Origin of the sequence: Pseudoalteromonas shioyasakiensis, assembly GCF_001550135.1 — a bacterium.
In the GTDB taxonomy this organism is placed as follows: Bacteria; Pseudomonadota; Gammaproteobacteria; order Enterobacterales; family Alteromonadaceae; genus Pseudoalteromonas; species Pseudoalteromonas shioyasakiensis.
This window is the reverse complement of sequence record NZ_LRUE01000001.1, coordinates 57,672-114,863: the sequence shown is the minus strand read 5'-3', so window position 1 is coordinate 114,863 and position 57,192 is coordinate 57,672. Positions and strand designations below refer to the sequence as shown.

The 57,192-nt window shown below is 41.1% G+C and carries 62 protein-coding genes and 1 pseudogene (2 of these 63 running past the window's edge); 40 read left to right on the top strand and 23 right to left on the bottom strand.

Going from position 1 to position 57,192, the window contains the following annotated elements; genetic code table 11:
* Window positions 1-532, bottom strand: the 5' portion of a protein-coding gene (locus PASHI_RS00600; protein ID WP_062564229.1) for a hypothetical protein. It extends 20 nt beyond the left edge of the window; the window shows 532 of its 552 coding nt (coding positions 1-532); its start codon is at window positions 530-532; its stop codon lies off the left edge, out of view.
* 168 nt (window positions 533-700) lie between these two features.
* On the opposite strand from PASHI_RS00600, the gene PASHI_RS00595 reads away from it, so the two are divergent.
* Together PASHI_RS00595 and PASHI_RS00590 are read left to right on the top strand one after the other, a co-directional pair.
* Window positions 701-1,714, top strand: coding sequence for a DUF5924 family protein (locus PASHI_RS00595; protein ID WP_062564228.1), 1,014 nt, complete (start codon window positions 701-703; stop codon window positions 1,712-1,714).
* Window positions 1,715-1,907: 193 nt separating this feature from the next.
* A complete protein-coding gene (locus PASHI_RS00590) occupies window positions 1,908-2,303 on the top strand; it encodes a hypothetical protein (RefSeq protein WP_062564227.1) in 396 nt (131 codons plus the stop codon).
* Window positions 2,304-2,350: 47 nt separating this feature from the next.
* On the opposite strand, the gene PASHI_RS00585 is transcribed toward PASHI_RS00590, so the two are convergent.
* Window positions 2,351-2,845, bottom strand: coding sequence for a M48 metallopeptidase family protein (locus PASHI_RS00585; RefSeq protein ID WP_062564226.1), 495 nt, complete (start codon window positions 2,843-2,845; stop codon window positions 2,351-2,353).
* Between the two features lie 22 nt (window positions 2,846-2,867).
* Window positions 2,868-3,716, bottom strand: a complete 849-nt coding sequence (locus PASHI_RS00580) for a DUF72 domain-containing protein (protein WP_062564225.1) — start codon at window positions 3,714-3,716, stop codon at window positions 2,868-2,870.
* A gap of 227 nt (window positions 3,717-3,943) precedes the next feature.
* On the opposite strand from PASHI_RS00580, the gene aspS reads away from it, so the two are divergent.
* From aspS to PASHI_RS00555, 5 genes are all read left to right on the top strand, one after another.
* Window positions 3,944-5,713, top strand: coding sequence for an aspartate--tRNA ligase (aspS, locus tag PASHI_RS00575; RefSeq protein ID WP_062564224.1), 1,770 nt, complete (start codon window positions 3,944-3,946; stop codon window positions 5,711-5,713).
* A 109-nt stretch (window positions 5,714-5,822) separates the two neighbouring features.
* Entirely contained in the window at window positions 5,823-6,029 is a 207-nt protein-coding gene (locus tag PASHI_RS00570; RefSeq protein ID WP_058585269.1) for a hypothetical protein, read from the top strand.
* The gene (locus tag PASHI_RS00565; protein ID WP_244269363.1) at window positions 6,026-6,616 is read left to right on the top strand and encodes a pentapeptide repeat-containing protein; all 591 of its coding nucleotides are present in this window, start codon (window positions 6,026-6,028) and stop codon (window positions 6,614-6,616) included. Before PASHI_RS00570 ends, PASHI_RS00565 begins: the two co-directional genes overlap by 4 nt.
* A 31-nt stretch (window positions 6,617-6,647) precedes the next feature.
* Window positions 6,648-7,235 carry a GNAT family N-acetyltransferase gene (locus PASHI_RS00560; RefSeq protein ID WP_062564223.1) on the top strand — a complete coding sequence of 196 codons (588 nt, stop codon included), beginning with the start codon at window positions 6,648-6,650 and terminating at the stop codon, window positions 7,233-7,235.
* Window positions 7,236-7,263: 28 nt separating this feature from the next.
* On the top strand, window positions 7,264-7,968 hold the full coding sequence (locus tag PASHI_RS00555; RefSeq protein ID WP_425272491.1) for an alpha/beta fold hydrolase: 705 nt from the start codon (window positions 7,264-7,266) through the stop codon (window positions 7,966-7,968).
* A 7-nt stretch (window positions 7,969-7,975) separates the two neighbouring features.
* Here PASHI_RS00555 and PASHI_RS00550 read toward each other — a convergent pair whose 3' ends face one another.
* Complete coding sequence (locus tag PASHI_RS00550; RefSeq protein WP_244269362.1) at window positions 7,976-8,863, bottom strand: MBL fold metallo-hydrolase; 888 nt, start codon at window positions 8,861-8,863, stop codon at window positions 7,976-7,978.
* Window positions 8,864-9,101: 238 nt separating this feature from the next.
* Between PASHI_RS00550 and PASHI_RS00545 the strand changes: the two genes are divergently transcribed.
* Together PASHI_RS00545 and PASHI_RS00540 are read left to right on the top strand one after the other, a co-directional pair.
* Complete coding sequence (locus PASHI_RS00545; protein WP_054551580.1) at window positions 9,102-9,944, top strand: isopenicillin N synthase family dioxygenase; 843 nt, start codon at window positions 9,102-9,104, stop codon at window positions 9,942-9,944.
* A 172-nt stretch (window positions 9,945-10,116) separates the two neighbouring features.
* The gene (locus tag PASHI_RS00540; RefSeq protein WP_062564221.1) at window positions 10,117-11,565 is read left to right on the top strand and encodes a DEAD/DEAH box helicase; all 1,449 of its coding nucleotides are present in this window, start codon (window positions 10,117-10,119) and stop codon (window positions 11,563-11,565) included.
* Window positions 11,566-11,618: 53 nt separating this feature from the next.
* Here PASHI_RS00540 and PASHI_RS00535 read toward each other — a convergent pair whose 3' ends face one another.
* A complete protein-coding gene (locus PASHI_RS00535; protein ID WP_062564220.1) occupies window positions 11,619-12,371 on the bottom strand; it encodes a DUF3307 domain-containing protein in 753 nt (250 codons plus the stop codon).
* Window positions 12,368-12,982, bottom strand: a complete 615-nt coding sequence (locus PASHI_RS00530) for a hypothetical protein (RefSeq protein ID WP_062564219.1) — start codon at window positions 12,980-12,982, stop codon at window positions 12,368-12,370. Before PASHI_RS00530 ends, PASHI_RS00535 begins: the two co-directional genes overlap by 4 nt.
* Window positions 12,983-13,137: 155 nt before the next feature.
* Between PASHI_RS00530 and PASHI_RS00525 the strand changes: the two genes are divergently transcribed.
* The 11 genes from PASHI_RS00525 to PASHI_RS00475 all read left to right on the top strand — a co-directional run bounded on the left by PASHI_RS00525 (window position 13,138) and on the right by PASHI_RS00475 (window position 23,683).
* On the top strand, window positions 13,138-13,632 hold the full coding sequence (locus tag PASHI_RS00525; protein WP_062564218.1) for a LabA-like NYN domain-containing protein: 495 nt from the start codon (window positions 13,138-13,140) through the stop codon (window positions 13,630-13,632).
* A gap of 370 nt (window positions 13,633-14,002) precedes the next feature.
* A complete protein-coding gene (gene nagK, locus PASHI_RS00520) occupies window positions 14,003-14,917 on the top strand; it encodes an N-acetylglucosamine kinase (protein WP_062564217.1) in 915 nt (304 codons plus the stop codon).
* Window positions 14,917-16,029, top strand: coding sequence for an N-acetylglucosamine-6-phosphate deacetylase (nagA, locus tag PASHI_RS00515; RefSeq protein ID WP_062564216.1), 1,113 nt, complete (start codon window positions 14,917-14,919; stop codon window positions 16,027-16,029). Before nagK ends, nagA begins: the two co-directional genes overlap by 1 nt.
* Window positions 16,030-16,092: 63 nt before the next feature.
* The gene (gene nagX, locus PASHI_RS00510) at window positions 16,093-17,223 is read left to right on the top strand and encodes a transmembrane glucosamine N-acetyltransferase NagX (RefSeq protein WP_054561756.1); all 1,131 of its coding nucleotides are present in this window, start codon (window positions 16,093-16,095) and stop codon (window positions 17,221-17,223) included.
* A gap of 210 nt (window positions 17,224-17,433) precedes the next feature.
* Entirely contained in the window at window positions 17,434-18,228 is a 795-nt protein-coding gene (gene nagB / locus PASHI_RS00505; RefSeq protein ID WP_062564215.1) for a glucosamine-6-phosphate deaminase, read from the top strand.
* A gap of 114 nt (window positions 18,229-18,342) precedes the next feature.
* Entirely contained in the window at window positions 18,343-19,260 is a 918-nt protein-coding gene (gene nudC, locus PASHI_RS00500) for an NAD(+) diphosphatase (protein ID WP_062564214.1), read from the top strand.
* A 19-nt stretch (window positions 19,261-19,279) separates the two neighbouring features.
* Entirely contained in the window at window positions 19,280-20,458 is a 1,179-nt protein-coding gene (locus PASHI_RS00495) for a cystathionine beta-lyase (RefSeq protein WP_062564213.1), read from the top strand.
* 115 nt (window positions 20,459-20,573) lie between these two features.
* Complete coding sequence (locus PASHI_RS00490; RefSeq protein WP_062564212.1) at window positions 20,574-21,392, top strand: ABC transporter permease; 819 nt, start codon at window positions 20,574-20,576, stop codon at window positions 21,390-21,392.
* Window positions 21,389-22,297, top strand: coding sequence for an ABC transporter ATP-binding protein (locus PASHI_RS00485; RefSeq protein WP_062564211.1), 909 nt, complete (start codon window positions 21,389-21,391; stop codon window positions 22,295-22,297). The genes PASHI_RS00490 and PASHI_RS00485 overlap by 4 nt, the downstream gene beginning before the upstream one ends.
* 2 nt (window positions 22,298-22,299) lie before the next feature.
* Complete coding sequence (locus tag PASHI_RS00480) at window positions 22,300-22,674, top strand: PH domain-containing protein (RefSeq protein WP_054551567.1); 375 nt, start codon at window positions 22,300-22,302, stop codon at window positions 22,672-22,674.
* Between the two features lie 220 nt (window positions 22,675-22,894).
* The gene (locus PASHI_RS00475) at window positions 22,895-23,683 is read left to right on the top strand and encodes a putative porin (protein WP_062564210.1); all 789 of its coding nucleotides are present in this window, start codon (window positions 22,895-22,897) and stop codon (window positions 23,681-23,683) included.
* 57 nt (window positions 23,684-23,740) lie between these two features.
* On the opposite strand, the gene PASHI_RS00470 is transcribed toward PASHI_RS00475, so the two are convergent.
* On the bottom strand, window positions 23,741-25,591 hold the full coding sequence (locus tag PASHI_RS00470; RefSeq protein WP_062564209.1) for a M2 family metallopeptidase: 1,851 nt from the start codon (window positions 25,589-25,591) through the stop codon (window positions 23,741-23,743).
* Between the two features lie 168 nt (window positions 25,592-25,759).
* Between PASHI_RS00470 and PASHI_RS00465 the strand changes: the two genes are divergently transcribed.
* A complete protein-coding gene (locus tag PASHI_RS00465; protein WP_062564208.1) occupies window positions 25,760-28,039 on the top strand; it encodes an acyl-CoA dehydrogenase in 2,280 nt (759 codons plus the stop codon).
* Between the two features lie 59 nt (window positions 28,040-28,098).
* Here the strand turns inward: PASHI_RS00465 and PASHI_RS00460 are convergent, their stop codons facing one another.
* Window positions 28,099-30,468 carry an EAL domain-containing protein gene (locus PASHI_RS00460; RefSeq protein WP_062564207.1) on the bottom strand — a complete coding sequence of 790 codons (2,370 nt, stop codon included), beginning with the start codon at window positions 30,466-30,468 and terminating at the stop codon, window positions 28,099-28,101.
* A gap of 191 nt (window positions 30,469-30,659) precedes the next feature.
* Between PASHI_RS00460 and pyrC the strand changes: the two genes are divergently transcribed.
* The 10 genes from pyrC (at window position 30,660) to PASHI_RS00410 (ending at window position 39,814) form a co-directional block, all read left to right on the top strand.
* A complete protein-coding gene (gene pyrC, locus PASHI_RS00455) occupies window positions 30,660-31,706 on the top strand; it encodes a dihydroorotase (RefSeq protein WP_062564206.1) in 1,047 nt (348 codons plus the stop codon).
* Between the two features lie 340 nt (window positions 31,707-32,046).
* Complete coding sequence (locus PASHI_RS00450) at window positions 32,047-32,256, top strand: cold-shock protein (RefSeq protein ID WP_036967526.1); 210 nt, start codon at window positions 32,047-32,049, stop codon at window positions 32,254-32,256.
* A gap of 435 nt (window positions 32,257-32,691) precedes the next feature.
* Window positions 32,692-33,306 (top strand): response regulator transcription factor, encoded by a 615-nt coding sequence (locus tag PASHI_RS00445; RefSeq protein WP_063705929.1) that lies wholly within the window; start codon window positions 32,692-32,694, stop codon window positions 33,304-33,306.
* Window positions 33,307-33,780: 474 nt separating this feature from the next.
* The gene (locus PASHI_RS00440) at window positions 33,781-34,551 is read left to right on the top strand and encodes a DUF3450 domain-containing protein (RefSeq protein ID WP_062564205.1); all 771 of its coding nucleotides are present in this window, start codon (window positions 33,781-33,783) and stop codon (window positions 34,549-34,551) included.
* Window positions 34,552-34,557: 6 nt separating this feature from the next.
* Complete coding sequence (locus PASHI_RS00435; protein WP_054561743.1) at window positions 34,558-35,922, top strand: MotA/TolQ/ExbB proton channel family protein; 1,365 nt, start codon at window positions 34,558-34,560, stop codon at window positions 35,920-35,922.
* Window positions 35,922-36,446 (top strand): MotA/TolQ/ExbB proton channel family protein, encoded by a 525-nt coding sequence (locus tag PASHI_RS00430; protein ID WP_054551558.1) that lies wholly within the window; start codon window positions 35,922-35,924, stop codon window positions 36,444-36,446. Before PASHI_RS00435 ends, PASHI_RS00430 begins: the two co-directional genes overlap by 1 nt.
* Before the next feature lie 14 nt (window positions 36,447-36,460).
* Window positions 36,461-36,865, top strand: a complete 405-nt coding sequence (locus tag PASHI_RS00425) for an ExbD/TolR family protein (RefSeq protein ID WP_054551557.1) — start codon at window positions 36,461-36,463, stop codon at window positions 36,863-36,865.
* Window positions 36,865-37,482, top strand: coding sequence for an energy transducer TonB (locus PASHI_RS00420; RefSeq protein ID WP_054551556.1), 618 nt, complete (start codon window positions 36,865-36,867; stop codon window positions 37,480-37,482). Before PASHI_RS00425 ends, PASHI_RS00420 begins: the two co-directional genes overlap by 1 nt.
* Before the next feature lie 11 nt (window positions 37,483-37,493).
* Window positions 37,494-38,753 carry a tetratricopeptide repeat protein gene (locus PASHI_RS00415; protein WP_054561741.1) on the top strand — a complete coding sequence of 420 codons (1,260 nt, stop codon included), beginning with the start codon at window positions 37,494-37,496 and terminating at the stop codon, window positions 38,751-38,753.
* A 56-nt stretch (window positions 38,754-38,809) separates the two neighbouring features.
* Window positions 38,810-39,814, top strand: a complete 1,005-nt coding sequence (locus tag PASHI_RS00410) for a hypothetical protein (RefSeq protein ID WP_062564204.1) — start codon at window positions 38,810-38,812, stop codon at window positions 39,812-39,814.
* A gap of 14 nt (window positions 39,815-39,828) precedes the next feature.
* Here PASHI_RS00410 and PASHI_RS00405 read toward each other — a convergent pair whose 3' ends face one another.
* Complete coding sequence (locus PASHI_RS00405; RefSeq protein ID WP_054561739.1) at window positions 39,829-40,164, bottom strand: TraR/DksA family transcriptional regulator; 336 nt, start codon at window positions 40,162-40,164, stop codon at window positions 39,829-39,831.
* A 51-nt stretch (window positions 40,165-40,215) separates the two neighbouring features.
* Complete coding sequence (locus PASHI_RS00400) at window positions 40,216-41,193, bottom strand: tRNA-dihydrouridine synthase (protein WP_062564203.1); 978 nt, start codon at window positions 41,191-41,193, stop codon at window positions 40,216-40,218.
* Between the two features lie 173 nt (window positions 41,194-41,366).
* Here PASHI_RS00400 and PASHI_RS00395 point away from each other — a divergent pair, with 173 nt between their 5' ends.
* From PASHI_RS00395 to PASHI_RS00360, 9 genes are all read left to right on the top strand, one after another.
* Window positions 41,367-41,906 (top strand): HvfA family oxazolone/thioamide-modified RiPP metallophore, encoded by a 540-nt coding sequence (locus PASHI_RS00395; protein WP_062564202.1) that lies wholly within the window; start codon window positions 41,367-41,369, stop codon window positions 41,904-41,906.
* A gap of 53 nt (window positions 41,907-41,959) precedes the next feature.
* Complete coding sequence (locus PASHI_RS00390; RefSeq protein ID WP_062564201.1) at window positions 41,960-42,823, top strand: HvfB family MNIO-type RiPP peptide maturase; 864 nt, start codon at window positions 41,960-41,962, stop codon at window positions 42,821-42,823.
* A complete protein-coding gene (locus tag PASHI_RS00385; protein ID WP_279625931.1) occupies window positions 42,816-43,574 on the top strand; it encodes an HvfC family RiPP maturation protein in 759 nt (252 codons plus the stop codon). Before PASHI_RS00390 ends, PASHI_RS00385 begins: the two co-directional genes overlap by 8 nt.
* A gap of 85 nt (window positions 43,575-43,659) precedes the next feature.
* Window positions 43,660-43,782, top strand: coding sequence for a hypothetical protein (locus tag PASHI_RS22295; RefSeq protein ID WP_254907726.1), 123 nt, complete (start codon window positions 43,660-43,662; stop codon window positions 43,780-43,782).
* Window positions 43,783-43,943: 161 nt separating this feature from the next.
* Complete coding sequence (gene apt, locus PASHI_RS00380) at window positions 43,944-44,489, top strand: adenine phosphoribosyltransferase (RefSeq protein WP_054551549.1); 546 nt, start codon at window positions 43,944-43,946, stop codon at window positions 44,487-44,489.
* 3 nt (window positions 44,490-44,492) lie between these two features.
* Entirely contained in the window at window positions 44,493-46,946 is a 2,454-nt protein-coding gene (gene dnaX / locus PASHI_RS00375) for a DNA polymerase III subunit gamma/tau (RefSeq protein ID WP_062564200.1), read from the top strand.
* A 59-nt stretch (window positions 46,947-47,005) separates the two neighbouring features.
* On the top strand, window positions 47,006-47,332 hold the full coding sequence (locus tag PASHI_RS00370) for a YbaB/EbfC family nucleoid-associated protein (protein ID WP_054551547.1): 327 nt from the start codon (window positions 47,006-47,008) through the stop codon (window positions 47,330-47,332).
* A 10-nt stretch (window positions 47,333-47,342) separates the two neighbouring features.
* Window positions 47,343-47,951, top strand: a complete 609-nt coding sequence (recR, locus tag PASHI_RS00365; RefSeq protein ID WP_054551546.1) for a recombination mediator RecR — start codon at window positions 47,343-47,345, stop codon at window positions 47,949-47,951.
* A 450-nt stretch (window positions 47,952-48,401) separates the two neighbouring features.
* On the top strand, window positions 48,402-49,598 hold the full coding sequence (locus PASHI_RS00360) for a tyrosine-type recombinase/integrase (RefSeq protein ID WP_062564199.1): 1,197 nt from the start codon (window positions 48,402-48,404) through the stop codon (window positions 49,596-49,598).
* Window positions 49,599-49,600: 2 nt separating this feature from the next.
* On the opposite strand, the gene PASHI_RS00355 is transcribed toward PASHI_RS00360, so the two are convergent.
* The 13 genes and pseudogenes from PASHI_RS00355 to PASHI_RS00300 form a co-directional block, all read right to left on the bottom strand.
* On the bottom strand, window positions 49,601-50,371 hold the full coding sequence (locus PASHI_RS00355) for a hypothetical protein (protein WP_062564198.1): 771 nt from the start codon (window positions 50,369-50,371) through the stop codon (window positions 49,601-49,603).
* Window positions 50,372-50,513: 142 nt separating this feature from the next.
* On the bottom strand, window positions 50,514-50,714 hold the full coding sequence (locus PASHI_RS00350) for a helix-turn-helix transcriptional regulator (RefSeq protein ID WP_062564197.1): 201 nt from the start codon (window positions 50,712-50,714) through the stop codon (window positions 50,514-50,516).
* A 187-nt stretch (window positions 50,715-50,901) separates the two neighbouring features.
* On the bottom strand, window positions 50,902-51,183 hold the full coding sequence (locus tag PASHI_RS00345; protein WP_062564196.1) for an LIM domain-containing protein: 282 nt from the start codon (window positions 51,181-51,183) through the stop codon (window positions 50,902-50,904).
* A 7-nt stretch (window positions 51,184-51,190) separates the two neighbouring features.
* A complete protein-coding gene (locus PASHI_RS00340; RefSeq protein WP_062564195.1) occupies window positions 51,191-51,487 on the bottom strand; it encodes a hypothetical protein in 297 nt (98 codons plus the stop codon).
* Window positions 51,484-51,843, bottom strand: coding sequence for a hypothetical protein (locus PASHI_RS00335; protein WP_062564194.1), 360 nt, complete (start codon window positions 51,841-51,843; stop codon window positions 51,484-51,486). The genes PASHI_RS00340 and PASHI_RS00335 overlap by 4 nt, the downstream gene beginning before the upstream one ends.
* Window positions 51,844-51,918: 75 nt before the next feature.
* Window positions 51,919-52,770: a hypothetical protein gene (locus tag PASHI_RS00330; protein ID WP_062564193.1), complete on the bottom strand. Its 852-nt coding sequence runs from the start codon at window positions 52,768-52,770 to the stop codon at window positions 51,919-51,921.
* Complete coding sequence (locus tag PASHI_RS00325; protein ID WP_062564192.1) at window positions 52,767-53,399, bottom strand: MT-A70 family methyltransferase; 633 nt, start codon at window positions 53,397-53,399, stop codon at window positions 52,767-52,769. The genes PASHI_RS00330 and PASHI_RS00325 overlap by 4 nt, the downstream gene beginning before the upstream one ends.
* A gap of 10 nt (window positions 53,400-53,409) precedes the next feature.
* A complete protein-coding gene (gene ssb, locus PASHI_RS00320; protein WP_062564191.1) occupies window positions 53,410-54,057 on the bottom strand; it encodes a single-stranded DNA-binding protein in 648 nt (215 codons plus the stop codon).
* A 10-nt stretch (window positions 54,058-54,067) separates the two neighbouring features.
* Window positions 54,068-54,355, bottom strand: a complete 288-nt coding sequence (locus tag PASHI_RS22290) for a DNA translocase FtsK (protein ID WP_279625934.1) — start codon at window positions 54,353-54,355, stop codon at window positions 54,068-54,070.
* A pseudogene (gene rdgC, locus PASHI_RS00315) lies at window positions 54,332-55,216 on the bottom strand (recombination-associated protein RdgC); the annotation flags it as partial. The pseudogene rdgC and the gene PASHI_RS22290, both read right to left, overlap by 24 nt.
* Before the next feature lie 10 nt (window positions 55,217-55,226).
* Complete coding sequence (locus PASHI_RS00310; protein WP_062564190.1) at window positions 55,227-55,607, bottom strand: hypothetical protein; 381 nt, start codon at window positions 55,605-55,607, stop codon at window positions 55,227-55,229.
* A gap of 7 nt (window positions 55,608-55,614) precedes the next feature.
* Entirely contained in the window at window positions 55,615-55,758 is a 144-nt protein-coding gene (locus PASHI_RS21935) for a hypothetical protein (protein WP_156426439.1), read from the bottom strand.
* Between the two features lie 301 nt (window positions 55,759-56,059).
* Window positions 56,060-57,192: the 3' portion of a hypothetical protein gene (locus PASHI_RS00300; RefSeq protein WP_062564188.1), read on the bottom strand. 37 nt of this gene lie beyond the right edge of the window; 1,133 of the gene's 1,170 nt are visible here — the last part of the coding sequence; its start codon lies beyond the right edge, outside the window; the stop codon is at window positions 56,060-56,062.

Genomic DNA, 57,192 nt, shown 5'->3' with positions numbered 1-57,192 from the left:
TGATATTACTAATTAATTCATCTGCTAGAAAAATATACTTTTCTTGCTGGAATCTTTCCGCTGATACTTTTAATGCTTTTGCATCGCTAATTAATAGATTTCGTGATTTATCAAAGTAATTTAGAGGAAGTTTTCTTTTTTGTTGAATGCTCCAGTAGCTTAGCATTTCTTCGACCATCTCATTATCTAGTTTATACATCTCCACAACACGATCGATTACAGCTTGGTAGTTTTTAGTCTTTAAATCTTCTTTATTATACTGTCTCCAAATTTTAAATAGCTCTCGATAGTGCCCTTTATAAATAGAAGGTGGTTTAGTGGAAAGTAATAACAAAGCTTCTGCTTCAGAAAGTTTCTGTTCTTTTTTTAATTCCAAAGCCTTTAAGTAATTGTTGAGAAGAGCTGCCCCTTGAGGATCAATATCTGCAGAGGTTAGATCGATGTTTTGCTCGGTTAGGCTTTGGATTTCTTTTGATATGTTTACAGTTGGACTGTGATTTTTCTTTTTGTAAAACCAGCTGAATATGCTCACGCTCTCTCCGATTAATATAAATGGCCCTAGTTATCGCAAGAAAATGGTTAAACCACTCATTCAGTATTTACTTTACAGCTTAAAGCTCTGAACTTAAAGCTCGTTTAAAGCCTACATTCATCCAATTTGTGCTTTACTCATAAAGCCTTAAATGGATTTGATGATTGCATGAATTACTTAAAAAACTTTATAACTAAATTTGTTTTCATGATGCAGAAGCGGCCGGGGTTGATGGCGGTGTTGGCTTTTTGTAGTGGTGTAACGAGCTATGTCTTTGTTGAGCGAAAAGAATCGTTTTCGCAACTTATCTCTATTTTGCTATTATTCACTTGGTTGTGGTTGTTAATAGATAACTGGCTAAGAGATAAAGTAGAGGAGCGTTTTGGTGTGGCTGTGTCGCCCAACGTGATGCGCTTTGCGCTGCAAGTTGTGCAGCAAGAAAGTTTGTTTTTTGCTTTACCATTTTTCTTGGCGGTGACTACTTGGGACCATGGTCAGGCCGCGTTCACCGCTTTAATTATTCTTTGCGCGTTCGTTTCTGTTGTTGACCCCCTCTATTACAAAAAGCTTGCACACAGTGTCTGGTTTAGTGTGTTTCATAGCTTTTCTTTGTTTGTTGTGCTGTCGGTTACCTTACCCATTTTATTAAAGTTAACGACCAGCCAAAGTTTTGAAATTGCGCTGATCACGGCTGTTATTTTAACTGTCCCTAGTCTTGGCAATTTGATGCCCAATGCTAAATGGTGGCGTTTCCCGTTATTGGTGTTATTGCTTTGTGCTTTAAGTGCAGGGCTTTGGCAATTACGTAGCTTTGTGCCACCTGCGGCACTGCGTTTAACCGATATGAGTATGTCATATCAGTTAGATGCACAAGCTCGTAAACCGCTTTCGCCAATAACAGAACTCACTGAGCAGAGCTTACATGAAAACGGTCTATATAGTTTTAGTGCGGTAAAAGCCCCGCGAGGTTTAAATGAAAAAATCTTCCACGTTTGGGTGCATAATCGAAAAGAAGTTGACCGCATAGCCTTAGATATTTCTGGTGGTCGTAAAGAGGGTTATCGAGCGTGGAGCCATAAAACGAATTTCCCTGCTAATGCTGCAGGGAAATGGGTCGTTAAAGTGGTTACCGAGTCTGGGCAGCTGATAGGGCAAAGAAGGTTTGAGGTTACTGAAGTTTAGCTGTCAGCTTTCAACCGAAATTAGAGGGGGCAATTTTGATTGAACGTTTATGAATAAAAACATTTTGAATGAGGCTTTATGTGTATTGAAATCAACAGCCTTACTCATAACGAATTTTTAGAGGAACATATTGCTATGAACCAATAACTTAATTATTGTAAATATTAAATTTAATATTTTTGGCAAGAAAAGCATGACTAGATATTTTCAGTTTACTGTGCTGGTTACAGCAGTTTTATATACGACTTTTTTTTTCTTACCATATATTTGGCAATATATTTACTCTGAAGACATTTCTTACTTATTATCTGCTGCAGGAACAGGTGGAATTATCGACCATCAAAGCTCGTTTCCATACATTTACTCAATGGTATATGTATTAAGTCTGCTTGGTCTTTATTTATACAAAAAATTAGCAAAGTGGTTATTTTGTTCACTGATCGCCTTTAACTTTCTTGTGAGCCCTTACATTCTTGGGTTATATGTAACAATGTATTTTGATGCATCTATTGGTTATTTACTTACTCTTTGCGAAGGTGCATTGATTCTAATGCTCTTTAGTGATGATGTTATAAAAAAGCTCAAGTAAACAGTCTATTTTTGATATTAGATTTCATATTATTTTCACTTATAGTTTTAATACGGATTTTTCCCTTCACCTACCAGCACACTGAATATTCTTAAATCCAGTTCTAGTTGATGATATTGCGGCTCCATGTGGCAGCAAAGTTGATAGAAGGCTTTGTTGTGGTCTTTTTCCTTAAAATGAGCCAGTTCATGTACGACGAGTGCTTTGAGAAGGGGCTCAGGTGCGCGAAGTAGGTCGCTATTAATGGCAAGATCGTGTTTTCGGGTTTTACCTTGCATACGAAAAGTATGGGTGCCTAAGGCATTCGTGACCATATCGCCTTGTTTTTTGAATGCAGCACGGCCAAAAGGCAGGGCATTTTTAAGGTAGCGCTTTTTCAGCTCAGTGGCGTAACTGTATAAAGCTTTATCGCTGGTAATGCTATGGGCATCAGGGTATTTGCCCTTTAGGTATTTTGCGGCCCTGTCGCCATTAAATAGCTGTAAAACTTGCTCAATGATGTGAGGAGGGTAACCTTGAAAATAACGGCTGTAATCTTTCATGTTTTCTCTGATAAATCGGGCGCTAAAATAAACTGCTTTGGCTTGCTTCGCGTTCACCTATAAACGGCGCAAGCACGGGGTGATTGTAACCTAAATCTTGGCAGAACTGTCTTGCTAAAAGTGGCGACTGGCGATTATCTGCGGTATGAAAAAACAAATAGGGTGATTTTCCTTCATCAAGCCATTGTTTTATTTTTTGTAGCCATGGCTGGTAATACGACTTGTATTCATGTTCAAGACTGGCAATCACAAAGCGTAACATTGGCTGATTTCCTGTTGCAATGGCATGCACAGGTAAATAAGGCTTTTTCTTTTGCGCATCAATGAGTGCATCGGTATTGGCGGGTACAGCAAATAAAGCGCGGGTATCCATACTGATACGGTCTATATTATTTTCAATTAATAGCTGATTTAAACGAATTTCTGCATCATCTTTTTGAAAGAAACCGGGGTGACGTACCTCTATACCGTAACTAAGTTGTTTGGGTAGTTGTGCAATAAAATTAGCAAGAAGGGGTAGGGCATCTGGGCCAAAGGCACGGGGTAGCTGCAACATAATTTGCCCCGTTTTAGCAAAAATTGGCTCAAATAAGTTTAGCCACGCATTAAGCTCACTAGTTATATTCGTCAGCTGTAATTCGTGACTAAAACGCCGATGAAACTTAAAAGTAAATTTAAAGTCTTCGGGTACCGCATCATGCCAGCGTAATAATGACTCGTGACTCGGATCAGCATAAAAACTGGTGTTGCCTTCGACTGAGTTAAAGCATTGCGCATACTCACTGAGCATGTCGGCGCTTTTACAGTGACTAGAGAGCAAATTTCCTTTCCATGCGGTGCTAGACCACTGCGGACAACCTAAATACAGCATTAAATCAACCAATAAATTTAAACTTTAGCTAGTGTATCAAAAGAAATGTTTGCTCAGAAGTCGAGGTATATATTTAGCCCCCGACAGGCACTGCTGGCACTCGCATTTTGCGATGGTTTGGGTATAATGCTCTGCCTTAAATGATTACTTTGTATAGTGGCTTTTGCTCTCAAAATAGCGAACTCTTAAGAGCAGGCGGCTATAAGTCTTTAACTGACAGGAATACTATGCGCTCTATATATTGCGGACAGCTAAATAAATCTCACGTAGATCAAGAAGTTGAACTATGTGGTTGGATCAACAAACGCCGTGACCTTGGTGGCCTTATCTTCGTCGATTTACGTGACAGAGAAGGTTTAGTACAAGTTGTTTTTGATCCTGAAGTAGAAGGATTAATGGATACTGCGAATAAACTACGTCAAGAGTTTTGTGTGCAGTTAAAAGGTGTTGTTCGCGCACGCCCTGAAAGCCAAGTAAATAAAGACATGGCAACAGGTGAAGTTGAAATTTTAGGCACAAGCTTAACTATCATCAACCGTTCAGAGCCATTACCACTTGACTTTAATCAGCAAAACTCTGAAGAGCGCCGCTTAAAATACCGTTACCTTGATTTACGTCGTCTTGAAATGAGCGACCGTATCAAACTTCGTGCAAAAGCGAGCAGCTTTGTGCGTCGTTTCTTAGATGACAATGGTTTCTTAGATATCGAAACACCGGTACTAACAAAAGCAACACCTGAAGGTGCCCGTGACTACTTAGTACCTAGCCGTGTTCACAAGGGTAGCTTCTACGCTTTACCTCAGTCACCACAGTTATTTAAACAATTATTAATGATGTCGGGCTTTGACCGTTACTATCAAATTGTTAAATGTTTCCGTGACGAAGACTTACGTGCTGACCGTCAGCCAGAATTCACACAAATCGATTTAGAGACGTCATTTATGAGCTCTGATGAAGTGCGTGCAATGACTGAGAAAATGATCCGTGAAATGTGGCAATCATTATTAGACGTTGACTTAGGCGACTTCCCAGTAATGCCATACAGCGAAGCAATGAGTTTATATGGTTCTGATAAACCAGACCTACGTAACCCAATGCAACTTGTAGACGTTGCTGATTTAGTAAAAGACGTTGAGTTTAAAGTATTCTCTGGTCCTGCTAATGACGAAAAAGGCCGTGTTGCTGTATTAACTGTACCAGGCGGTGCTGAGCTTTCTCGTAAACAAATCGACGATTACACTAAATTCATCGGTATCTATGGCGCGAAAGGCCTAGCATGGATGAAAGTGAACGACCGTGCTGCGGGCGTTGAAGGTGTACAATCACCAATCGCTAAGTTCTTAAACGAAGAGGTGATCAACCAGTTACTTGAGCGTACTAACGCACAATCTGGCGACATCATTTTATTTGGTGCTGACAAGCGCAACGTTGTAAACGAAGCAATGGGTGCGCTACGTCTTAAGATTGGTGTTGATTTAGGCATTACTGATCTAGATAGCTGGAAACCATTATGGGTTGTTGACTTCCCTATGTTCGAAGAAGACGACGAAGGTACATTGCATGCGGTTCACCACCCATTCACTGCACCGAAAGGTATTTCTCCTGAAGAGCTTGAAGCAAACCCAGCTGGTGCACTATCAGATGCATACGACATGGTATTAAACGGCTACGAAGTTGGTGGTGGTTCGGTACGTATTCACAATGCAGAAATGCAAGAAACAGCATTCAGAATTTTAGGTATCGAAGCGCAAGAGCAGCAAGACAAGTTTGGTTTCTTACTTGACGCACTTAAATACGGTACACCACCGCATGCAGGTCTTGCGTTTGGTCTTGACCGCTTAGTTATGTTGTTATGCGGTACTGATAACATTCGTGACGTTATTGCTTTCCCTAAAACAACTCAAGCATCATGTTTATTAACAGATGCACCAAGCAAAGCAAATGCAGATGCATTAACTGAGCTTGCAATTGATGTTGTAGCGAAAGACGCTGAATAATTCATAATAGCCTGAATTATAAGACTTAATGAATAATAACCCTAAGGTGTATGCCTTAGGGTTTTTTTGTGCTTAAATGAATATTTAGTATGTTCTTCAAGGAGAGAGAATGAATATCAATGCAACTTTAATCGGGCAAATAATTGTTATTTTAATTCCTGTGTTTGCCGCTATCAGCTATTACTTAGGTAAGCGCAAAACCTCAACACCAATCGTGGTGGCCGTTATTGGTGGGTTACTAGCGCTAATTCCATTGTTTGGTCTTATTTTTATTGCAGTACTTGCGCTTAAACAAGATATTGAGACCACCGCGTGATCGCAAGCCATTCGCTTTATTTTGAACACACCTTTAAAGTAAACCTTGCAGGGCAAACATTTTCGCATTGCGAATTTGAGCAATGTGAATTTATCGACTGTGACTTTAGCAATAGTCAGTTTGAAAACTGTCGGTTCATAGAGTGCGAGTTTAAAAACTGTAATTTAGCTGCGCTTGGGCTTAGATACACCTCGCTTGAAGAAGTAAGCTTTAAACAGTGTAAATTAACCAGCGTGCGCTTTACTGATGTTGATTGGCCGCTACTCGCCAGCCGTGCTCCAGTGAGTTTTGTTGGTTGTGAACTTAGCCACAGCAGCTTTTTTGAACTTAGTTTAAAAGCTTTAAAAATGCGTAGCTGTTTTGCCAAAGATGTTGATTTTAGACATGCAGATTTATCTTCAGCTGATTTTACTGATACGGACTTTCGTGACAGCTTGTTTCAACAAACCAACCTCAGTAAAGCTAATTTTATTGGTGCTAGTCACTTTGCCATTGATATAACTACTAACAAAGTCAGTAAAGCCAAATTTGAACGTTATGCCGCTTTGGATTTATTAGCAGGGCTCGATATAGAGCTGGTGGATTAAATATTTTTGCTAATTAAGGTTAAGGAAAGTTATGGATTTAAGTCCCATCACCTTAGAAGGTCAATTTGTTAAATTAGTGCCGTTAACGCTTGAGCACCGTGATGCTTTAGTTAACGCCGCTTCAGATGGAAAGCTTTGGGAGCTTTGGTTTACCTCGGTGCCCAATGAAGAAGGTGTTGACGATTATTTAAGTATGGCGTTTGAACAACAGTCACTTGGTCGCGCATTACCATTTGCTGTCATCGATAAACACACCGATGAGGTGATAGGCTCAACTCGCTTTTGTAATATCGACAGTAAAAACCGCCGTTTAGAAATTGGCTATACCTGGTATGCCAAGCGTTTTCAGCGTACTGGGGTTAATACTGATTGTAAAAAACTGCTGCTGAGTTATGCATTTGAAACACTTAATGTGATTGCCGTTGAGTTTCGTACTCATTGGCATAACCAGGCTTCGCGCAATGCCATTGCTCGCTTAGGAGCGAAACAAGATGGGGTGCTTCGAAATCACCAAATAATGGCCGATGGATGCGTACGCGACACCGTGGTGTTTTCAATTATTGATGGTGAGTGGCCTATGGTTAAACGTAGCTTAAAATTCAAATTAGAGCAGTTATAGTATGTTAAATATTAAAAAGGCGGCGCTAATGCTTGCTTTAACTCTTTGCGGGCAAACAGCCTTTGCAAATCAAACAGAGACACTGTTTGATACTGAGCGGGCACGCCATATTCCGGTGACCATTACAGCAGCCGATAGCAAATGTACGATAAAGAAGAAATGCCCCGTGGCGTTTATTGGGGCAGGCTATGGTATGGCACATACAGACTATCAATTTGCCCAGCAGGCCTTTCATCAGCATGGTTATTTAACGGTTGAAGTTGCTCATGAGTTAAAAGGTGATCCGAGTTTAAACCCGGAGCCACCATACATGACCACACGCATGGAAAACTGGCACCGTGGTGTACAAACCCTTGAGTTTTTAGCCGTAGAACTTGCAAAGCGTTATCCTGAGTATGACTTTAATAAGCTCACTTTATTTGGGCACTCAAATGGGGGAGATATTGCAGCATTATATGCGGCTATTTATCCCGCTAAGGTAGCTAAGCTGATCACCCTTGATCATCGCCGTATGCTGATCCCGCGAAACAAAAATATTGCTGTACTGACACTACGCGGTAGCGATTACCCAGCAGATGACAACGTATTGCTAACGCCGCAAGAGCTCGCTATATACCCAGTGACGCAAATTAAGCTTAAAGGTTCGCGCCATAACGATATGTATGATGGTGGCCCAAAATCGCTTGTTGCACGTATGAGTAAAGAACTTAACGCGTTTTTATCCCGCCATTGATGCTCAGTTAAAACTGAGCATCAATGTCGCTGCGAAAATTAAAATAGCCCATCTCGACAAGGTTGTTATACACACCCTCAATATTCAGTGGTAGCCATTGCTGGTACATTTTTAAATGGCTGTATTTAGGCAAGCTTATTTCTTCTTGTAAGGTCGCAAGGTTTTTACCTTTTAACATGCCATCGCGCACAGCAGTGTGTAAGTCTTGAATATAGTGTAAGTACGAGACAACATCATCGCGGTTGCCAGTATCTGCATGGCCACCTATAAATGCAGCAAACGCAGGTTCATTTAGCACCGCTTTGGTTGAATGCAGCATGCCGTTAATATCGTAACCAATCAGGTTTTTATATGGCATGCGGCCAAGCACAATCCAATCAACAACATAAAGTACATTGGCAGGCATAAAACGCATACTGACATTACCTCGGCCATTATTAGGCCCATAATATTTCAGCTGCACGTAACTATCACCTAAATCGACTTTGAGTGTATCGGTAAATGTAAGATCAGGCAGGGCAGTAGGCACTTTATTTAATTTAAGGTCCTCAGCTGCAAATTGATGAGCAACGACTGTGGTGTTGTTATCGATTAGCTCATTACCGCCCATCGCATGGTCAACATGGCTATGGCTGTACAGCATAAATTTGATTTCGGCGTTAAAGGTTTTCTTGATATAGCTTTTTAAGTATTTTGCGGCATCGCTATTAATAGGATCAGTCACTAAGGCCTGGTTATCAACAATCATAAAAGCGCTGTGGTAATGGCCAGCACTAAAGCGATATACGTTGTCTTTAATATTTTCGACTTTATAGTTTGCTTGTTCTGCACAGATGGCCTGATTGGTTATAAGTATCAGCGCACTGAAAAGTAAGATTTGCAGATTTTTGAACATTAGCGATCCTTTTGCGTTGAAATGTGTCTAATTAACCATATCAAAGTTTAGGTAATAGTACATATTATACTACTTAAGGGGTTAGTTGATCTGTATCAAAGTTAAGGAGCTAAGCAAGGTGGGGCGGACATAAGTCCTTATGTTTTTGCCTGTGTTTCTCTATCCTCGCGAAGCGCTATAATGAAGAAATGCTATGCTTAGCACAGACTTCTAGAACCTTATTCACTGGAAAAGACAAATGCAACATTTACCTACCGTTGATTATAAAGCGAGCGATGCGGCCGCTCAATTTGTTGAGTCACTAAGAAACACAGGTTTCGGTGTATTAAAAAATCACCCAATCCCTCAGTCATTAGTTGAGTCTATTTACAAAAATTGGCAAGAATTCTTTAATTCTGAGCAAAAGCACGAGTTTTTATTTTCAAAAGAAACACAAGATGGTTACTTCCCACCATCAGTGTCAGAAGTTGCAAAAGGCTTTACCGTTAAAGATATAAAAGAGTATTACCACGTTTATCCAAAAGGCCGTGTTCCAGCACAGCTAGAAGAAGAAATCCGTGAGTACTACCGTTTAGCGAATGAGTTTGCAGCAACATTATTAAGCTGGGTTCAAGCTGAAGCTCCAGAAGAAGTGCGTGCTAAGTTCTCTATCGACCTTAAAGATATGATTGCTAACTCTGAGCAAACACTCCTGCGTATTCTTCATTACCCTCCAATGACAGGTGATGAAGAGCCAGGTGCAATCCGTGCAGCAGCACATGGCGACATCAACTTATTAACTGTATTACCTGCGGCAAATGAGCCAGGTTTACAAGTACAAAAAACAGATGGCGGTTGGTTAGACGTACCATGTGATTTTGGTAACCTGATCATCAATATTGGTGACATGCTTCAAGAAGCGTCAGGTGGTTACTTCCCATCAACGATTCACCGCGTGATCAACCCAACGGGTAAAGCATCAACGAAATCACGTATTTCGTTACCACTATTCTTACACCCGCGTCCTGATGTTGTGCTTTCTGAGCGTTACACAGCAGACAGCTACTTACAAGAGCGTTTACGCGAACTTGGTGTTAAGTAAAGATTGGTTATAAGAGAAAGCGGCATTAAAGCCGCTTTTTTTTATGCCTTAAATAAATCGGCTAAGTTCACCATTAAGTACTAGTTTGCAAATAATTCCATGCATTATTGACTATCCTAGGTATAATGCGCGCACTTCGCCGAATCGGCTGAATTTTTTAAAGAGAGATAGTATGAGTTTTGATGGGTTAGGTTTATCACCAGCTTTAGTAAATGCAGTTTTAGAAAAGGGCTATGAAGCACCAACGCCTATTCAATCACAAGCTATCCCTGCGATCATTGAAGGCCGCGATGTTATGGCCGCAGCGCAAACTGGTACAGGTAAAACAGCAGGTTTTACACTGCCGTTAATCGAGCGTTTGTCAAAGGGCCCTAAAGCGGGTGGCAATAAAGTTCGCGCATTAGTATTGGCACCAACCCGTGAGCTGGCTCTACAAGTAAGCGAAAATGTTGAGCAATACGCTAAGCATTCAAATGTTAGCTCATTTGTTGTTTATGGCGGCGTTAAAATTAATCCGCAAATGATGCGCCTTCGTAAAGGTGTTGATATTTTAGTGGCCACACCTGGTCGTTTATTAGATCTACACAATCAAAATGCTGTTAAGTTTGATGATTTAGAAGTGCTGATCCTTGATGAAGCCGACCGTATGCTTGATATGGGCTTTATTCATGACATCAAACGTATCATTGCTAAATTGCCTGCTAAACGTCAGAACCTGATGTTCTCAGCGACGTTCTCTGATGAAATTCGTGAACTTGCAAAAGGGCTCATTAACGACCCCGTTGAAATTTCAGTTGCGGCAAAAAACACCACAGCTAAAACGGTTACTCAATCTGTTTATGCGCTAGATAAATCACGTAAAACAGCATTGCTTAGCCATTTGATCCGTACTAATGATTGGCAACAAGTATTAGTATTTTGCCGTACCAAGCATGGTGCAAACCGTTTAGTTAAGCAGCTTGAACGCGATGATATTGTTGGCGCTGCCATTCACGGTAATAAATCGCAAGGCGCTCGCGTTAAGGCACTCGAAGGCTTTAAATCGGGTGAAGTGCGCGTACTAGTTGCAACCGATATCGTTGCCCGTGGCCTAGATATTGTTGAGCTACCTCACGTTGTTAACTACGATTTACCGAATATTTATGAAGATTACGTTCACCGTATTGGCCGTACAGGCCGAGCGGGTGCATCGGGTCATGCTATATCGTTTGTAACAGCAGATGATGCCGACGATTTGTATGGTATTGAGCGCTTTATTGGTGAGCTTATTCCGCGTGCAACCGAAGCAGGTTTTGAGCCAAGCAAACCAGTTGCTGAAAAGCCACTAGATACGCGTCCAATCAAGCCGAAAAAACCAAAGAAACCGAAAAAGCCAAAAGCACCAGCTCAAGATGGTCAAGGTGCAGCAAAACCTGCACAAAAGCCAAAACCTAAATCGCAAAAGCGACCTTCACAAGGTAAGTGGCAGGGTAAGGGTAAAGAGCAGGGCCAAAACCCAAAAGGCGCTAACAACGGGAATAAATCGAATAACAATAAACCAGCAGGTAATAAACCTGTGGGTAATCGCCAGCGTGTATCGGGACCATCTCGCCCAAGACGTAAACCCGCTGGGGATAGTTAATAACAGTAAAAATAAAAAAACGCGCAATTGCGCGTTTTTGTTTTTCTAAGCGATTAAACGAGTTTAATGCAATATAAGGTAGCGACACCAATAAAGAGTGTCACGGTGACACTTAACAAAGTGCCCAGCATGACATATTCAGTGAGTTGTTTTTCGCTACTTTCTTTTAAATCACCAAATCGAAAGATAGACTTGGCCGCCAGCAGAAAACCCACGCCGCCGTATTCACCTAGCAAGATAAAGCTCAGCATCAACACTCGCTCGAGCAAGCCAATAAAATGCCCCGCAGCAGGAATACTGCCTTCATTGTTTATCTGAATATTGATTTTCTCCAGCATCATGCGAATAAACACAGAGCTTGGGTTGAGCACCAATAAATAAGCTGCAATAACAAATAAGGTATCGAGGGCAATCAGCTTCTGCCACGCTAAGCTATAAAACTCATTCTTATCACTAAGCCAAACGCTTAGCATTACAATCACAACAAGATGTGCCAACTGGTCGAGTAAAAACGGCACTACGCCTTTATTTGAATACGACTTTGCCAAGTCAATGACATAGTGGCTTAGCACAATCGCAACCGTTGCTAACAATACACGAGAGAACTCTTGCCAGCCGTATGTGTATTCCCACAGAGTGAGTACAGCTAAAGAGGTCACACCGTGTGTTAATACGTGCAAATAGAGCTTACTGGCACGAAAGTGACGGTTGTTTCTATCGTGTACCCAGCTCATTGGCTGCCAATAAAAGTCAGCAAGTAAGTGACCTAGCACTAACCCGGTGAGTAATAGAGCAAAACTGGTCATAACAATCCTTTGAGTGTGGTTTGGCTGTAATTTATAAAACGCTCGATAAGTTGATAATGGGCTAGGTTGAGTAACTTAGTGACATTCTCTCGGCTAGTATTAAGCTCTTTGGCAAGCTCTGCATGGCTATTGTTCTCGGCGGTTAAATAATAAAACAGGGCATTAGCCTGCTTTTGACTCATTTTTTCAAGCAGGACTTCGACAAGCGCAATATTAAGCGCAAAGCCTTCTTCAAGGGCGTTATTTTCAATATTTAACACTAAGCGTTGCTGGCCGATGTTATCTAAACCACGGCCAGATAATGTATAAGCACTGCCTGTGGCTGTTTTTATATCGGCGCGTGGGTTGTCGAGTGAGCCAATAGCCAAGCTTTGTCGCAGCTCATAATTGGCTGCCTTCATTTGCAAATACAGCAAGATGGCAGCATGACATACCAGCTCAGGCTCTGTTAGCTGTACTTGCAATGCATCGCCACGGTAAATGGTAAAGCTTGCGTTAAAGCGCTTAGCAACAAAGCGTAAGCTTTGATCAAGCTGATAAAGCATGGCGTCGTATTCTTGTTGTGGAATTTTTTGTGATTTAATTAAATCACCGCTGATCACCGCAATCATTATGATCCCTTAGGTTAAGTAACTTAATTTAGTTACATTGCGATAAGTAACCAAATTTGGTTACTTTGTTTTATGTAACCAATTTAGGTTACTTTTTCGTAAATATCAACCTAGATATGCTACAGTGAACACAAATCACTAAAAACAGAAAAGTTATGTCAGCAGTTGATAAGCCAAGAGTCGGTATTTTTGTAGATGTACAAAACATTTATTACACCTGTAGAGAAAGCTACAAGAAAAATTTTGACTACAATGCCTTTTGGGCGCAAATGAGCGAACGCTACCAAATCGATTGCGCCATAGCGTATGCAATATATCGTGGGGATGAAAAGCAATCGCAGTTTCAAAATATTTTGCGCGCAATTGGCTTTGAGGTAAAACTAAAACCTTTTATTCAGCGCAGAGATGGCAGTGCGAAAGGGGATTGGGATGTTGGCATTACCATTGACATGCTAGAACATGCTAAGCAGCTCGATAAAATGGTATTACTTTCGGGTGATGGTGATTTTGCATTATTACTTGGTCACTTAGCGAATAAGTATCAGCTACCATGTGATGTCTACGGGGCAGAGCACCTTACCGCTGATATTTTAAAGCAATCTGCTGCTGAATTTCATTGTATTGATGATTCTCTGCTACTATCAAGGTAAAAAAATATTCCTATAAAAATAAAATGTTTAACTAAAGTATTATTTCGGCTAAGCTAACATTAGCTACACTTGATGATAAATAAAGGAATAGTCACGCACAACACACTAAATTATGCAAAAAAGCATAAATAAAGGTGTTATAGGACATTGTTGATGTGGTTTCTAATTTTCTTGTCTGTTAAATAAAGCTTTTTAATTCAATAAATTAAAAATAAATATGAAAGTTATACGAATTTTTATAAAAAATATAATGACAACGCTGTCATTTGTTGTGTAACATTAAATCAACAAAGGTTGAGATGATTTCGCATTCTGATAAGAAAAATAATGCGATTTAGACAAAAACTAAACGAAGGCTAGGGGTCGTTAAATGATGGCGAAGAGTGTGAATGAGGACCAATTGTTTATTGGTATCGATGGTGGCGGAACGAAATGTCGAGCAACTATCTACTCTGTTAAACAAGGTGTATTAGGAACTGGCCTAGGTGGTCCTGCAAATCCATTACATGGTTTGGAACGTACTCTCGAATCAATTATGGTCTCAACACAATTAGCACTTCGTGATGCGGGTTTACCGCTTGAAACCGTTCATCAGCTTTATGCCGGGTTAGGTTTAGCAGGTGTAAACCTACCAAGCTTGTACGACAAGATTATGGAATGGGAGCATCCATTTAAACAAATGTTCCTCACCACTGACTTACACACAGCCTGTATCGGCGCACACGAAGGGAGTGATGGTGCGGTGATCATCACAGGCACTGGCTCTTGTGGTTTTTCTTGTGTAAATGGTCGCACAACTAATTTTGGCGGTCATGGCTTTGCTCTAGGAGATAAAGGCAGTGGTGCATGGATGGGTCTTGAAGCAATAAAAGCGACCTTACTAGACCTTGATGGCCTAGGCGAATCAACAAATCTGACTAAAGTGATCACCGAGCATTTTGCAGCTGACAATGCAATGGCGATTGTTGAGAAAATGTCTGGTCAGCCTTCGAGTAGTTTTGCCAAATTAGCCCGCTATGTATTTGAAGCAGCCAATAACAATGACAAAGTCGCGGTTTCGATTGTTAAAGAGGGTGCTGATTACGTTAGTAAATTAGCTCAGCGTTTATTAGAGAATAACCCGCCACGCTTATCTATGATTGGTGGCTTAGCCGAGCCATTAAATAAGTGGCTTGCAGAGGATATTGCGAAACGCGTTGAATCTCCTATTCAACCACCGGAAATGGGCGCTGTGTATTTTGCTCAGCAATCTGTGCTTGAACAAAACCAAGAGGTAAGTTTGTAATGACGATTTATCATGCAAGTTCATTGTTTACCGGTGACGAATTTTTATCTGACGTATATTTTAGCGTCGACAATGGTGTGTTTAAGTTTGTTGAAGCAGATGCTAATGCCGTTGCATTAAAGGGGTTAGTGGCACCCGGTTTTATTGATGTACAAGTGAATGGCGGTGGCGGGGCGTTTTTTAACGCTGAACAAACGCCAGATTGCTTAGATAGAATAGCCAAAGCACATGGTCAGTTTGGTTCAACAGCGATTATGCCCACGCTGATTACCGACAAAGTCGAAGTCATGGCAAAAGCGGCCGATGCTACTGCACTAGCAATTGCTGAAGGTGTTCCGGGCGTAATGGGTGTGCACTTCGAAGGGCCGCACCTTTCATTAGGGAAAAAAGGCACCCACAGCGAGCAATTTATTCGCCCTATTACTGAGCAAGAATTTGCAATTTATGCCCGCCAAGACTTAGGCATTAAAATGGTAACCCTAGCGCCTGAAAATGTCAGTGCTGATGATATCGCGCGCTTGGTTGAATGTGGTGTAAAAGTATCAATTGGCCACACCAATGCAGACTTTGCGACCACTAATGCAGCACTTGCGGCAGGGGCTGATGGTTTTACCCACTTATTTAATGCCATGTCAGCATTTACATCACGAGAGCCGGGTGTTGTAGGTGCTGCGCTTTGGGATGATAACAGCTGGTGCGGCTTAATTGTTGATGGTCACCATGTACATCCATCATCAGCAAAATTAGCAATTCGCAGCAAGCAGCGCGGAAAAATTATGTTAGTCACAGATGCAATGCCACCTGTAGGGACTGACGATATGGAGTTTGATTTCTTTGATGGTCGTAAAGTTATTCGTACTGGCGATCGATTAAATTCAACAACCGGTGAATTAGCAGGCAGCGTACTTGATATGGCAAGTGCGGTGCGCAACACAGTGAACACATTGGATGTTAGCCTTGCTGAGAGCTTACGTATGGCATCACTTTATCCTGCACAATATTTAGGTTTACATAAAAAAGGTCGCTTACTGAGCGGGTTTGACGCTGACTTTGTGGTGTTAGACGCAAAGCAAAATGTACAAGCCACCTTTATTGCTGGAAAAGCGCTATAACAAGCTTCCCTGGTAAAAACCCCGCCGTTGTATCGCGGGGCTTTTTCTATTTAAGGTAATACAATGACAACAACACAACCAACAAGAAAACGTTTGGCATCGCTGGATGCACTGCGCGGCATGGATATGTTTTGGATATTAGGCGGACAGTCACTATTCGCAGCGCTTTTCGTTTTAACTGGCTGGACTGGCTGGAAAGTTTTTGAAGCACACACCGTGCACAGCGTTTGGCATGGCTTCACATTTTACGATCTGATTTTCCCATTATTTATATTTCTATCTGGTGTGGCGATGGGGCTAGCGCCAAAACGCATTGACCATTTACCGTTTGATGAGCGCAAAGTGTATTACCGAAAGGCGGGTAAACGTCTTTTACTATTGTGTTTATTAGGTATTTTGTATAACCACGGCTGGGGCACAGGGATGCCAATGGCGTTGGATGAAATTCGTTATGCCAGTGTGCTTGGCCGCATCGCTATTGCGTGGTTCTTCTGTGCAATGTTGGTTTGGCATACCAGTTTACGAACACAAATTATTACCGCAGCAGCTATTTTAGTGGGTTATTGGCTACTACTTTGTTTTGTTCCAGTGCCGGGTGGCAGTGCTGGCGACCTTTCAGCGGCAGGAAGTTGGAATGCATGGTTTGATGCGCACTTACTACCGGGTATTAGTTATCAAAACCGTGTGGTAGACCCTGAAGGTGTGTTGTCGAATATCCCTGCGATAGTTAATGCATTAATGGGCGTGTTTGCAGGTCAATTAGTGGCTCGTGCTCAGCAAATTGGCGAGTGGAAAATGACCGCCTTGTTGTTCGCCGCAGGTGTGGTAAGTGTATGCTTAGGCTGGTTATGGGATTTACAATTCCCAGTAAATAAAGAACTTTGGACTAGCTCATTTGTGCTTGTAACCGTTGGCTGGAGTGCCATATTGCTCGCCGTATTTTATGCACTGGTGGATATTCTGCCAGGGCAACGCGCCGCGTATCCTTTTGTGATCATAGGTGCAAACTCTATTATTATTTACTTAGCGTCAAGTCTTGTGAATTGGGGCTATGTAAGCCAAAGCGTATTTGGTGGGGTGGTTCGAGCTGTGCCAGAGGCATGGCAACCCCTGATGGCGGTAATTGCATTATTAGCAGTACAAATGCTGGTATTGCATTGGATGTATCGCCGTAAGATCTTTGTTAGTGTTTAATAATTATTAGACACTAGCAAAAAGAGTAATTTTTTATTCACTTTTACTTTACAAAGATAAAACTAGAAGTGATAATGACAGCGTTGTCATAATGGTTGTAGCTACTGCATCGTATCCTGGCAGTGGTTTGATCTAAAACCCAGCTCGATTGCACGTGGGGTTGGGTTTTAGGTCCCATTTTTTTCCAACTTATAATTAGAGCTAATCGATATGCAAATAGTGATTCTTGATGATGCAGCCCAAGTTGCAGCGTATGGTGCCAACATCTTTGCGAAACAATTACTAAAAAAACCAGCCTCAGTACTTGGTCTTGCCACAGGGTCAACACCTGTTGCTTTGTATCAACAACTGATCGAAAAAAATAAAGCTGGCGATATTTCGTTTAGCCAAACGACAACATTTAACTTAGACGAATACTTAGGTTTAACTGGCGAGCATCCACAAAGTTATCGTTACTTTATGAATGAACAGCTATTTAACCATGTTGATATCGATAAACAAAACACCCATGTACCGCCGGGTGATGCAGTAAACCCGCTTATTGCTTGTACTGAATATGAGCAAAAAATCACTAACGCTGGTGGTGTTGACGTACAACTACTTGGTATTGGCCGTAATGGTCACATTGGCTTTAACGAACCTTCATCTGGTTTGACATCACGCACCCGTGTTAAAACACTGACCAAAGCGACAATTGAAGACAATGCGCGATTTTTTGCTGAGGGTGAGTATCAACCGCATTTATCAATCACTATGGGTATTGGCACTATTTTAGAAGCCAAAAAAGTAGTGCTTTTAGCAACCGGTGCAAGTAAATCTGATGCCGTTCATGCCATGGTAGAAGGCCCGTTAATGGCTAAATGCCCAGCTTCAGCACTGCAACTTCATAAAGATGCGGTGATCATCATTGATAAAGCTGCAGCGAGTAAGTTAGAAGATTTAGAGTTCTATCAGCATATTGAAGCTGAGAACCAAAAACTACAAGCGCACCTAGCGACCTTGTAAAATTGTGAGAGAGAATAAAAAAGCCCAGTTTGGGCTTTTTTTATGCCTGTAATAAATTGGGTTTATCATCCGCTTATGGTAGTTTTAGCGAGTAAACTATTTTCAAGGAATGCCATGCTGAATTACTCTCAAATGCCATTGGATCGTGCATCAAATCGTCGTAAAGATCCAAAGTGGTTAAAGGCTCAAATGAACTCTCAGAGTCGCTGGTTATTGGTCAATAACAATCAAAGTTTATTTGTTAAAGACAGTCCTGAAGTGTGTTATTTACGCTTATCTCAAGTGGATCATCTCGATTTATCAAAAAGCATTTTATTGGGTTTAGACGATGATGATGTGGCTCATTTTGCTTTAGATGTCAGCCATGTTCCAGACTCACTCATTGAGCCTATGCTTAATGGCGCTGAATTTGTAGATATTCGCAAGTTAGGCCCACAAGTTGAGCTAAAACAAGGCTCGATTGCCGCATTGGCAAGGGGCTTGTGTTTTTGGCACGCAACGCACCGTTTTTGTGGTCGTTGTGGTCATGAAAATAATATGGTTGAAGCAGGGCATTCACGTTTATGTGAGAACCAAACTTGCCAGCATCAAACTTTTCCGCGAACCGATCCTGCGGTGATTATGATCGTTACTAAAACCTTTTCAGATGGGGTTGAGCGCTGCTTGCTAGGCCGTCAAGCAAGCTGGCCTGACGGTGTTTTTTCAACTCTTGCCGGTTTTGTTGACCCAGGTGAAACACTAGAGCAGGCCGTTGCCCGCGAAGTCATGGAAGAAGCTGGTGTTGCGGTGACAGATATTCAATACATCGCTTCACAGCCTTGGCCATTTCCATCATCAATTATGTTTGGCTTTATGGCCACAGCAGTTGCAGAAGATATTCAGGTAGATAAAGACGAGTTAGACGATGCAAGATGGTTTAGCCGTGCTGAACTTAATGAATTCGGCCAATGGCATGAGCAGGGCAGTCATCTTAAACTAACCCGACAAGATTCTATTTCTCGATTTTTGGTTGAGCACTGGCGCAACCTGTAAAGCACAGCTTGGACAAATTATGACAAAGACAAATAAAAATACCCAAATCGTCTCTGCAGGGCGTAAAAAAGCGTACACACAAGGGGTTGTGAACCCTGTGGTGCAACGTGCATCAACGGTAGTATTCGATTCAGTGGCTGATTTAAAAGCAGCGGCGAAGAAACGAGGCGACAAAACTTTATTTTATGGCCGTCGCGGTACGACGACACACTTTGCTCTGCAAGAAGCAATTGCAGAACTAGAAGGCGGCGAAGGCTGTGCGCTATATCCATCAGGTGCGGCTGCAATAAGCAATGCGCTACTCTCGTTTGTGAAAACGGGCGATCATATTTTAATGGTGGATACCGCTTACGAGCCGACACGTGATTTTTGCGACAAAATACTGGCTGGATTAGGAATTGAAACAACTTATTACCCGCCGGGAATTGGTGCAGGGATTAGTGAGCTTATTAAAGATAACACTCGCGTATTGTTTTTAGAATCACCTGGCTCAATCACCATGGAAGTGCAAGATGTGCCAGCCATGGTTGCTAAGGCAAATGAGCGTGGTGTAATGACCATGCTAGATAACACCTGGGGTAATGGCCTGCATTTTAGACCGCTTGAGCATGGCGTAGATATTAGTATTCAAGCAGCGACAAAATATATAGTTGGTCACTCTGATGTGATGATGGGTGTGGCGGTAGCCAATAAAAAGTATTGGCCAACCCTTCGCGAAAATTCATACTTACTTGGTCAATGTACCTCTGCTGATGATGCTTATTTAGCGCTACGTGGTCTGCGTACTATGGCTGTGCGTTTAAAGCAGCATGAACAAGCCGCCATCGAAGTGGCTAAATGGCTTGAAACACACCCATTGGTTGATCATATTCGCCATCCGGCTTTTGCAACGTGCCCGGGTCATGAGTTCTTTGAACGAGACTTTGATGGCAGTAACGGCTTATTTTCATTTGTAATGAAGCAGGGTAATCAACAAGCGATTGATGCGTTTTTAGACAGCCTACACCATTTTAAAATGGGCTTTTCTTGGGGTGGTTATGAGAGCTTAGTCACGGCAAACCTCAGCATGAAAGGGCTTCGCTCTGAAACAGGTTGGTCGCAAGGCCCGGTAATAAGGCTACACATTGGTCTTGAAGATGTGGCTGATTTACTAGCCGACCTTGACCAAGCGCTTGCAGTGTACGAAAGCCACCTCTAGGTTAAAAGTTTATACTTTGTTACATAAGACCCGCTTGTCGGGTCTTTTTTTTCTGGTAATTCAAGCTGTTTCAACTTAGTGTAATTCTAATAATAAAATTCATTAAGGATTATGAGTGACGCAGTTACATCCTAAACGTCTTGCACAAATTGCCCAATTTGAGCTGGTACGACTATTTCTGACCAAACGTGGTTTGTTGGCGGTTGCCGCTTTTGCCATTTGTTGGCTACTTATTTTACGCTATCCCATTGCCCAATCTGTGACCTTGATTAGCTCACCTGATTTTGCCGACTTTGCTCGGCAAGCATTTGGCGCCATTGGCATCAGTAAATTACTTGATTGGCCTGAATCTGAACTTGCCGTTTATTGGCTGATTGCTCTATTTAGTTTCCCAAGCTTTTGTTTGTTTCTATGTAGTGACCAAACAGTGGGCGACAGACAACGAGGTACGTTACGCTTTTTATCACTTAGAGCCACTCGTTCAGAAATTATCATTGGCCGCTTTTTAGGGCAGCTACTCATTTTAGCAGCATTGTTGTTTGTTACCTTGATGGCAACGGTTGCAATGCTTGGCTATCGTGAGCCAAGTTTGCTGCTTTCTGGCTTATCGCGAAGCTTTATGTTGTTATTTTATTTGCTTGTTGCGGTTATGCCATTTATTGCTTTGATGAGCTTTTTAAATACATTTGCCCGTTCATCGCGTCTTGCATTTGTATTGGCTATTTTGTTCTTTGCTGGCGGTAATATTGTGATTGGCTTACTAACATGGCAATGGCCTGCATTTGAGGTTTTAAATTACATATTTCCGGGCTATCAACTTGATTTAATGGCAGGTCAGCGTGCAGGTGTCACATTGGCTCTTGGTTTACCACTTTTACAAACTTCAGTGTTACTGGTTGCTGGTGAACGAATTTTTGCAAGGAGCTCATTATGACCGTTTTAATTCAAGCACAAGGCTTGTCAAAAAACTATGGGGCTAAACGAGCGCTCGATAACGTCAACTTTGAGATAAACAAAGGAGCGCCGGTAGCGCTAGTTGGTCCTAATGGTGCAGGTAAAACAACGTTATTCAGTTTGTTATGTGGCTATATTTTACCTAGCTCAGGAAAACTATCGGTAATGGGGTATACCCCAGGCAGTGCGGCGTTATTCGGTAAGCTAACCGCGTTACCGCAAGATGCCCAGCTTGATCCTCGTTTTAGTATTGCACATCAACTTAACTTTTATGGTCAATTACAAGGGCTCAGTGGTGCGGTTCGTAAAAAAGAAACGGCTCGTGTTTTAGAGCTCGTTGGTTTGTCAGAAGTGGCTAAGCAGCGACCGGATGACCTTTCTCATGGTATGCGTAAGCGAGTGACGATTGCACAGGCATTAATTGGTTCACCTGAAATAGTGATGCTTGATGAAGCAACTGCAGGCCTTGATCCAATTCATGCTCGTGAGGTAAGGGAGCTGGTAAGTTCTTTAAGTAACGAAGCAACATTTATTTTAAGCTCCCATGACTTAACTGAGCTTGAGCGATTATGCTCTCAGGTGTTACACCTTGATAAAGGGGTGTTAAGTGAGCATCAAGCCCGTTCTAGCACGCAGGATAATAAACACTTTATTACGCTGCAGTTAAATCAACAATATGATGATGTAGAAGCAAAGCTTGCTGGCCTTGCCCATGTACATCATGTTTATATGAGCCAAGCAAAAGAATATGTGATCGAGTTTGAAAAAACCGCTGAGCCTTTTGATATCAATCTTCTACACTTTTGTTATCAACAAGGTTGGCAGTATCGTCAACTGGTAAATGGTCACACACTCGAAAACCAAATTTTTCATAAGGAGAGCTAATTATGGGTCTATTAAGCGGATTAATGGGTAACGCAAGTGAAGTCGATAACGATGATTTAGAAGAGCTGCTTGCTAATACCTTGATTGATGGTGAAACAGTACAAAAAGCCTATAAAGTCATTCGTGATATGTTCATCTTTACCAATAAAAGATTAATTATTATTGATAAACAAGGTGTTACTGGTTCTAAAGTTGAAATGCTGAGTATTGCTTACTCAAAAATTACTAAGTTTAGTAAAGAGAGTGCTGGGCATTTTGACCTTGATGCTGAACTAAAAATTTGGGTTGGTTCAGATCCAACGCCAATCAGTAAAGACTTTAAAGCAGGAGATAACATTAATGAGGTTTATAGAATTATAAGCCAGTTTGCTTTATAAGGTACTGACAAGCTTTATTTTTTCACTAAAAGTTGGTTTAGAGACGCAAGTTTCGGCCAACTTTTTCTTTACATTTGCCGACACTTTATTACAATTAATCAAGTAAAAACAAATGCTTAGTTAAGTTTTCATTCAGTTTTCTCACGTTAGCATGTGCCCAACTTAGCCATCAGGCTAGTTTTCAACAGCAATGAAACAATGTTAATAGGGAAATCTGTTTATGAAAAAGTTAGCAGTTATTATTTCGAGTATGCTTCTGTCAACTGCCGCGACTGCTGCGGATAGTTACCAATCAATCAGCCATTTAGGATACATGGACACCGATGGCAACGACACAGTAAGTGTTGATTCAACGTATTACTTCGCGCCAAAGAAAACAATGGGTCCATACGACCAGTTTGAATACATCAACAGAACAACCAACGTATTTGGTTCGTACGCAGATGATGACTTTGGTGATGTAACTAACATCGGTGGTGAATACTTCGTACAAGATTTTGTATTTGGTGCGGGTTACAGCAACTACGATTACGGTTCAGATACTGATTTATTCAATGTGTCTGCAGGTTACTTCTTTAATCCTAACCTTCTTCTTAAAGCGACATTTATCGACGTAGAAGACGGCGATAACACTGTAATGTTTGACCTTAAGTACAATCACCAGCTTAACAGCACTGATTACTTAGGTTTCACATTCACAGCTGACGATGAGTTTGATTACCGTGCAGTAAATGCAAAATACTTCATGGATCTTCAACAAGGTAACTACCTAACAATTGAAGGTACAATCTCAGATACAGACGATAGCGGTAGCTCTTGGGAACTAGGTTCTAACTACTACTTCTCTAAAGCAACGTCAGCATTTGTAACGTTTAACAAAGAAGATGACTACAGCTTTGGTGCACAGCACTTCTTTAACAAAAACGTTGGTTTAAAAGCAGGTTATGCAAACAACTGGGATGACTCAGACTACGATGCATACTTTGCAAACGTAAGCTTACAGTTTTAATTATTAAGTTGATGATATAAAAAAGCCCGCATTATGCGGGCTTTTTCGTTTTTATCATTACCAACCGCACTGGCGGCCTTCATTTTGCTCATCAAGGTATTTTTGTAACGGTGCAAAGTAATCTAAGATTGCTGTTGCATCCATTTCTTCTTTACCAGTGATAGTAGCAAGAGCTTCTTGCCATGGGCGGCTTGAGCCCATTTCTAACATAGCATTTAGTTTTTCACCTGCCTCAGCAGAGTTGTATACAGAACAACGGTGAATCGCTTCTTCGTTACCGGCAATTTCACATAAACTTCTGTGGAAGTCGAATTGTAAAATGTGCGCTAAGAAATAACGTGTGTAAGGCGTGTTGCCTGGTACGTGATACTTAGCACCTGGATCGAAGTCTGCTTCGCTACGTGCGATAGGCGCTTGTACACCTTGGTATTTTTCACGTAATTCCCACCACGCTTTGTTGTAGTTCTCTGGTGTTACTTCACCTGAGAAAACTTTCCAGCGCCATTGGTCTACTAATAAACCAAATGGGATAAATGCTACTTTGTCTAATGCCATTTTCATTAATAGGCCGATATCTTTTGATTCATCAGGCACTTCATCTAATAAACCAATTTCTTTTAAATAACCTGGCGTTACAGAAAGAGCAATGGTGTCACCAATCGCTTCGTGGAAACCATCGTTCGCACTTTCTTGATAATAAATAGGCTGCGTGTTGTACGCGCGTTGATAGAAGTTATGGCCTAACTCATGGTGGATAACAGAGAATTCTTCACCTGTGCGTTGAATACACATCTTAATACGTAGGTCGTCTTTGCTATCAATATTCCAAGCTGACGCATGGCACTGTACGTCACGATCTTGTGGTTTAGTGAATAGTGAGCGCTCATAGAAGGTATCTGGCAATGGCGCAAAGCCCATTGATGTAAAGAACTTCTCGGCGCCACGTACCATTTTAAGTTCGTCGTAATCGTGCTCAGCTAATAGTTCTGTTACGTCATAACCAGGATCGGCATTTTCTGGTGCAACAACATCGTAAATGTTACCCCACGTTTGTGCCCACATATTACCTAGTAGGTGTGCAGGGATAGGCTGGTCTTGTGGTACTTTATCTTCGCCATATTTTTCACCTAGCTTGGCACGAACATGACAATGTAATGAATCATAAAGCGGTTTAACTTGGCCCCAAATACGGTCAAGTTCTTTTGCAAAATCATCGGCTGGCATGTCGTATTTACTACGCCACATAGCACCTGTATCTGCATAACCTAGCTCTTTTGCACCTTCATTGGTGAGTGCAACTTGTTGCTCATAAAGCGGGCGCATAGGTTTTGAAACTTGACGCCAACCTTGCCATAAATCAAGCAATTCATTGTAATCACGGCTCGTTGCCATTTTAGCGGTCATGTCGCCAAGGCTTAAACAGCTACCATCTTCTTTACAGTATTTACCTTTACCATAAATACCCCCTAGCTCAGCCACTAATTGTGAGAGCTTAGCTGTTTTTTCAGCATCTTGTGGTGCAGGTAACGTAAGCGCTAGTTTAAGTTTATCGAGTTTACGACGCGCATCGTAGTCTAGCTCTAAACTATCGAATTTTGCAGCTTCATTAGCAAGGCGAACAACGGCTTCGGTCATCTTGCGATTTACTTCAGCAGATAGTTCCGCAGTATCATGGGTAATGAAGTTGGCATAAATCCATTCAGCACGGCTTGCTTCTAAATAAAGCGCGCTTAATTCTTTTTCAGTAGCGGCGATAAATTTATCGGCATCTTGTGCGGTAACTTGGCTTGTTTTGACTTCAGCAGTCGTTGTTTTAGTGCTCGCAGTGTCATCATTACAGCCAGTAAGTGCTAGTGCACTTGCGACCATAAGCGCGCTGATGCTGAGCTTAAATGGAGTCTTTTTCATAACGTTCCCTAGAAGTTTATTGTTATTTATTGCCCATGCATAATAGCAGTGTCTTAGTAAACAACAAACTGCCTAGCCGAAAACAACCTAAGTAAGAGCTGCTTACGTTGTATTTATGGCACGATCAGTCATACTTGAAGCAGTTAATTAAAATAAAAGGATTGCACAATGACGACCGTAATCATTCTGTTACTGGTTGCTGTGATTGTAATTTTTGCGGTGAAAGACATTCGCCTCAATCTTGTCACACGACCTACGTTTAGTATGTTTAAAAAAGTTTTGCCGCCGTTATCGCAAACAGAACGTGAAGCTATGGAAGCAGGTGATGTTTGGTGGGATGGTGAATTATTCAGTGGTAACCCAGATTGGCAAAAACTGCATCGTTTCCCTAAACCTGAACTTAGCGAAAAAGAACGCGCATTTATGAGCGAGCAGGTCGAAACCTTGTTAGCCATGCTTGATGATTATCAAATTGTGCAAAAAGATAAAGACCTACCAAAAGAAGTGTGGGACTACCTAAAAAAAGAAGGATTTTTTGCGTTAATCATTCCTGAAAAATTTGGTGGTCGCGAGTTTTCGGCGATTGCAAATTCAACCATCGTTTCGAAAATTGCTACTAAGAGCTTAACCGCTGCGGTTACCGTAATGGTCCCCAATAGTTTAGGTCCAGGTGAATTACTCCTTCACTATGGTACTACCGAGCAACAAGAGCGTTGGTTGCCAAGCCTGGCTAAGGGTGATGACGTGCCTTGTTTTGCATTAACGGGCCCTGAGGCTGGCTCTGATGCAGGCAGTATTCCTGATACTGGCGTAGTTTGTAAGGGCATGCATAACGGTGAGGAAGTGATTGGCTTAAAACTTAACTGGTCAAAACGTTATATCACCCTTGCACCCATTGCCACAGTGTTGGGTCTAGCATTTAAAATGTACGATCCTGAGGGCTTATTAGGTGATAAAAAAGAGCTTGGCATTACGTGTGCGCTTATTCCAACTGATCACGAAGGTGTGCAAACAGGTGAGCGTCATTACCCGTTAAACATGGCATTTATGAATGGCACAACATACGGTAAAGATGTGTTTATTCCACTTGATTGGATCATCGGTGGCGAAAAGGGCGCTGGTCGAGGCTGGCGCATGTTAGTTGAATGTTTAAGTGCAGGTCGAGGTATTTCGTTACCGGCACTTAGTACAGCAACTGGCCATTTGGCTTCAAGAATGACATCAGCCTATGCAACCGTACGCCAACAATTTGGTGTGTCGATTGGCCAATTTGAGGGTGTCCAAGAGGCATTGGCACGTATTGGTGGATTAACTTACACCTTAGAATCAGCAAGGCTAATGACCGCAGGGGCGATTGACTTAAAATTGAGTCCGTCTGTGGTTACCGCTATAGCTAAGTACCATATGACTGAAATGGGTCGTACAGTAATGAATGATGCTATGGACATTCATTCTGGTAAAGGTATTCAAGTCGGGCCAAATAACTATTTAGCCCATGGCTATATGGGGATCCCGGTATCGATTACCGTTGAAGGTGCAAACATTCTTACTCGTAACTTGATGATCTTTGGTCAAGGCGCTACTCGCTGTCATCCGTTTGTTTTAAAAGAAATGGAAGCAGCAGCAATGGAAGACCATGATGTTGCCTTAAAAGAATTTGACTCATTACTGCTGCAACATATTTTATTTGCAGGTAGTAATGCAGGTATGGCATTTGTGCACGGTTTAACGCGCAGTTACTTCGCTAAAGCCCCTGTATGTGGCGCAACCACTGTTTACTACAAACAGTTAAGCCGCATGAGTCGTGGTCTAGCGTTTTGTACTGATGTTGCGATGTTAGTATTAGGTGGTGAGTTAAAACGCAAAGAGATGATTTCGGCACGTTTAGGTGATGTGCTTAGCCACTTGTATCTTGCTTCATGTGTACTGAAACGCTACGAAGATGAAGGGCGTCAGCAAGCTGACCTACCATTTGTGCAATATGCTGTTGAGCATTCGTTATTCTGCATTGGTCAGGCATTCGACGGCTTCTTTAAAAATTTCTCTAATCCAGTAATTAATTTCTTACTAAAACGTATTGTGTTCCCACTAGGTAATCATTACCACCGTCCAAGTGATGAGTTAGCCCAAACAATGTGTGAGCACATGAGCAAACCAGGGGTCTTTAGGGACAGATTAACCCACCTTTGTTATGTCGATGAAAATGCAGGGACTGGTGTAATGGAAAATGCCTTTTTAGCCATGATTGATACCCATGAAGACTTTAAGCAGCTTCGTAAATGGCAAAAAGAAGGCACTATTGCTAAAAACCTTGAACTCGAGGGCGCAATTGCCGCAGCGGCAGAGAAAAACTTGATTAACGAAACCGTTGCAGAGCGCATGAACCAAGCCAATGAGCTACGTAAACAAGCGATAGCCGTTGATAACTTTGCATCTGGCGAGCTGTAACTTTTTGTAAAGTATAAACAAACTAAGCCTTGCATTTGCAAGGCTTTTTTATATTAGCATTATAGGCCGTGAGAGATGACTTTTTCTGCTTCACTGGCTGGCATAGGTTTCGCTTTTAAGAAGCCTTGACCAAACTTACATTGAGTTTGTTTTAGGATTGCCAATTGTTTTTCTGTTTCAATCCCTTCAGCAACGACATCGAGTTTTAACGATTGTGCTAATGATAAAATGGCATCAACCAAGGGGTTATGCGCTTTGTTCAAGTGGTCAATGAAACTTTTATCAATTTTCATTATGTGAATCGGTAATTGGTGTAAATAACCAAGCGCTGAGTAGCCTGTACCAAAGTCATCTAAACACAGTTTCACTTCAAGAGGTTCAAGGCCCTTAATGATTTTTGTTGCCAGCTCTAAATTGCCAATAAGGCCAGACTCGGTGATTTCTAAGCATAGTGAGCCAAGTGGCAATTTATATTGTTTGTATAAGGAATGTATTTGCGCTACAAAATCAAGGCTCGCAAAATGACGCGATGATACATTCACGGTGATTCTGCCAAATGCTTTACCTTCACTTGTCCACTTTGCGATTTGCTTTGCAGCAAGCTCAAGCAAATGTAAATCTAGATTGATAATTTGCCCTGTATCTTCTGCAACCGGAATAAAATCATTTGGCGAGACAAAGCCTTTACTTGGGTGGTGCCAGCGTACAAGTGCTTCAAAACCTACAACTCTTGTGTCTTGAATTGTAAAAATTGGCTGGTAGTAAAGCTCAAAATCGTCATGCTCAATACCATGCTGTAAATCATTTTCTATATCAGCATGATTTTTAAGTTTTTTTCGCATGGTATTGTTGAAAAACTTAACCTTACCACGGCCAGATGACTTTGCCTCGTACATTGCTGCATCGGCATGTTGTAATAGCTTATAAGCTTGGTCGCGACTGCTTTCACAAAAGGCAACGCCTATACTGGTAGATGCTTGCAATAGGTGGCCGTCAATATTGAGAGGCTCTGATAGTACCTGTTGAATGCGATCTAGAGCATCATTAATTTGTTGTTTATCGGTGATGTTTTCCATAAAGATGGCAAACTCATCGCCCCCTAAACGGGCAAAAGTATCCGTATTGCGAATAGTACCTAAGATCAACTCACAGATTTTGACCAAAAAGTGGTCGCCAACCTCATGGCCTAATGAGTCATTGATACTCTTAAAGCGGTCAAAGTCTAGATAGAGCAGGGCATGTTGATTGCGCTTATCAGCTCTTGCAAGGCGAAGGATCGCATGTTTAATACGCTCTATTAATAACGAGCGATTGGCAAGGCCGGTTAATTCGTCGTGAAGAGCGCGGTGCTCAAGCTCTTGTCTTGATAATTGACGGTCTATCGCCATGCTAATTTGACGGCTCACATACGTAAGTAAAGCACGGTCATGTTCGTCATAGTGATAGCTTTTACTGTAACTTTGTACGGCAATGACACCGCTTATACGCTCATTTACTTTAAATGGCACACCTAGCCAAGACTCGGCCTGGCGACCAACCATTTTAAAATGACCCGCATCAATGTGCTGTTGAAATTCTTCTTTCGTGAAAAGTAAAGATTGGTCGATGTTTAATAAATAATAAGATGCAGTATCTTTTAATTGTTCTTTTGATATTTTTTTATGGGCGTTAGAACGCACGCCTTCTTCGATAATGTAAACCAAATCAAGCACATCGAGCTGCTTATCATACAGGCCAATGAAGAAGTTATCTGCTCTAAGTAAAGAGGTAATAATACCATGTAAAGATTCGAAGAAACTATCTAGCTCGCTCGATTGATAAGTTAGATTGGCTATTTGCAGCATCGAGCGCTCTAGCTTTTGTGCATCGTTTAACTGCATAACGGTTTGCTGTAAATCTTCTACGGTGCGAACCTGATTTATCTTGGCACTTAATAGATGCGCCACTGTTGATAAAATCTCTAAATGGGCGTCGTTGTAGTAATCTTTTTGCGGGTGCTCACAGTCAATGACACCCAGTACTTTTTCTTTATAAACTAATGGTACGCAAAGCTCAGAAAGAGCAGGGCGAGAGTCAGCGATATAACGCGGGTCTTCACTGACATCGCCAATCATTAACGGTTTACCAGTGCTTGCGACATACCCCGTAATACCTTGATCAAAGCTAATTTCTGTACGGTCGATATGGTAAGTATCGTGGCTGCTTGCTGTGCCAATAGACGCCATTTCTTTGAGGGTGCGAGTTTTGTCATCGGCTAGATAAATAACACACTCTTTAAAACCTAGGCGGCTTACCACTTCTGATGTGACATACTCTAACAATTCTTCAACTGTGTCTAATTGCATCACAGATGATGAGAACTGATTAATAATATGTAGTTGGTCTGTTTTGACCTCAAGTGCAAAAGCAGCGTCTAAACTCTTAGGCATAGAATAAAAGGTAACCGGAATGTTGTATTAATTTATTACGTTAACCTACTATCAAACTATCCACAAAGTTATTTTCAAAAAAAACTGGAACTGGTGTAAACTAGGCACCTGAATATGAACTTGGGTAAATAAGCGAGGTTATTTGCTCAATGTTTACGCTATCCCCCTAACTTTAGCCGTGGAAACAAGCAATGTCAGATTTAAATTCGATGCAAACTCTAACAATTACACGCCCTGATGATTGGCACATTCATTTACGTGATGGCGAGCAACTCGTTGATACCGTTCGTGATGCTAGCCGTTACATGGGGCGCGCGATCATCATGCCGAACCTTGTTCCACCGGCAACCTGCACAGACACTGCTTTATCTTACTACGAGCGAATTAAAGCTGCGGGCCCACAAGGTAACTTTGAACCATTAATGGTGCTTTACCTAACAGATAAAACTACACCAGAAGAAATTAAAAAAGCTAAAGCAACAGGTAAAATTGTTGCTGCTAAGTTGTACCCGGCTGGTGCGACTACCAACTCAGATTCAGGTGTAACCTCAATCAAAAACATTTACCCTGTACTTGAGGCAATGCAAGAAGTAGGGATGTTACTGTTAGTACATGGTGAAGTAACCGATTCATCAATTGATATTTTTGACCGTGAGAAGGTATTTTTAGAAACAATTCTAGCGGACGTGGTAAATGACTTCCCGAATCTTAAAATTGTGCTTGAGCACATCACCACGAAAGATGCAGTTGAGTTTGTTAATAATGCACCAGAGAATGTTGCTGCAACAATTACTGCTCATCACCTTCTTTATAACCGTAATCATATGCTAGCAGGTGGTATTCGCCCGCATTATTACTGCTTACCTATTCTAAAGCGTAACATTCACCAGCAAGCGTTAATTGGTGCTGCAACAAGTGGTAGCAAAAAGTTCTTCTTAGGTACTGATTCTGCACCACATTACAAAGACAAAAAAGAAGCGGCCTGTGGTTGTGCAGGGGCTTATACTGCTCACGCAGCTATCGAGCTTTATGCTGAAGCGTTTGAAGAAGCAGGTGCTTTAGAAAAGCTAGAAGGTTTCGCGAGCCACTTTGGCCCAGACTTCTACGGTATGCCTCGAAACCAAGATACCATTACATTGGTAAAAGAGAGCTGGACAGTACCAGCAAGCTATAAACTAGGTGATTCAGAAGTAGTGCCAATCAAAGCAGAGGCGCAAATGGATTGGCAAGTTAAGTAAGTTTTAGCAAGCTATAAATTGAGATTTAAAAGCCCATCTATTTGATGGGCTTTTTTCATTGATAATTAATTGTTTATAAATAGTACTGTCATATATTTTTGTTTAGGCAGTTGACCTTAAAATTATTTTCGATTAATAGAGCTAAAAGCAATTTAATGTGTTAGTCTTAAATTGCTTTGAGTTTTTGCGTATTGAATTTACGGATAATGTGCGGCTGTACGGTTACCGGTTTGGTTATTGGTTCTTCCTGTACTTTACCCCAAGTTTTTTGGGCATTCACTCAGGGAGGATAGAGCCATTATGGCTGAATTTTAATAATTGACTTACAGGAAAATTTGGTATGTCAAACACGGTTACTGGTAAAGTTAAGTTCTTCAACGAAGCTAAAGGCTTCGGTTTTATTGAACAAGAAAATGGCCCTGATGTATTCGTACACTTCAGCGCTATCACAGGTACAGGCTTCCGCACTCTAAGCGAAGGTCAGCAAGTATCTTTCGGCATCAAACAAGGTCAAAAAGGCCCTGAAGCTGAGAACGTAGAAGTAGCATAATTAATTATGCGAACCTAAGCATTTTGGTGAAACAGTTTCTGTTTCACCAAAAATTCATTTTTATCTCCTGCTAAACCCCAAGTTTTAACTCTCTATAAATAGTCATAAACTGTACCGAATTTATATTCCTCCAAAGGCATTGTTTAAGACTAAATTAATCAGCCAATAAGCTAGAACTTCGCATTCTATGCCCTAAAAGCTACTCTCCATAACTAAAGTATTATATGCTGTACCGATAGGATTTATTTAACATGACATCACCCGTTATGTTTAGTTTGTAGTTTTGATCGAACTCGAAAGTGAGCAGCTAAAAAAGTTTATAGTTATTTTTCACCAATCTAGAAATAACCCGCTAAACTTAAATTATCCACATGTGGAATAAATGCTGAGTAACTTATACTTGTTTGATGAAATATAATGAAGGTTTGCTAATCGATGAGCATAGGAAACAATATACTTTTGGTAGACGACCACCCTATGGTGGCAACAGCAATTAAAATGGTACTCGCTAAGTCTACATTAGTTAACGAAGTACAAGCTGTTGGAAGTCAAAAGGAAGCATTGCAGTTTTTAAAAAGTAATAATGTAGCGCTAGCGATTTTAGACATTGAGTTAGAAGACTCAGATGGCTTTAGTTTATATAAGCGCGCAGTCAGTAGTGGGTTTACTGGCAAAGTATTGTTTTTATCTGCTAAGCAAGACAAACATATTATTCGCACTGCAGCAAAGCTAGGCGCTCAAGGATTTGTTAACAAGGCCGAAAGCCTTGAAGATATCTCCTCCGCAGTTGAAATGATTTTGCGTGGCTATACTTTCTTTCCACAAGAGCACCTAATAGCGTCTGAAAAAGACATAGACGAGTTACTCACTGAACGTGAACTCGCAGTGATGAATTATCTACTACAAGGCTTATCAAACAAAGACATTGGTGAAAAACTTTTCATCAGTAATAAAACGGTAAGTACATACAAAGCGAAAATATTTGAAAAACTTGAAGTTGATTCAATTATCTCACTCGCTAAGCTAGTTAAAGACCGCGCCGTATTTTAACTCTCTCACCCGTAGCGGTGAGAGATTTCAACTCTCTCATTCTTGTGTTTAGTGTCTGATTTGGCTGCTTATTGAGCGGTTAGATGTAGTGAGTGCATAAAAATTCTTCAAAACAGATTTTTTAGATGAACAAAGTGAATTTTTTTTTCATTTTTCTTCAGCACTTTCAGATTTCATAAAATGTTACATTTATGTTTAAGGTTGAACCTAATATGAATGCAATGTTCGCCAGTAAAGGGCTATAGAAGTACCACATGAATACCTCTGTTATATTTTTGTTAATTCATTGTTTTGGTTATTTTCATCTCAACGACGAGTCACCAAATTTTTCCGATGAAAGCCGAACATCAAGTTGACAGACTCTGAAGCATTTAGCATTATTGGAGAGTTGATATCTATTAAAAGATATCAGGGTTGTCCTCTTCGGAGGATAATTAAATTATAAAAGTAACATTACTTAATTGGTTGGGAACTATGTCTGTTAAAATCAGAAAGAGTCTTGTAGCATCAGCGTTGGTTGGCGCTTTTGCATTTGCAAGCAGCAATGTGATTGCAGATCCTTTGAAAGATGTGCAAGATGCAGGTCAACAAATTCAAAAGGCTGCTGTTAAGTCTCAAACTAAAATTGACAATGTATATGGTCAAACTCAAGAGCTAATCGCTGAGTACCGTAGCATTGTTGACGAAACTGAGCTAATGAAGGTTTATAACGATCACGTAGCACGTTTGGTCGCTGACCAAAATGCTTCAATCGAATCGTTTGACCGTCAAATCGCAACTATCGATAACACGAAACAAAACGTTGTGCCTTTGATGTATCGCATGATCGATACGCTTGAGCAATTCATCAAAGCGGACGTTCCGTTCAATCTTGAAAACCGTCTTGCACGTGTTGAAAGACTTCGTGACATCATGGCGTCAGCATCAGTTACTACATCTGAAAAATTCCGCCAAGTTCTTGAAGCTTACACTGTTGAAACTGCATACAGCTCAGCTGTAACTGCTTCTCAAGGTACTCTTGAGATCGATGGTAAGAGCATCAACGTTGACTTCGGTCGTTTAGGTCGTATCACTTACGTAGCTCAGTCTTTTGACCTTAAGCACGCGTGGGTGTGGGATAACAATACTAAACAGTGGAAAGAATTAGGTGAAGAATACCTAAAACCTGTTAAAGAAGTTATCCGTATGGCGCGTAAACAAGCGACATTAGAACTTGTTAAACTACCAATCTTTGGCGCGGAGTAATCAATAATGAAGAAACTATTTAAAGGTTTTGCTGTTGCAGCAGTACTATCTGTTTCTGCAGGTACCGCGCTTAATGCACACGCAAACACTGATGCTTTAGACAAAATTCTTGAGCAAGTTAAGCAAGAACGTATCTCTGAAGGCAAATTAAATAAGCAACGTGAACAAGAGTTCCTTTCAGCTCGTGCTGACAAGCAAGCGTTACTTAACAAAGCTAAAAGCGACCTAGCTGCTGAAAAAGCACGTGGTGACCGTTTAGCTAAAGAATATGCTCAAAACGAAAATACTTTAGCTGAAAAAGAGCAAGCTCTTTTAAACGCTCAAGGTACATTAGGTGAGATGTTCGGTGTTGTACGTCGTGCAGCTGCTGATGCAATCGGTTCAATCGAAGCATCACTTGTTTCTGCTGAAAAACCAGGACGTGCTGAAGTACTTCGCTCACTAGCTGCTGCGAAAGAACTTCCAACTGTTCGTGAACTAGAAGAGCTTTGGATTTCTCTTCAAACTGAAATGACTGAGTCAGCTAAAGTTTCAACTTTCGAAACTGAAGTTGCAGGTCTTGACGGTTCATCTTCTGTGAAGAAAGTAACTCGTATCGGTAACTTCAACTTAGTAACTGACGACGGTTATTTAATCTACTCTCCAGAAACTAAAGCGATTCAACCTCTAGGTAAGCAACCTGATAGCTACATCCTAGCTGGTATCAGCGATTTAGAAGGTACTTCTGCAGATAACTATGCTGGCGTATACATCGACCCGACTCGTGGCGCGATCTTACGAATCAACACGCAGAAGAAATCACTAATGGAATACTACGAGCAAGGTGCTGAAGTAGGTTACATCATCACATTACTATTAATTGTTGGTCTACTTATCTTCATCGTTCGTTTCATTGACCTTGCGCTTACTAGCACTAAGATTAAGAGCCAGCTTAAAAACCTTTCTACTCCGAATACAAACAACCCACTGGGTCGTATTCTTAAGGTTTACGCTGATAACAAGAATCAAGACGTTGAAAACCTTGAGCTTAAACTTGACGAAGCAATCCTACGTGAAACGCCTCGCATTGAAGCTGGTATCAACATCATCAAGATCTTGGCAGCAATCGCTCCATTACTAGGTCTACTAGGTACGGTAATCGGTATGATCCTTACGTTCCAAACAATCACATTGTTCGGTACAGGTGATCCGAAGATCATGGCTGGTAATATCTCTCTAGCACTTGTTACTACAGCGTTAGGTCTAATTGCAGCTCTACCACTTATCCTACTTCACTCAATTGTTGCGGGTCGTAGTAAGTCGGTTCTACATGTCCTTGATGAGCAAAGCGCTGGTATCATCGCTGCTCACGCGGAGAAGGAGAAAGCCTAATGCTAGTCCTGATGGAGATCTGGGAATCTATCAGGGATTTTGTTGGCACAGGCGGCCAGGTATTATACGTGGTCGCGATAGCACTCTTTCTTATGTGGGTTTTAATGATTGAGCGCTATTGGTTCCTACTAGCTGAGTTTCCTCGTATGACGAAGAACATTGTAGCTCAGTGGGATGCCCGCCAAGACACTACGTCTTGGTACGCACACAGAATCCGTGAAGCATGGATTTCTGAAGCGTCTGAAAAATTAGATCAGCGTATGTTGTTGATTAAGACATTAGTAGCTGTTTGTCCTTTAATCGGCTTATTAGGTACTGTAACGGGTATGATCGCGGTTTTCGAAACCATGGCTACTCAAGGTACTGGTAACGCACGTTTAATGGCATCAGGTATTTCAATGGCAACAATCCCAACAATGGCTGGAATGGTTGCGGCACTATCTGGAGTATTCTTTAGCTCACGTCTAGAAGCGAGAGCGAGAATGGCGAAAGCTAAACTTGTAGATAGCATGCCTCATCACTAGAGAGAGAATTAAATATGGCACGTAAACAACGTTTTCGTGAAGAAGAAGAAGCAGCGGTTGACATGACGCCAATGCTTGACATCGTATTTATCATGCTTATTTTCTTTATCGTAACTACATCGTTCGTTAAAGAGGCTGGTATCGAAGTCAATAAACCTAAAGCAGCTGCAGCTACGAAGCAAAAAAATGCAAACATTTTTGTTGCTATCCGCGCTGACGGTGCGATCTGGATTGATAAACAACAAGTAGACGTTGAGCGTGTATCAGCTAAGCTTGAAAGTTTATTAGCAGAACAACCTACTGAAGTTGTAATTTTGCAAGCTGATAAAGAAGCAAAACACGGCGTAGTAGTTAAAGTTATGGACCAGATCAAAGCGACGGGTGATAACCTTAAAATTTCAATAGCTGGAGATCAGTAATGATTCGTTTTCTGTTTTCACTGATTGCAGGTGGGGCAGTTACTTTCGGCTTGTTCTACTTCATGGCGTACCTCATCTCCGGTGGAGCTGACCGTGCGACTGAACAAAAAGAACAGATCGTAGTCGAAATTATGACGAATCCGCCTGAATCTAAGGTGCAGGAGAGGAAGCGTGTTCCGCCTCCGCCTCCGCCACCGCCAAAGCAGCCGCCTAAGCCGCAGCCGCCTCAGCCGGAAAACAGCAACCCGAACACTGGTGGTTTGTCATTTAATATGCCAAGCATCGATGTGGGTAGCACAGCTGGTGGCCTAAGTGGTCCAGGTGCATTTGGACGTGATGGTGACGCGACACCTATCGTTCGTATTGAACCAAAATACCCTACGCAAGCAGCGCGTGATGGTAAAGAAGGTTGGGTACAACTTTCATTCACTATCAATGAAGTTGGTGGTGTAGAAGATGTTGAAGTGATCGACGCAGATCCTAAACGTATCTTCGACCGCGAAGCTAAACGTGCGCTACGTAAGTGGAAGTACCGTCCGAAAATCATCGATGGTAAACCACAGAAGCAATTTGGTCTTCAAGTACAATTAGACTTTAAACTTAACCAAGGCAACTAAGGAGGCGAGTAATGAGAAATTTATCTAAAGTAACTGCACTTGCGCTTCTTATGTCTCTATCAGGTGTAGCTTTCACTGCACCTGCTTTAGCGGCGCCAGATTACGCGAAGATTGAAGCGCGTAAAAAAGCAAAAACTAAAGTTATGGGCGAGCGCGTTGGTAAGAAAGTTATTAAAGCGTTTGACTTGTACAATGAAGATAAGCTTGATGAAGCGATTGCACTACTTAAAGAAATTGATCCTTCAGATGATTTCGATAAGGCAACAGTTGATCGTTACTTAGGTCAAATGTACGCTCAAAAAGAGCAGTACCAATTGGCTATTAAGCACATCTCAGCGGCAGTTAAGCCTGACGTTTTAAACTTTGCTGACCAAGAGCAAGGCCTAAAACTTCTAGGTGATATGTACGCGGGTACTGAGCAATATGCAAAAGCAAAAGAAGCTTATGCAGCTTGGATGGACTTCACAGGTGAGGAAGACGACAAAGTTTATACACGTATTGCGCAAGCAAACTACGAGTTAAAACTTTATAAAGACGTACTTCCTGCTGCAGACAAAGCAATCGAATTGGCAAAAGAACCTGCTAAAGCTTCTTACCAATTAAAGCTAGCTGCCTATTTTGAACTTAAACAGTACAAAAACATGGTAGAAGTAGCTGAAGAGATTGTTCGTGTTTGGCCTGAAGACAAAAAAGCCTGGGTTGGTTTAGGTAAATACTACCTACAAACCGAAGACTTCAAGAAAGGTCTTGCGACCATGGAAGTTGCCTATAAAAATGGCTATTTTGAAAACGAAGTTGAATACAAAGTACTTTCTAACTTCTATTCGTTAAATGATATTCCTTACAAAGCAGCAGTGGTGCTTGAAAAGGCAATCAACGAAGAAAAAGTTAAGCGTAACAAGCAAAATATCAGTGCAGTGGCATCTAACTACCACCGTTCTAAAGATATTGAAAAAGCAGCTAAATACTATGAAGAAGCGGCTAAATTTGATGACGATGCAGAGCTTTATCGCAAAGCGGGTTCATTACTTTTACAATCGCAAAACTATAGTGCAGCCGTTGTTCGTTTGAACAAGGCATTAGAGTTAGGTTCTGACAAAAAAGGAACTATCTACTCTGATTTAGCTGAAGCTTACTACTACCAAGAGAAGTACAAGCAAGCTTACAACGCTATCACTAAAGCAATGGATGATCCGCGCACGCGTCGTTTCGCGAAGAGCTGGTCAACCTTCATCAAAGATAAAGCCGCTCGTAACGGCGTAAAAATCTAATTGATGTTGTTTTAAATTAAAAAGCCCCTCTGGGGCTTTTTTTATGGAATTTTAAAATGCTAAGACAGATCGTATTATTAGTTGTCGCAAGTGTGATGCTGATAGCTTGCTCTGAGCAAACATCAGGTTTCAAAACATTTAGTGAAGGGCAGCAAGCGCTGCAAACTATTAATAATTTATTATCGACTCAAGAACAGCAAAGTGAAGCTGCTAGCTGGCCTTTCTCAGAAAGTTATTTGCAAGCGCGTCATCAAGCTTATCAAGGACTAAAAGCAACGACGTTAGATGAGTCCCAACAGGCGCAATTAAATTATTTAATTATTGCTGAGCGTTATCCTGAGCGTTACTTTGTATGGCCTTTACAACGTGATGTTATTAGCCAAGCTCGTTCATTAGATGACTACTCAGTAAATGCATTAGCTGACTGGATAGAGTTAGTTGAAACGCAGTTAATTGCAGCTGAGCAAAGCAACCTGAAATTAAATAAAATCGAATTAACGCTTTTACACAATATGGTCAAATCGCACCTTGATAATAGTGATGACAGTGTACAAGCAGCACTTAGTAAACTTAATCAATATTTAACTCAATATAAACCGCGTACAAAACTTGGTTTAGTCGGTTTGGCAAACGGTAAAGATTGGTATCAAAGTAAACTTAATTACTTTAGTGGTGAAACTAAGCCACCTTTAAATTGGTTAAGTGAGATACAGGCTTCGTTAAAGCAATCGCAGAGTGCAGATTTTGTATTACCTGTATCAAACTCTCACGCTAAACCACTAGTAATGAATTATTTTGTAGAAAATCATCAGCACACAGGCCTTGATTGGCAGCTTGATTATCTCGACCCGCTCAAAAGTAAGCGTAAATTAACACAAGGCGAGCAATACTTCTGGCAAGTTATGATGGAAACTGATTTAGGTATTCATTATCACACGTGGAGTGAACAACAAGCACGTGTTAACTTGATGAAGCGTTTAGGTGTAGATCAGCAGCAAGCTGATTGGTTAATTGAGGATATCGTGCTTTATCCTGCGATGAGCTTTATTTTTATAAATTAGTACAGCGCTGCGCTCTATGGAGCGCAACGTCGACAGCGTTGGCTTGCAGGATCTGCAAGTAAACGTTCGTCATCAATTTTTTCTTCACAATCACAGCAATAGCCATACTGCCCAATATCGATTTGGCATAGTGCTGCTTCTAACTTTTCTATTCGAGCAATCAATATTTGATACTCAGAACCGAGATTATTTGCTGTCAGCTCTAACCAGTCTGAAGGGGGATTATCCTTGAGTTGCGATAGCAGTTGCTGATGATAGGCTTGATCAGAATTAGCCAGCATATCGAGTAAACGTTGTCTAACCTGCGCAAGTTCCGCAGATAACTTTGTTTGAATTTCAGTATTGTTCATCGCTTTTCTTCCAAGTGGGCAATACTAGTATTATCAAACAAAATTGATTGGCTAATTATGATTTGTATCAATACTCGGCGCTTTCGCGTACTTTCTTAGTACATCTGCAACTTCATCTTTGGCTTTTAGGCGGCGGATCTCATCAAAAAGTGCGTTAGCTTGTGGGTATTGGCGTTTTAAATAGCCGAGCCATTGCTTAGTACGAGAAGCAAAATACTTTTCACATTTGCTCTCGTCTTGATGCATAGATGAATGAATAATGTGGTATATCACATGCTCCCATAACATCGGAGTGTAATGCTCGTTTTCTGCATGAGATTTTATTTGTTTTGCTAAATCAGGCATCGCTAATGCACCACGACCAAGCATTAGGTCTTGGCAATGACTGCGCTTTTGACAAAGCATGGCATCTTCAACTTGCCAAATTTCGCCGTTAGCAACGACAGAAATATTTTTATCTTTGATCAACGGAGGGATTTTTTCCCAGTATGCCGGTGGGTTGTAACCATCTCTTTTAGTTCTGGCATGAATAGCAAGACTTGAAGCACCCGCGCTAACAACAGCATCAACAATTTCTTGGCTATTACTATCATCATCAAAACCAAGCCTAATTTTGGCACTAACTTCATGGCAAGGATCAACAGCATCACGTACGGCTTTAATAATTTCGTACATGTGCTCAGGGTCTTTTAACAGTACCGCACCACCTTTACTTTTGTTCACTGTTTTAGCAGGGCAACCAAAATTTAAGTCAATGCCATGGGAGCCTAGGCGTATTGCTTTGACGGCATTTGCTGCTAAAGCATCGGCAACTTGGCCTAGCAACTGAATACGCACTGGCGTACCTGCACGGGTATAGCCACCTGTTTTTAGCTCAGGACAATAGCGATGAAACACGCGTTCGGGCAGTGTGTCTTCAACGACACGAACAAACTCTGTTACGCATAAATCAAATCCACCTAAATCAGTTAGGAGTTGTCGCATTTTAAAATCCACAACGCCTTCCATCGGTGCTAAAACTAGTCGCATGATACCTGTTAACTCATCAAAAATTAGGACGCGTATTCTAGCTGTTCTGGATTGTTTTATAAATCGTAATTTGCATTCTGGGTAGTTTTAGAAAATAATTATAAAAATTTTGAAAGTAATTTTTAGTTCTCGGGTCTTGTTTAATAACCCTTTATAAAAAAGAGAGTCATCGAATGAACACAGTTAAGAAAAATTCAATTGCATTAACACTAGGTGCGGTTGTAGTAGGTGCGTCAAGTTTTGCAGCCACTGATGCCAGTGCAAACCCATTTGAATTTCAGCAAATGCAAGCAGGTTATCAATTAGATGCCGCAGAAGGTAAATGCGGTGAAGGTAAATGCGGCGGCGATAAAAAAGCCGAAAAAGAAGGCAAATGTGGCGAAGGTAAATGTGGCGCAGACAAAAAAGCAGCTAAAGAAGGCAAGTGCGGCGAAGGTAAATGTGGCGCAGACAAAAAAGCAGCTAAAGAAGGCAAGTGCGGCGAAGGTAAATGTGGCGCAGACAAAAAAGCAGCTAAAGAAGGTAAGTGCGGCGAAGGTAAATGTGGCGCAGACAAAAAAGCAGCTAAAGAAGGCAAGTGCGGCGAAGGTAAATGTGGCTCAGACAAAAAAGCGGCTAAAGAAGGTAAGTGCGGCGAAGGTAAATGCGGCGCAGACAAAAAGAAAGCTAAAGAAGGTAAGTGTGGCGAAGGTAAATGTGGTTCTAACCACTAAGCGCTCATTTGCTTTTAAAAGGGCCGTAAAGGCCCTTTTTAGTAGGAGGTAGTATGTTAAAAGAATCAGTAGCTGATTTTGGGCAGGTTGGTTTAGGTTTGCGCCGAGAAATGCTTGATGAAATGCTCATTGATGTTCCAAAACCCATTGAGTTTTTAGAAGTTGCACCAGAAAATTGGCTCAAGCTAGGCGGGCGTTTTGGAAAACAATTTAAACAGCTTACCGAACAACATGCCTTTGTATGTCATGGTTTATCGTTATCGATTGGCTCACCAGCAGCGCTTGATATTGACTTTGTGCAATCGCTAAAAGCTTTCTTTAAAGAGCATAATATTCGTTTATTCAGCGAACACTTAAGCTACTGCTCGGGAGAAGGGCATATGTACGATTTAATGCCTATTCCGTTTACTGAAGATGCAATTAAACATGTGGCCTCTCGTATTAGGCAAGTACAAGATATTCTAGAGCAGCCAATTGCCATCGAAAATGTCTCTTACTATGGCGCGCCCGGCCAGCAAATGACAGAACTTGAATTTACCAATGCTGTTTTAGAAGAAGCGGATTGTAAACTACTGCTCGACGTGAATAACATTTACGTTAATTCGATTAATCATGGTTACGACGCTGAGCAGTTCCTAGCGGCGTTACCAACAAAACGTATTGCCTATGGGCATGTTGCGGGCCACTACACTGAGGCAGAGGATTTACTGGTTGATACCCATGGTGCGCCAGTTATCGATCCTGTTTGGCAATTACTTGAAAAAGCTTATGAAGTTCATGGGGTATTTCCTACTTTGTTAGAACGAGATTTTAATATCCCTCCTATGAGTGAGTTATTAGCTGAACTGAAAACTATTGAAGCACTGCAGCAAACAGCCAGCAAACAAAACCAAGCAAGGGTGAAACACAGTGCCTAATCATTTTACCCAAGTGCAGCAAGCGTTTATGGCACATATCCGCGACCCTCAGCAACATGCTAAGCCTAGCGATGTTGAAGAGCGCCGGATGGCGATTTACCGAGACTTATTTTTTAACAATGTGGATGGCTTTGTTAGCTCTGCGTATCCAGTACTAAAAAGTTTATATTCAGAGCAAGCTTGGTACAGACTCGTTAGGCAGTTTTTTAGCCTGCATGATTGTAAATCACCTTATTTTTTAGATATTGCAGGGGAGTTTTTGACCTTCCTTGCTAATGACTATGAAGTGCAAAGTGATGATCCCGCGTTTATTTTAGAGCTAGCGCACTATGAATGGGTTGAGCTTGATGTATCGGTTGCTCAAGAGGTGGCAGAAGAGGTCAGTTTATCGGCTCATCAAGTGACAAGCTCTGCATTATTCTTAAGTTCACTTGCGCGTAACTTGAGTTACAGTTTTCCTGTTCATACCATCAGTGCAGATAATCAACCAAGTGAACCGGCAGCACAACCGAGTTACTTTGTGGTTTATCGTGATAGCGATGACGAAGTACAATTTTTATCGACAAATGCGATGACCGCATTACTTCTTAATATCATAGAATCTCAGCCGGGTGCAGATTTAAATGATGTATGCCAAGCAGTTGCAGAGCATGCGCCTCAATTTAGCCAAGAGCAGCTGTATCAGGGAGCGCTCAATACCTTAAGTGCCATGGCAGAGCGCGGCATTGTGGTGACTAATACATTGGTTTAAAAATCGGCTAAAGCTCTTTATTGATGAGGGCAGTTCGACTATTATGTGCGCCTTATTTTGTCGTGCTTAAATAAAGGTAGTAACTATGTCGAATGATAAAGACTTTAAAGATCCGTTCAATGCAACTTATTTCATTGCGTTTTTAGCTGTATTCGGTGGCATTGGCTGTCTAAACGCTATTCTTGGTTGGATCACTTCTTTATCTTAATCTGCGCAAGCAAATTTAAGACAATAGGCTGCATAATGCAGCCTTTTTTATAGTTGATATTTCTTGTTAAGTGATTAATTTCGAAACTTGCTACCGACTTTCCTCTAAGGTGATGTTATACTCTCGAGCTTTGTTAGATAAACTTTTTGAGCAGTATAATTATGACTCAAGCAACTTCAACGCTCATCAAACAGAGCATTGCAACGATCGCTGATTACCCAAAGCCGGGCATTATGTTCCGCGACGTAACTACTTTAATGGCTAATGCTGACGCATTTAAAGCAACTATCGACAGCTTTATCGCAGCATATAAAGACCAAGGTTTTACAAAAATCATCGGTACTGAATCTCGTGGTTTTATCTTCGGTGCACCTCTTTCTTATGCACTAGGTATTCCATTCATTCCAGTTCGTAAACCAGGCAAACTTCCTCGCGAAGTGATTTCACAAAGTTACCAATTAGAGTATGGTGAAGATATTCTTGAGCTTCATACAGACGCAATTGTCCCTGGCGATAAAGTGTTACTGGTAGATGACTTACTGGCGACAGGTGGCACAATCGAAGCAACTGCAAAATTAGTTGCTAAACTAGGCGGTAACGCAACTGATGCAGCATTTGTTGTTTCTTTACCTGAGCTGGGTGGTGAGCAACGAGTTGCTGATATGGGCATCAAAATCTTAAAGTTGGTTGAATTCGAAGGCGAATAATTAATGAGTTATCAGGTTCTAGCAAGGAAATGGCGACCACAAACCTTTCACGAGTTAGTGGGGCAGTCTCATGTTAAACAGGCATTAGTCAATGCATTAACACAAAATAGACTGCATCATGCTTATCTCTTTACTGGAACCCGTGGGGTGGGTAAAACAACCATTGCACGTATATTCGCTAAAAGCCTCAACTGCGATAAGGGTATCTCTGCAGAGCCATGCGGCCAATGCTCAAGTTGTACTGACATTGAAGCAGGCCGTTATATCGATTTGTTAGAAATCGATGCGGCATCACGTACCAAAGTAGAAGATACCCGCGAAATCCTTGATAACGTTCAATACGCACCAACACGTGGTCGTTACAAGGTATACCTAATCGATGAAGTTCACATGCTATCTAAGCATAGTTTCAATGCATTACTTAAAACATTGGAAGAGCCGCCAGAGCATGTGAAGTTTTTATTAGCGACAACCGATCCACAAAAACTGCCAGTGACGATTTTATCGCGTTGCTTACAGTTTAATTTAAATGCTTTGTCGCAATCAGAAATTCATGATCAGCTTGCCCATGTTCTTAATCAAGAACAGCTAAGTTTTGATGATAAATCATTGTCTATTTTAGCTAAGGCAGCCGATGGTAGTATGCGTGATGCACTGAGTCTTACAGACCAAGCAATTGCTCAAACCAATGGCAATATTAATCATCAGGCTGTGCAAACTATGCTTGGTTTGATGGATACTCAATATAGCCAAACCATGTTAGCAGCGTTATTGTGCCAAGATGGCGATGCGTTACTTCAAGAAGTAAAAGCGGTCGTTAGCCGAAACCCTAACTTTGTAGCTTTGCTCGACGATTTAATTGCCCTTACGCATCTTATTCAGCTTGTGCAACTTGTACCTAATGCAGCGGCCCTTGATGATACTAACCGAGATTTTATTGAGCAGGTGGCACAAACCACTGATGCACAGCAGATGCAGGTTTACTACCAATTGCTACTCAATGGTAAAAAAGATTTGCAATGGGCACCCGATGCTAAACTTGGTTTTGAAATGATCATGTTGCGATTGCTTGCATTCCAACCTACGCAATTTGCACAAAGCCAAACACCAACGAATACCCAGCAACAGGTTAAGCCAAGTGGTGCCGGTGCACTGCGTGATATTTTAAAAAAATCTACCGCGCAACGTGAGCAAGCAGCTTCAGAGCAAGCACCAGTTGCACATAGCTCTGCACAGACAACTGCTGTTTCTTCAGAGCCTCAGCCAACACGAGCTGAGACTACTCAAGCAGAACCTATTCAAGCAGCCAAGGCAGAAACGGCGCATAGTCATCAGCCTGACCAGCAAGTTGAAGCAACAGCAGTAGAGCAGCCTGATGCTGGTCAACAGCCTCAGCAATCTGTTGAAACTGCAATGGCCGCTGAAGTTCAACCAGCGCCACAACAGCAAGAGCCAAGCCACTCAGAGCAAGTGCCAGCAGCTGAATACTCATCACCAGAGTATTCTTCGCAAGATTATATGGACGATCATGATGCGCAAATGGACTCATCACTTGCTGCGCAATACGATGATGTGATGAATAGCGCCTATGATCAGGGCTTTACTGCCAATGAAGCATCTGCGCCTCAGCAACAGCAAACTGCACCTGCACAATTACAACAGCAGCAAAGTCAGGCGCAGTCGGCCATTGCTCGTATTTTACAAGACCGCAATATTTCAGGTGCCGGGCGTTTAAGTGGTGCACCAACGCAAACTAATGCTAAAGCAGAACCACAGCCTGAAGCTAAGCCCAAAGCAGAGCCGCCAGCGCAACAAAGCATAGCCACGACCAATATTCAGCCTCAGCAGCAAGCAATGGCTGCTGAAGTAAAAAAGCCCATCCCCCAGCAAACGGGGGAGAGCAGTAGTAAAGTAAAAAAAGTCGACTTTCGAGAAAAGCATCAAACAATCACCGAAAACTTAGCGCCAGAGTTACTTGAGCAGATCAATCCACAAAAAGCGCCAGAGCCAGTAGTTGAAGAAGCCAGTATTCCGATACCTGATGATTTTGAAAGCCCGATCAGCAGTATTAAATTTGCACACGAACAAGACGAATGGGCGTATTTAATTAAACGCATGGGGCTGGGTGGTCGCATGCGCCAATTTGCGCTGCATTCAATCTTTACCAAGCAGAATAATCAGCTGCACATTGAAGTTGATTCATCACAGCGCCATTTAGATAGCGCTGTGCTTAGACAAAAGCTCAATGCTGCATTAAGTGAAATTTACGGCCATAATGTTGAGCTTAGTATCGAGTTTGCTGATGGCGTAATTGATTCACCATATTTGATTCAACAAAAAATTGATGCGGGACGTCATCAACAAGCCATTGATGTAATAAATAGCGATGAAAATATAGTGCAATTTCAGCAGTTATTTAGCGCTATAATCGATGAAAACAGTATTCAGGCATTGTAATTAGTTACAATAGCCCTTATCTTCATGCCAATTAAAGTAGTTTAGAAAGAGAGACAGTTATGTTTAAAGGTGGAATGGGTAACATGATGAAGCAAGCGCAGCAAATGCAAGAGCGCATGCAAAAAGCCCAAGAAGAAATCGCAAACCTTGAAGTTGTAGGTGAAGCAGGTGCAGGCCTAGTTAAAGTAACTATGCTTGGTAACCACAATGTTCGTCGTGTTGAATTAGATGACAGCCTAATGGAAGACGATAAAGACATGATCGAAGATTTATTAGCGGCAGCGTGTAACGATGCTGTACGTCGTGTTGCTGAAGAAACTCAAGAGCGCATGAGCAAAGTAACTGGCGGTATGCAATTACCACCAGGTATGAAAATGCCATTCTAAGTGATTTTGTATGCAACTATCTCCTAGTTTAACACAGCTAATTGAAGCGCTACGATGCCAGCCGGGCATAGGTCCTAAGTCGGCACAGCGCATTGCTTTTCATTTGCTTGAGCGTGACCGTCAGGGTGGTAAACAGCTTGGCCATGCATTAACCAAGGCAATGGATGAAGTAGGGCACTGTCAATCTTGTCGTACTTTTACAGAGCAAGCGGTATGCGACATTTGTTCAAGTGTTAAACGCCAAGATAGTGGTTTATTGTGTGTCGTTGAATCACCAACCGATGTACTCGCTATTGAGCAAACTGGTCAATACCAAGGTCTTTACTTTGTTTTAATGGGTCACTTGTCGCCAATTGATGGCATAGGACCAAAAGAAATTGGCCTTGATATTCTTGAAAGCAAGTTGCAACAAGGCGGCATAAATGAGGTGATCCTCGCGACCAATCCAAGTGTTGAAGGTGAAACCACAGCCCACTACATTGCTGAGCTTTGTCATAAGTATCAGGTAGGTGCATCTCGAATTGCTCACGGTGTCCCTGTCGGTGGAGAGCTCGACTTACTCGATGGTATGACATTGATGCACGCATTTAGCGGACGACGCGCCGTAAACCAAAACTAATACCGAAAATGGTATCAAAAGCCTGCTTTAAGCAGGCTTTTTTGTGTATAGCTCCCCAATTTAGCCGTAAATTTAATTTTTTGCCTTGAAGTTCAAAAAGCCTGCCCCATATAAAGAGTCATAGTGCAGATTAGACACTTTGTTAATTGGAGATTTACACAATGACTGCAGCACAAAAAGAAACATTAGGCTTTCAAACAGAAGTCAAACAACTATTAAACCTGATGATTCATTCAATTTAGTCATTCAGAACAATTAATTACCTCTCCGCAATAAACCTTCTTATTATACTAAATTCAATATCTTACACCGGTTTTAACCATCTTTAATCCGCACTACTAACGACTAAAAAGAACTGTTATGCTTGGCAAGCGCGTACCAAGCTGTGTACCATAAATTTTAGACGGCAAATTTGGTACACATTTGGTACACAGTTAGAGCGTGAGCATAATGAAAATAACAGCTGCAAAACTTAAAAGCATAAGTGGAAAACCTTATAGCGGAAAGCCTGAAGTATCTGATGGTGATAATCTGTCACTGCGTATTTCACCAAAAGGAAAGATCACGTTTCAGATTAGGTACAGGCTAAAAGGTAAGCCTGCGCGTTATAAGATAGGCACATACCCTGAAATGAGCTTGGCGAATGCAAGAGAGGAATGCGAACGTCAAATGACTCAGGTTAGAAAAGAGTTAGATCCGCGGAACATGAAAGCGGTAAATAATGTCAGCGTTGTTGAAACAGAAAACCCTACCTTAATTGACGCAATTAATTTTTGGTACGCACAATACTGCGTCAACATGCGAGATCGTCCACAAGAAATTTATAACCGTATCGTTTCCTGTATTAATGACGATTGGCGCAATCAATATGTTGCTGAAATTAGTAAGCATCATTTTTCTGTTTTATTTAAGCAAATGAATACCGATAGTATTGCTGCTGGCCGTGGCGATGGCTTTGCTTTCAATTCTATCATTGAGCTGCGTTCAGCTTTGCGCTTTTGCTTGAGACAAGCTTATATAACGAATGCTGAATTTGAAGCATTGCGTCCTAGTGACTTTGCGAATGACTACCAACCAAGAGAGCACTTTTTAACTATACATGAGTGCCGGCTTATTTGGTCTAATATTGACAACCTTGCTCTTACCGATAGAAACAAAGTTATCCTTAAATGCGCTATGATTTTTGGTTGTCGTATTAGTGAACTGTATACAGCACATAAAACTGATTTTGATTTAGAAGAGAAGTTATTCACCGTTAGGCGTGAAAATACTAAAGGGAAAACACAGTCAATAGTTAGGCCTATTCCAGATGTTTTGATTAATGACCTTCAGTATCTGAAAGACCTTAGTCCAGGCTTCATTCATATGTTCCATAACCGTGGAGGGGATAAGCCAGCGAGTGGCTCAAGTGTAAGCACAATAGCTAATACATGCTATGAAGAAATTGAGGGTGTTAGGCCATTCAGGATGCACGATTTTAGACGAACCTTATCAACTCACTTAACAGACGCAGGTTGTCCATTGCAGTTTACTGAGAAGTTACTAGGCCATAAAATGAAAGGGGTGCTTGCTATCTATAACAAATCACCCATGCTCGACGGTTTGACACTATGGTTAGATAACTGGGTAGCAATGATTACAGAGTAAAATCAATTTTCAGGAACGTAGTTACATTCGAGTTTAATATTATTAAACCGGGCTTTTTCTTCGTTTCTCCATTTATCATAGACTTCAGATTCCAAAGGGAATCGTTTGGGTTTTCTGATACCATATTTTTTAGTTGGTTTTTGCGGTTCGGGATGGTTTTCGGTTGCCGTTATATATGGTTTTTTGGATGCAGGTATTGTTGATTCAATCAAATGAATTGAGCTTGTATTAATTGCTTTTACATTACTTTCACTCAAAGACCAAAAAAATGAAAATGGGCCGCTTGAACCAATATAACTAAGACAAGAAATGCTTGTTTCATTCTTTCCGTATTTCACGGTTTGTATTTCCATCTTACCTTCCTTTATTAAGTGCGGGGCCAAAGAGGTGTTATTTAGAATGGTAAATGCTGTATAAGTTATTATTAAAAATCCGACAAGATAAACAGGTTTTTTAAAGCTTTTTATTGATTCGCGAATAGGATCTAACATTCTAATTTCATCATGAAATAAGATGATGTCCACTATTGAGTACACAACCAAACCGCACAGCAATAAAAACATAAAACTATCTAGCGATGCAGTTATCTTTCTTATGCCTAAAATTAGATAGTCAGAAAGAGTGGCGTATGCAAAAAAATCAATTCCAAATACTGAAAATAACTGATTTGTAGCGGATAAACTGATAATTAAACACAGCGCTAAAATTACACTTGAAAAAATAGCACTGTATGTTTTGAAGTTATCAATAAGGTGTTGGATATGGTTGTTCATAATTGCGCTGTAGGATTAAATATCTCAATTTAACAGATTAAAGCATTAATAACATTATAATTACTTGCGCTTTAACCTGTTAAGTCTTCTCATTAAATAGACCCTTTGTAACAATTAAAATGCTTTGACTAATAAGCATATATTATGCGCTTTGTTTTAATGATTCGTCTAAATCAGCGTAATGCTGATCTATTACGGTTTTTAACCAGCGATGTGGCCTACCTTCAATGGTAGGCTTCATAAAGTCACCTTTAGCAACCTGCTTTCTTAAGTAGTCTTCTGTTACACCTTCCATAGCGGCAACTTCTTTCGTTGTGTAAAATTTACTTGATGGTAAGCTCATAAATCACCTGTATTTAATTTAAATTTCGCAAAAAAAAGCGGGTAAATAGGACATAGTCAATAGGGTATCTATTTCCGCAATTATCACTTTCAACTTTGGCCCATGAAGCAAGTAAGCTCATAAAGAACCATATAAATAGAAAAATAATAGAGATAAAAATAATTCTATATTTTTTAGCTTTCATAGTTCATCTACCTTCATATTCTCTGAGACGTTGACTCTCTTTACTGGCTATTTCTATATGCGGCTTCAATAGCTTACGATTTGCTTTGCCTATCTCGCTACTTGATATATCTAGCCCTTTAAAAGTTTTGGTTTTATTATGCTCATCTTGAATTATCTCGTTGCGTTCAAAATCGCGCATTTCGATCACTTCATCAAAATGATCTTCACAAGCTATAGCGCCTCGATATTCATAAGCTTCATGGCTTTCAAGCGTTTTTTTACACTTGCTACATATATAAGCCATAAATCACCTATGCTGTTTTCTTGTTATCAATCGGGTTTGAAGCCAAATAGATGGCACTGTTTATATGTCCTGCCACTATCTCTAAACGCTCTGCAAAATCTTCGTCTTGTTCTGGTATTTCCATATCGTAATAAGTGCGTCCGTTCACTGTGCTGTAGTAAATTCGTATCTTTGGCTCTGTCATTACATCATTCATGTAAAGCTGAAATAGCTTCACAGGTTCACCTGGTTTATCAGGCATTGCTATTCGCATCTGTCGAAATAGATGCGTTAAATACTGTTTGCAAGTTGGTCGTTTTTTCATGGCTCTACCTCTTTTGCAGGAATGATTAAAAACTCATGTTCGCTGATCTGTATCTGATTGCCAAAATCCAATAAGTCACCACTTTCCAACAGATTTTTACAGGCAAAAAGATAGTCAAAATTGCCTGATTGGATAGCCTTATCAAGTAGCGTAATCATCACTAGCTCCTTTAATTTTTCTGACTCAAAGGTTCTGAAGTTAAGAGCGCAAACGTGCAGCCCTGAGGCGCTATTTATTTCCTCCTCTTTTTTATACATGTCAGCAAAGAAATTAATGGCTTTTTCTGTATCAACAACGTTTGCAGAAAAACTAACTTTGCAACCTTTCTTAAATAGTTCAGTAAGATGATCTGTCATTGGTTTGTTTTTCCTTTATCATCAAGCTTTGCAGCCTCTTTAGGTTTAAGCGCAAACCAGTTATGCGCTCGGCGTTTAACTTGTGGTTTCATGAATAATTTCACACTTTCTTTGTTTGTTTCGATACACAAAAGCCATCAAAGCTGCTGCTTCAGTACTTCCTGTTTTCGAAATATATGCATCGATACCATCTTTATTAAATAGTTCTATTTCTGCAGGTGTTAGGTAATGCCCTGCATGTATTTCACAATTGAGTAGTTTCATTGCTCTATCATTTTGAGATAGGTCTACGGTTTCAGTTGAAGGTGTGTAATATAGAACTGCGTAAATTGTGTTTAGGCTGTGATCTACCACCGTTGAGATATGTTCAGGTTGATAGCCTATATCTCTAAGAGTACAAATAAGTGCACGATCATATGAATTTACCTTTGAAAGGTGATTATCACTTCCATACTTCCTGAAAGATAAGCCATGTTTTTTGCAGTAATTGATAACGTTTGATTTAGAACAGCTCAATTGATTTGCGGCTTCTTCAATTGTAAGTTTATTGTTTATGCATTTGTTTAATTGATGTATAAACAACTCTTCATTTTCTATTCTTCTAAGGCGGTTCAATCCTATTTTTTTTCGTCTTGATTGAACCTGAGTTGACTTAATTGTCATTTCGTTAGCTATTTCTTGATCGCTTAAGCCTCTATGGAATAGTTCTTGGAGTTTTTCCTCTTCAAAGTTAAGCCAGAGAATATGTCCTCTTATGTAGTGATGGTACAAGCTTGCTACCTGTTGAACACAGCTATTCAACTTTAACGCTATCTGCTCAAATGAAGTGCGAGGCGCTTTAGATTTTTCTTCAATAATGCCCAAAATTAGAAGATCTCTTTCTGATTCAGCCTTTTTTTTGAGCTCTTCAATTGTATATCTAGTCATGCCGCTTTCGCCCTTTTATTTAATTTACCCACTTCATTACCCCAAACAGACCAGCCTTTAACACGCTTACGAGAAAATAACTCAATACGAGGCACATCACCTGCGAGCTCTACGCATGCCTCTCTAAACTCGTTTGGCTTTTCGCTATGCTGACCCACCTTAAAAGCACCGCTAAATATTGTGTGCTTCAAAACTTCATCTAAGCTTTCAGGATCGTAGTGACCTACAGCTCTAACTGAGTGGCTTGCAACTTTTGGCTTGCCTTTAATTGCGATAATGGCTGACTCACTTCCACCGCGGGTCCAAAAGCCCATACCAAAAAATGGAATGTTATTTACAGTTAGCTTGTTCCATACAAAGCCATTCATATTTTTAAGTGTAAAACCCCATGCTTTCACAACGTCTAAGGCTTCTTGTGGCATTGCGCCGACATACCACAGAACCAATATGCAATCTTCGGCTGCAATGTCGTCAATAGGCATCGCTTTTAGCTCTTCTACGCTCATTGTTGACTTGTAGTGATGAGCTGCGCCGCTTTTCATGCTTCCGCCTGTTTTCTTATTACTGAATTGCCAGGCAGGATCAGAGTAAATAAGGTTAAATTTTTGGCCGTTAAATTGTTCAAACATGGGGCTCTCCTTACATGCACATTAAGAGTGCAGGGTGCTGCAAGCCGATGGGGGCGAACGGGATATCATCATCTATAAAATCCATAGGTGGCTCCATTGGGTTTTGTGGCCCGCCGTACTGCTGTGATTGTTGCGGTTTAGGGGTAAATCCACCTTGCGAATTGTTATTACGAGCATTGCTTTGACGTTGATTGTTCTGTTGTCCGCCTTGATGGTGACTTCTTTGTTGCTGTCCACCTTGATATCCGCCTTGTTGATGACCGCCCTGATAACCACCACCTTGATAGCCAGTTCCTTGATGTTGATCGTTACTACGGCCACCAAGCATCTGCATCTGTCCGCCCATGTCGACAACGATTTCTGTTGTGTATTTTTCTTGGCCTGATTGGTCGGTCCATTTGCGAGTTTGTATACGACCTTCAATGTAAATCTGTGAACCTTTACGCAAGTATTCACCGGCCACTTCAGCAAGTTTCCCGAACAAAATGACGCGATGCCATTCTGTGCGCTCTTGCAATTGTCCTGTATTCTTATCCTTCCAGCTATCAGTTGTAGCCACACTGATATTTGCCACGCCATTGCCATTAGGCATGTAACGCACTTCAGGATCTTGGCCTAAGTTGCCAACTAAGATTACTTTATTAACTCCGCGAGCCATGGTTTACTCCTTACTTAACTAATACTTCTCGAGCGCCGTTATGACCTGGCGCGGTGATGATGCCGTTTGCTTCAAGCTGTTCAACTAATCGAGCAGCTCGGTTATAGCCAATTCGAAATTTACGCTGAATACGTGAAACAGATGCGTGCTGTGATTTTTGAACAAACTCTACTGCTTCGTTATAGAATTCATCATTGCCATTTTTGTCTTGAAATTTTGAGAGCAATGATTCGTTAGTATCGTCTTGATCTTCAGGGAACCCATTGACAAGGCCACCATTTGTAAGCTCGGTCACCATTTCGACCAATTCACTTGCAATTAAAATGAAGTCTGCATCTAACTTAATTGGCATATCTTCAGCAGGAATATCAGCGTTTTCTTCTTTCAGTGTGTCTGAATAGCCAACTTGTTTGATGGCACCATCATTTTGGAAGTTAAACTTGATACGGTCTTTCCAGTTAAGAGCTAGTTTTGTTACTCGCTTACCCAAATCTAAATGAGCTTTAATTTCGTCACCTTGTAAGTCATGACCTTTCAGTTTTACAATAGCGCCACTATCGTCTGCTTCTTGCATTTCTGCATCAGTGCCAATTGAGAAGTTGGCTGGGGTAGAAAAGTTAGTTAACCAATCAGTAAGAAAGACATCCAAATCAAATTCGCCAAATGCTGGAACGATTGGCAGGGTGCCAAGTGACTTACGCAATAGGGCGGTGAGCTCTTCAGCTTTTCCAAAACTAGCGCTGTTAACCACTAATAAACCGCTGTCCATGTCAATGAATGCGTATTGTAGGCTTGATTTAGTAAACGCTTGAGGTAGCAGCGTGTGCAAAGTGTTTTCTTTTAGTTCGTCACGTTCTTTCTTCTTAACAGTGCGATTTTCCTCAAGTTCAATTTGCTCAATTTTTTCCGCAACTATTTCATTAATTACAGCCGCTGGAAGAACTTTTTCTTCACGTTTAGCGCACACTAGGATTTTGCGATTTGAAAAGTGGCATAGTGCTTCACCATGTTTCCCAAAAGCTTTAGTCCAACCTAAAGTTGACAACTCTTGTTCACCACAGTGACGAAACATATCTTGCTCAAGTGCTTCGTTGAATTGTTCATTATTGAACTCAATTTCTTGCTTGAATTTATAAATTATTAAATTTGAAAAAAGCATAAAATTACCTTTAAAAAAATTCTTCATTGATGAGCTCTTGAGTGAAATTTTGTTCAAGAGGCACCCACTCAAAAATTGGTTTTTTAGTACGCTTGGAGTATTGCAAGGCACCTTTTTTATCTGCTTTATGTACTCGTCTCATACCTTTTAAAGCTCGTATATCGCCCGTTTTATTTGCTAGCTCTATAAAGTCATCAACTAGGCTTGGACTTGATAATTCGCCGCTGACAGCTGTAGGTTTTGACTTTAAAAACAATTCTTCAGTCATAACCTCAACCAGTTGTTTGTGCTGTGCTGGATTTTTTGGCGCAAGTTCGCCACGCATAGCATTTACCTTCTTTTCAGCAGCGGCTTTAGATTTCTTTTTACTTACGCCAAAGACACAAAACATACTGGACCTACTTGGTTGTGAGCCAGACAACGGTGGCAACTAAAATCACAATTGCCCCAATGACAGCAGTTAATTTGAAGAACTCTTTACGTTTTCGAGCTTTACAAGCACGTGTTGAGTTGCCGCGGATTGCCATGTAATCGTGCATCATAGTTAAGCCGCTCTATCTGCGTGAGTTAATGGTTTTATGCCGCCTAGAACCTCTATTAGGCTGTGCATCTTTCTGCACGTTTTAAAAGCCTCAGCTCTATTTCGAGTAAATTTCCCACCTGGTAAAACCCAACCTTCTACGTCTTCTTTTTTTGCACTTACTACTATTGCTGACCCAAAAATGATGTTGTTACATCGCAAGTGCTGAGTCATACGGTGTTGGGCTATTCTTGTTACTGATGACATAGTTTCTCCCCTTAAATGGCGCGCCCGAAGGCGCTAAATTTGTTTAAAGTTTGGAATTAAGCCGCAAGCGCTTTGTTTAATTCAGCTTCTAAGAATGCGATGTGACTTTCAGCTACTTCGAGCTGATCACAAACGCGGTCTAATTCATCGTTCTCTGCTCGGTCCATTGCACTCGGCCATAAGTCCAGAGGGATATAGCCATCAGTATTAGTTGTAGTTTCAAAAACATCTGACTTGATTGTCCCGCCTAGAAGCGGTGCATCTTGAGATTGAAGTTGGTTATCTTCTTGTTGTTCAAATTGAGCCTGCTGAACGCTATGCACATCTTGGTTGGTAGCTTGCTCTTCAATTGGCTGAGCAACTGAGTTAACAGATTCAAGTTGTATGGCTTGTGTAAGCATCATTCGCAATTGCTGAATTACCTGTGCTTGAAGCTGAATAACTTCATCTAGACGTGGTCCAAAGTCACTTTCAGTAGGTGTGTAGTTTTCTAACTGAGTAATACGGTCTTGGATCACTTGGCTAGACTTGCCAAAGAAATCCATAGGGCTGTTACGCAATTTATTAATGCGGTTTTCAATAGTACGCTCTTTTTCAATTTGCTCTTCTTTGGCGCGTAACTCAGCACGTTCAGCTTCAACTTTTTCGTTAGCTTTTGCTGTCTGATACATTTCATTAAGTGTTTCGATCACTTCTTTTTTAGCGTCGATAGCTTCATGAATAATGTCTTTGTGGAATGAATCAGTTTCGATGAGATCTACTGACTCCAGTGCATCAGCGATATACTGAGAGTCTTTGCCTTTACATTGCTGAATAAAGCCTTTGAACTCAGCAATATCTAGGCGTTGCTTATCTAGCATCGCTTCGTGTTCTGCTTTAATGCGTGCAGCTTCTTCTTTACGGCGTTTATCCTCTGCTTCAAACGCTGTAATGATAGGATTGTAAATAACATCAATTTTATTTATTAAGTCATCACCGTGATCTTTTAGCTCACTAGTGAAGCTGATTCGACGATCATTGATTGCCTTTGCTAGCTTGTTACGCTCAGTTCGAATTTTACGGGCTTCTTTGAAGTCATCATCATCTTGCATATCAAGTTTTAAAGACTTCGGGTACTTCTTACGAAGTTCTGCCAGACCTTGCTTTGTTAGGTCTTCTTGAAATACGACTTCTACTAGGCTTGTTGCAG

Coding starts and splice junctions, on each gene's coding strand:
- PASHI_RS00595 (WP_062564228.1), top strand. CDS start 701: ATGAATTACTTAAAAAACTTTATAACTAAATTTGTTTTCATGATGCAG.
- PASHI_RS00550 (WP_244269362.1), bottom strand. CDS start 8,863: ATGTTCAAAAATCTGCAAATCTTACTTTTCAGTGCGCTGATACTTATA.
- PASHI_RS00355 (WP_062564198.1), bottom strand. CDS start 50,371: ATGAACAACCATATCCAACACCTTATTGATAACTTCAAAACATACAGT.
- PASHI_RS00460 (WP_062564207.1), bottom strand. CDS start 30,468: ATGCCTAAGAGTTTAGACGCTGCTTTTGCACTTGAGGTCAAAACAGAC.
- PASHI_RS00410 (WP_062564204.1), top strand. CDS start 38,810: ATGCTAAGACAGATCGTATTATTAGTTGTCGCAAGTGTGATGCTGATA.
- PASHI_RS00340 (WP_062564195.1), bottom strand. CDS start 51,487: ATGAAAAAACGACCAACTTGCAAACAGTATTTAACGCATCTATTTCGA.
- PASHI_RS00435 (WP_054561743.1), top strand. CDS start 34,558: ATGAAGAAACTATTTAAAGGTTTTGCTGTTGCAGCAGTACTATCTGTT.
- PASHI_RS00545 (WP_054551580.1), top strand. CDS start 9,102: ATGCAACATTTACCTACCGTTGATTATAAAGCGAGCGATGCGGCCGCT.
- PASHI_RS00390 (WP_062564201.1), top strand. CDS start 41,960: ATGTTAAAAGAATCAGTAGCTGATTTTGGGCAGGTTGGTTTAGGTTTG.
- PASHI_RS00360 (WP_062564199.1), top strand. CDS start 48,402: ATGAAAATAACAGCTGCAAAACTTAAAAGCATAAGTGGAAAACCTTAT.
- PASHI_RS00425 (WP_054551557.1), top strand. CDS start 36,461: ATGGCACGTAAACAACGTTTTCGTGAAGAAGAAGAAGCAGCGGTTGAC.
- nudC (WP_062564214.1), top strand. CDS start 18,343: ATGCTGAATTACTCTCAAATGCCATTGGATCGTGCATCAAATCGTCGT.
- PASHI_RS00430 (WP_054551558.1), top strand. CDS start 35,922: ATGCTAGTCCTGATGGAGATCTGGGAATCTATCAGGGATTTTGTTGGC.
- PASHI_RS00580 (WP_062564225.1), bottom strand. CDS start 3,716: ATGCTGTATTTAGGTTGTCCGCAGTGGTCTAGCACCGCATGGAAAGGA.
- nagK (WP_062564217.1), top strand. CDS start 14,003: ATGATGGCGAAGAGTGTGAATGAGGACCAATTGTTTATTGGTATCGAT.
- PASHI_RS00345 (WP_062564196.1), bottom strand. CDS start 51,183: ATGGCTTATATATGTAGCAAGTGTAAAAAAACGCTTGAAAGCCATGAA.
- PASHI_RS00415 (WP_054561741.1), top strand. CDS start 37,494: ATGAGAAATTTATCTAAAGTAACTGCACTTGCGCTTCTTATGTCTCTA.
- PASHI_RS00370 (WP_054551547.1), top strand. CDS start 47,006: ATGTTTAAAGGTGGAATGGGTAACATGATGAAGCAAGCGCAGCAAATG.
- PASHI_RS00590 (WP_062564227.1), top strand. CDS start 1,908: ATGACTAGATATTTTCAGTTTACTGTGCTGGTTACAGCAGTTTTATAT.
- PASHI_RS00570 (WP_058585269.1), top strand. CDS start 5,823: ATGAATATCAATGCAACTTTAATCGGGCAAATAATTGTTATTTTAATT.
- PASHI_RS00475 (WP_062564210.1), top strand. CDS start 22,895: ATGAAAAAGTTAGCAGTTATTATTTCGAGTATGCTTCTGTCAACTGCC.
- PASHI_RS00405 (WP_054561739.1), bottom strand. CDS start 40,164: ATGAACAATACTGAAATTCAAACAAAGTTATCTGCGGAACTTGCGCAG.
- PASHI_RS00560 (WP_062564223.1), top strand. CDS start 6,648: ATGGATTTAAGTCCCATCACCTTAGAAGGTCAATTTGTTAAATTAGTG.
- PASHI_RS00450 (WP_036967526.1), top strand. CDS start 32,047: ATGTCAAACACGGTTACTGGTAAAGTTAAGTTCTTCAACGAAGCTAAA.
- PASHI_RS00585 (WP_062564226.1), bottom strand. CDS start 2,845: ATGAAAGATTACAGCCGTTATTTTCAAGGTTACCCTCCTCACATCATT.
- PASHI_RS22290 (WP_279625934.1), bottom strand. CDS start 54,355: ATGGTGACCGAGCTTACAAATGGTGGCCTTGTCAATGGGTTCCCTGAA.
- PASHI_RS00310 (WP_062564190.1), bottom strand. CDS start 55,607: ATGTTTTGTGTCTTTGGCGTAAGTAAAAAGAAATCTAAAGCCGCTGCT.
- nagX (WP_054561756.1), top strand. CDS start 16,093: ATGACAACAACACAACCAACAAGAAAACGTTTGGCATCGCTGGATGCA.
- PASHI_RS00470 (WP_062564209.1), bottom strand. CDS start 25,591: ATGAAAAAGACTCCATTTAAGCTCAGCATCAGCGCGCTTATGGTCGCA.
- dnaX (WP_062564200.1), top strand. CDS start 44,493: ATGAGTTATCAGGTTCTAGCAAGGAAATGGCGACCACAAACCTTTCAC.
- PASHI_RS21935 (WP_156426439.1), bottom strand. CDS start 55,758: ATGATGCACGATTACATGGCAATCCGCGGCAACTCAACACGTGCTTGT.
- PASHI_RS00330 (WP_062564193.1), bottom strand. CDS start 52,770: ATGACTAGATATACAATTGAAGAGCTCAAAAAAAAGGCTGAATCAGAA.
- PASHI_RS00480 (WP_054551567.1), top strand. CDS start 22,300: ATGGGTCTATTAAGCGGATTAATGGGTAACGCAAGTGAAGTCGATAAC.
- nagA (WP_062564216.1), top strand. CDS start 14,917: ATGACGATTTATCATGCAAGTTCATTGTTTACCGGTGACGAATTTTTA.
- PASHI_RS00485 (WP_062564211.1), top strand. CDS start 21,389: ATGACCGTTTTAATTCAAGCACAAGGCTTGTCAAAAAACTATGGGGCT.
- PASHI_RS00555 (WP_425272491.1), top strand. CDS start 7,264: ATGCTTGCTTTAACTCTTTGCGGGCAAACAGCCTTTGCAAATCAAACA.
- PASHI_RS00495 (WP_062564213.1), top strand. CDS start 19,280: ATGACAAAGACAAATAAAAATACCCAAATCGTCTCTGCAGGGCGTAAA.
- PASHI_RS00350 (WP_062564197.1), bottom strand. CDS start 50,714: ATGAGCTTACCATCAAGTAAATTTTACACAACGAAAGAAGTTGCCGCT.
- PASHI_RS00525 (WP_062564218.1), top strand. CDS start 13,138: ATGTCAGCAGTTGATAAGCCAAGAGTCGGTATTTTTGTAGATGTACAA.
- PASHI_RS00395 (WP_062564202.1), top strand. CDS start 41,367: ATGAACACAGTTAAGAAAAATTCAATTGCATTAACACTAGGTGCGGTT.
- PASHI_RS00535 (WP_062564220.1), bottom strand. CDS start 12,371: ATGACCAGTTTTGCTCTATTACTCACCGGGTTAGTGCTAGGTCACTTA.
- recR (WP_054551546.1), top strand. CDS start 47,343: ATGCAACTATCTCCTAGTTTAACACAGCTAATTGAAGCGCTACGATGC.
- PASHI_RS00465 (WP_062564208.1), top strand. CDS start 25,760: ATGACGACCGTAATCATTCTGTTACTGGTTGCTGTGATTGTAATTTTT.
- PASHI_RS00440 (WP_062564205.1), top strand. CDS start 33,781: ATGTCTGTTAAAATCAGAAAGAGTCTTGTAGCATCAGCGTTGGTTGGC.
- aspS (WP_062564224.1), top strand. CDS start 3,944: ATGCGCTCTATATATTGCGGACAGCTAAATAAATCTCACGTAGATCAA.
- PASHI_RS00420 (WP_054551556.1), top strand. CDS start 36,865: ATGATTCGTTTTCTGTTTTCACTGATTGCAGGTGGGGCAGTTACTTTC.
- apt (WP_054551549.1), top strand. CDS start 43,944: ATGACTCAAGCAACTTCAACGCTCATCAAACAGAGCATTGCAACGATC.
- PASHI_RS00400 (WP_062564203.1), bottom strand. CDS start 41,193: ATGCGACTAGTTTTAGCACCGATGGAAGGCGTTGTGGATTTTAAAATG.
- PASHI_RS00335 (WP_062564194.1), bottom strand. CDS start 51,843: ATGACAGATCATCTTACTGAACTATTTAAGAAAGGTTGCAAAGTTAGT.
- PASHI_RS00445 (WP_063705929.1), top strand. CDS start 32,692: ATGAGCATAGGAAACAATATACTTTTGGTAGACGACCACCCTATGGTG.
- PASHI_RS22295 (WP_254907726.1), top strand. CDS start 43,660: ATGTCGAATGATAAAGACTTTAAAGATCCGTTCAATGCAACTTATTTC.
- pyrC (WP_062564206.1), top strand. CDS start 30,660: ATGTCAGATTTAAATTCGATGCAAACTCTAACAATTACACGCCCTGAT.
- PASHI_RS00530 (WP_062564219.1), bottom strand. CDS start 12,982: ATGATTGCGGTGATCAGCGGTGATTTAATTAAATCACAAAAAATTCCA.
- ssb (WP_062564191.1), bottom strand. CDS start 54,057: ATGGCTCGCGGAGTTAATAAAGTAATCTTAGTTGGCAACTTAGGCCAA.
- nagB (WP_062564215.1), top strand. CDS start 17,434: ATGCAAATAGTGATTCTTGATGATGCAGCCCAAGTTGCAGCGTATGGT.
- PASHI_RS00540 (WP_062564221.1), top strand. CDS start 10,117: ATGAGTTTTGATGGGTTAGGTTTATCACCAGCTTTAGTAAATGCAGTT.
- PASHI_RS00325 (WP_062564192.1), bottom strand. CDS start 53,399: ATGTTTGAACAATTTAACGGCCAAAAATTTAACCTTATTTACTCTGAT.